Origin of the sequence: Hominisplanchenecus sp. (assembly GCF_046967715.1) — a bacterium.
Classification (GTDB): domain Bacteria; phylum Bacillota; class Clostridia; order Lachnospirales; family Lachnospiraceae; genus Hominisplanchenecus; species Hominisplanchenecus faecis.
On the sequence record NZ_JBKVNQ010000012.1, the window covers coordinates 1 to 51,408 of the forward strand.

Annotated in this window: 39 protein-coding genes, 1 other RNA gene and 1 pseudogene; 36 read left to right on the top strand and 5 right to left on the bottom strand. The window is 45.1% G+C overall.

Annotated features, from left to right (window positions below):
- From ACLTL4_RS02875 to glgA, 14 genes are all read left to right on the top strand, one after another.
- A partial coding sequence (locus ACLTL4_RS02875) for a peptide chain release factor 3 (protein ID WP_412320210.1) occupies positions 1-1,219 on the top strand: 1,219 nt, incomplete at its 5' end.
- A 77-nt stretch (positions 1,220-1,296) separates the two neighbouring features.
- Positions 1,297-1,680 carry an Asp23/Gls24 family envelope stress response protein gene (locus ACLTL4_RS02880; RefSeq protein WP_022119914.1) on the top strand — a complete coding sequence of 128 codons (384 nt, stop codon included), beginning with the start codon at positions 1,297-1,299 and terminating at the stop codon, positions 1,678-1,680.
- A 102-nt stretch (positions 1,681-1,782) separates the two neighbouring features.
- On the top strand, positions 1,783-2,178 hold the full coding sequence (gene nusB, locus ACLTL4_RS02885) for a transcription antitermination factor NusB (protein ID WP_147631790.1): 396 nt from the start codon (positions 1,783-1,785) through the stop codon (positions 2,176-2,178).
- Between the two features lie 38 nt (positions 2,179-2,216).
- The gene (xseA, locus tag ACLTL4_RS02890; protein WP_412291009.1) at positions 2,217-3,503 is read left to right on the top strand and encodes an exodeoxyribonuclease VII large subunit; all 1,287 of its coding nucleotides are present in this window, start codon (positions 2,217-2,219) and stop codon (positions 3,501-3,503) included.
- 2 nt (positions 3,504-3,505) lie between these two features.
- Positions 3,506-3,742, top strand: coding sequence for an exodeoxyribonuclease VII small subunit (xseB, locus tag ACLTL4_RS02895; RefSeq protein ID WP_022119917.1), 237 nt, complete (start codon positions 3,506-3,508; stop codon positions 3,740-3,742).
- Positions 3,732-4,619 carry a polyprenyl synthetase family protein gene (locus tag ACLTL4_RS02900; protein ID WP_022119918.1) on the top strand — a complete coding sequence of 296 codons (888 nt, stop codon included), beginning with the start codon at positions 3,732-3,734 and terminating at the stop codon, positions 4,617-4,619. The genes xseB and ACLTL4_RS02900 overlap by 11 nt, the downstream gene beginning before the upstream one ends.
- 13 nt (positions 4,620-4,632) lie before the next feature.
- Complete coding sequence (dxs, locus tag ACLTL4_RS02905) at positions 4,633-6,498, top strand: 1-deoxy-D-xylulose-5-phosphate synthase (protein WP_412291008.1); 1,866 nt, start codon at positions 4,633-4,635, stop codon at positions 6,496-6,498.
- A 25-nt stretch (positions 6,499-6,523) separates the two neighbouring features.
- The gene (locus tag ACLTL4_RS02910; RefSeq protein ID WP_022119920.1) at positions 6,524-7,333 is read left to right on the top strand and encodes a TlyA family RNA methyltransferase; all 810 of its coding nucleotides are present in this window, start codon (positions 6,524-6,526) and stop codon (positions 7,331-7,333) included.
- A 13-nt stretch (positions 7,334-7,346) separates the two neighbouring features.
- Positions 7,347-8,210, top strand: a complete 864-nt coding sequence (locus ACLTL4_RS02915; RefSeq protein WP_022119921.1) for an NAD(+)/NADH kinase — start codon at positions 7,347-7,349, stop codon at positions 8,208-8,210.
- Between the two features lie 13 nt (positions 8,211-8,223).
- Complete coding sequence (gene argR / locus ACLTL4_RS02920) at positions 8,224-8,694, top strand: arginine repressor (RefSeq protein ID WP_022119922.1); 471 nt, start codon at positions 8,224-8,226, stop codon at positions 8,692-8,694.
- 18 nt (positions 8,695-8,712) lie between these two features.
- Positions 8,713-10,407, top strand: a complete 1,695-nt coding sequence (recN, locus tag ACLTL4_RS02925; RefSeq protein WP_412291005.1) for a DNA repair protein RecN — start codon at positions 8,713-8,715, stop codon at positions 10,405-10,407.
- Between the two features lie 75 nt (positions 10,408-10,482).
- Positions 10,483-11,721: a SpoIVB peptidase gene (spoIVB, locus tag ACLTL4_RS02930; RefSeq protein WP_412291003.1), complete on the top strand. Its 1,239-nt coding sequence runs from the start codon at positions 10,483-10,485 to the stop codon at positions 11,719-11,721.
- Between the two features lie 184 nt (positions 11,722-11,905).
- Positions 11,906-12,703, top strand: a complete 798-nt coding sequence (gene spo0A / locus ACLTL4_RS02935) for a sporulation transcription factor Spo0A (protein ID WP_022119925.1) — start codon at positions 11,906-11,908, stop codon at positions 12,701-12,703.
- 137 nt (positions 12,704-12,840) lie between these two features.
- Positions 12,841-14,286, top strand: a complete 1,446-nt coding sequence (glgA, locus tag ACLTL4_RS02940) for a glycogen synthase GlgA (RefSeq protein WP_412291001.1) — start codon at positions 12,841-12,843, stop codon at positions 14,284-14,286.
- A 107-nt stretch (positions 14,287-14,393) separates the two neighbouring features.
- Here glgA and ACLTL4_RS02945 read toward each other — a convergent pair whose 3' ends face one another.
- From ACLTL4_RS02945 to ACLTL4_RS02960, 4 genes are all read right to left on the bottom strand, one after another.
- Positions 14,394-15,098 carry an N-acetylmuramoyl-L-alanine amidase family protein gene (locus tag ACLTL4_RS02945; RefSeq protein ID WP_412291000.1) on the bottom strand — a complete coding sequence of 235 codons (705 nt, stop codon included), beginning with the start codon at positions 15,096-15,098 and terminating at the stop codon, positions 14,394-14,396.
- 161 nt (positions 15,099-15,259) lie between these two features.
- Positions 15,260-15,511, bottom strand: coding sequence for a spore coat protein (locus ACLTL4_RS02950; RefSeq protein ID WP_022119928.1), 252 nt, complete (start codon positions 15,509-15,511; stop codon positions 15,260-15,262).
- 16 nt (positions 15,512-15,527) lie between these two features.
- Positions 15,528-15,713 (bottom strand): hypothetical protein, encoded by a 186-nt coding sequence (locus tag ACLTL4_RS02955; protein WP_022119929.1) that lies wholly within the window; start codon positions 15,711-15,713, stop codon positions 15,528-15,530.
- Between the two features lie 119 nt (positions 15,714-15,832).
- A complete protein-coding gene (locus ACLTL4_RS02960) occupies positions 15,833-17,143 on the bottom strand; it encodes an oligosaccharide flippase family protein (RefSeq protein ID WP_412320211.1) in 1,311 nt (436 codons plus the stop codon).
- A 173-nt stretch (positions 17,144-17,316) separates the two neighbouring features.
- On the opposite strand from ACLTL4_RS02960, the gene ACLTL4_RS02965 reads away from it, so the two are divergent.
- From ACLTL4_RS02965 to mnmA, 4 genes and pseudogenes are all read left to right on the top strand, one after another.
- Positions 17,317-17,814 (top strand): RrF2 family transcriptional regulator, encoded by a 498-nt coding sequence (locus ACLTL4_RS02965; RefSeq protein ID WP_147631797.1) that lies wholly within the window; start codon positions 17,317-17,319, stop codon positions 17,812-17,814.
- Between the two features lie 32 nt (positions 17,815-17,846).
- Positions 17,847-19,031 carry a cysteine desulfurase NifS gene (gene nifS / locus ACLTL4_RS02970; protein ID WP_022119932.1) on the top strand — a complete coding sequence of 395 codons (1,185 nt, stop codon included), beginning with the start codon at positions 17,847-17,849 and terminating at the stop codon, positions 19,029-19,031.
- Positions 19,032-19,136: 105 nt separating this feature from the next.
- On the top strand, positions 19,137-19,580 hold the full coding sequence (nifU, locus tag ACLTL4_RS02975) for a Fe-S cluster assembly scaffold protein NifU (RefSeq protein ID WP_022119933.1): 444 nt from the start codon (positions 19,137-19,139) through the stop codon (positions 19,578-19,580).
- Between the two features lie 48 nt (positions 19,581-19,628).
- A pseudogene (gene mnmA, locus ACLTL4_RS02980) lies at positions 19,629-20,708 on the top strand (tRNA 2-thiouridine(34) synthase MnmA); the annotation flags it as partial.
- A gap of 24 nt (positions 20,709-20,732) precedes the next feature.
- On the opposite strand, the gene ACLTL4_RS02985 reads toward mnmA, so the two are convergent.
- A complete protein-coding gene (locus ACLTL4_RS02985; RefSeq protein ID WP_412290995.1) occupies positions 20,733-21,536 on the bottom strand; it encodes a histidinol-phosphatase HisJ family protein in 804 nt (267 codons plus the stop codon).
- A gap of 221 nt (positions 21,537-21,757) precedes the next feature.
- Here ACLTL4_RS02985 and gap point away from each other — a divergent pair, with 221 nt between their 5' ends.
- The 18 genes from gap (at position 21,758) to ACLTL4_RS03075 (ending at position 51,137) form a co-directional block, all read left to right on the top strand.
- Positions 21,758-22,771: a type I glyceraldehyde-3-phosphate dehydrogenase gene (gene gap / locus ACLTL4_RS02990; protein ID WP_147631800.1), complete on the top strand. Its 1,014-nt coding sequence runs from the start codon at positions 21,758-21,760 to the stop codon at positions 22,769-22,771.
- A 153-nt stretch (positions 22,772-22,924) separates the two neighbouring features.
- Positions 22,925-24,130, top strand: coding sequence for a phosphoglycerate kinase (locus ACLTL4_RS02995; RefSeq protein ID WP_173866427.1), 1,206 nt, complete (start codon positions 22,925-22,927; stop codon positions 24,128-24,130).
- Positions 24,131-24,190: 60 nt separating this feature from the next.
- Complete coding sequence (gene tpiA, locus ACLTL4_RS03000) at positions 24,191-24,940, top strand: triose-phosphate isomerase (protein ID WP_147631802.1); 750 nt, start codon at positions 24,191-24,193, stop codon at positions 24,938-24,940.
- Positions 24,941-25,211: 271 nt separating this feature from the next.
- Entirely contained in the window at positions 25,212-25,442 is a 231-nt protein-coding gene (locus tag ACLTL4_RS03005) for a hypothetical protein (protein ID WP_412320212.1), read from the top strand.
- A gap of 139 nt (positions 25,443-25,581) precedes the next feature.
- Positions 25,582-28,371, top strand: a complete 2,790-nt coding sequence (locus ACLTL4_RS03010) for a transglutaminase domain-containing protein (RefSeq protein WP_412290991.1) — start codon at positions 25,582-25,584, stop codon at positions 28,369-28,371.
- Positions 28,372-28,422: 51 nt separating this feature from the next.
- Complete coding sequence (locus tag ACLTL4_RS03015) at positions 28,423-29,718, top strand: homoserine dehydrogenase (RefSeq protein ID WP_147631804.1); 1,296 nt, start codon at positions 28,423-28,425, stop codon at positions 29,716-29,718.
- 584 nt (positions 29,719-30,302) lie between these two features.
- Positions 30,303-31,844, top strand: a complete 1,542-nt coding sequence (gene gpmI, locus ACLTL4_RS03020) for a 2,3-bisphosphoglycerate-independent phosphoglycerate mutase (protein ID WP_022119469.1) — start codon at positions 30,303-30,305, stop codon at positions 31,842-31,844.
- 88 nt (positions 31,845-31,932) lie between these two features.
- The gene (gene eno, locus ACLTL4_RS03025) at positions 31,933-33,180 is read left to right on the top strand and encodes a phosphopyruvate hydratase (protein WP_022119468.1); all 1,248 of its coding nucleotides are present in this window, start codon (positions 31,933-31,935) and stop codon (positions 33,178-33,180) included.
- Positions 33,181-33,239: 59 nt separating this feature from the next.
- Positions 33,240-33,476 (top strand): preprotein translocase subunit SecG, encoded by a 237-nt coding sequence (gene secG / locus ACLTL4_RS03030; protein ID WP_022119467.1) that lies wholly within the window; start codon positions 33,240-33,242, stop codon positions 33,474-33,476.
- A gap of 150 nt (positions 33,477-33,626) precedes the next feature.
- Positions 33,627-35,759 (top strand): ribonuclease R, encoded by a 2,133-nt coding sequence (gene rnr, locus ACLTL4_RS03035; protein ID WP_412290986.1) that lies wholly within the window; start codon positions 33,627-33,629, stop codon positions 35,757-35,759.
- A 21-nt stretch (positions 35,760-35,780) separates the two neighbouring features.
- Positions 35,781-36,245 (top strand): SsrA-binding protein SmpB, encoded by a 465-nt coding sequence (smpB, locus tag ACLTL4_RS03040; RefSeq protein ID WP_022119464.1) that lies wholly within the window; start codon positions 35,781-35,783, stop codon positions 36,243-36,245.
- 129 nt (positions 36,246-36,374) lie between these two features.
- Positions 36,375-36,723, top strand: a transfer-messenger RNA (tmRNA) gene (gene ssrA / locus ACLTL4_RS03045).
- A gap of 160 nt (positions 36,724-36,883) precedes the next feature.
- The gene (locus ACLTL4_RS03050) at positions 36,884-41,386 is read left to right on the top strand and encodes a family 20 glycosylhydrolase (RefSeq protein ID WP_412320213.1); all 4,503 of its coding nucleotides are present in this window, start codon (positions 36,884-36,886) and stop codon (positions 41,384-41,386) included.
- A gap of 353 nt (positions 41,387-41,739) precedes the next feature.
- The gene (locus ACLTL4_RS03055) at positions 41,740-42,423 is read left to right on the top strand and encodes a response regulator transcription factor (protein ID WP_412290981.1); all 684 of its coding nucleotides are present in this window, start codon (positions 41,740-41,742) and stop codon (positions 42,421-42,423) included.
- Complete coding sequence (locus ACLTL4_RS03060) at positions 42,420-43,979, top strand: sensor histidine kinase (RefSeq protein WP_412290979.1); 1,560 nt, start codon at positions 42,420-42,422, stop codon at positions 43,977-43,979. Before ACLTL4_RS03055 ends, ACLTL4_RS03060 begins: the two co-directional genes overlap by 4 nt.
- On the top strand, positions 43,969-44,160 hold the full coding sequence (locus tag ACLTL4_RS03065; protein ID WP_022119460.1) for a (2Fe-2S)-binding protein: 192 nt from the start codon (positions 43,969-43,971) through the stop codon (positions 44,158-44,160). Before ACLTL4_RS03060 ends, ACLTL4_RS03065 begins: the two co-directional genes overlap by 11 nt.
- 207 nt (positions 44,161-44,367) lie before the next feature.
- Positions 44,368-48,891 carry a discoidin domain-containing protein gene (locus tag ACLTL4_RS03070; RefSeq protein ID WP_412320214.1) on the top strand — a complete coding sequence of 1,508 codons (4,524 nt, stop codon included), beginning with the start codon at positions 44,368-44,370 and terminating at the stop codon, positions 48,889-48,891.
- A gap of 605 nt (positions 48,892-49,496) precedes the next feature.
- Positions 49,497-51,137, top strand: coding sequence for a fibronectin type III domain-containing protein (locus ACLTL4_RS03075; protein WP_173866441.1), 1,641 nt, complete (start codon positions 49,497-49,499; stop codon positions 51,135-51,137).
- Positions 51,138-51,408 lie beyond the last annotated feature (271 nt).

Genomic DNA, 51,408 nt, shown 5'->3' on the forward strand with positions numbered 1-51,408 from the left:
GTTTAAAGTCTGTGTGATGCGTCATATTCCTATTTTTACTTTTATCAATAAAATGGACCGTGATGCCAATGATACCTTCGATCTGCTCGATGACATCGAAAAGGAGCTTGGCATTGCGACCTGCCCGATCAACTGGCCGATCGGTTCCGGAAAGAATTTCAAAGGTGTCTATGAGCGTGGAAGCCAGAAGATCACCGTCTTTACCGATACAGAGAAGGGTACCAAAGAGGGTGAGACAAGAGAGATCCCGCTGGATTCTCCGGAGATCGATGAGATCGTGACAAGTGATCAGAAAGCACAGCTGCTTGAAGAAATCGAGCTTCTGGACGGTGCGAGTGCAGAATTTGACCAGGATCTGGTCAGCAAAGGAGAACTCTCCCCGGTATTTTTCGGTTCTGCCCTGACGAACTTCGGAGTGGAGATTTTCCTGAAGCATTTCCTGAATATGACAACTTCACCGCTTCCGAGAACGGCAGATATCGGCGTGGTCGATCCGATCAAAGAAGATTTTTCTGCTTTTGTATTTAAGATCCAGGCAAATATGAACAAGGCTCACCGTGATCGTATCGCGTTTATGCGAATCTGTTCCGGAGAATTTGATGCCGGTATGGAAGTTTACCATGTGCAGGGAAACCGTAAGCAGCGTCTTTCCCAGCCGCAGCAGATGATGGCACAGGAGCGTCATATCGTGGACAAGGCCTATGCAGGTGACATCATCGGTGTGTTTGATCCGGGCATCTTTTCCATCGGAGATACGATCTGTATGCCGGGCAAAAAATTTGCCTACGAGGGCATTCCGACGTTTGCACCGGAGCATTTTGCGAGAGTGCGTCAGGTCGATACGATGAAGAGAAAACAGTTCGTCAAAGGGATCACGCAGATCGCACAGGAAGGAGCGATCCAGATCTTCCAGGAGTACAATACCGGTATGGAAGAGATCATCGTCGGCGTTGTCGGCGTGCTGCAGTTTGAGGTGCTGAAGTACCGCCTGGAGAATGAATACAACGTGGAGATCCGTATGGAAACCCTTCCGTATGAGTACATCCGCTGGATCGAGAACAAGGATATCGACCTCAACAAGCTGGTTGGAACATCCGATATGAAGAAGATCAAAGACTTAAAGGGCAATCCGCTGCTTCTGTGGGTAAATTCCTGGAGCATCGGAATGACACTGGATCGAAACGAAGGTCTGGTGCTGACCGAGTTTGGAAGAAACTAAAAAAGCTTTTCAAAATACCTTTCGGGTGTTATAATAGCGATAGATGCAAAGAATTCTAAGACAGGAGGGTTTACATCATGGAAAAAGATGAAAATCAGACCGGATATACACTGGAAAACGGAAACATGGGACAGGTTCAGATCGCAGATGAAGTTGTGGCGATCATCGCAGGGCTGGCTGCCACAGAAGTAGAGGGCGTTGCCAGCATGGCAGGCAATATCACAAACGAACTGGTCAGCAAACTGGGCAAGAAGAGCCTGTCAAAAGGGATCCGTGTAAAGGTAGAAGACGGTATTGTAAATGTAAATGTGGCACTCAACATTGCATATGGATACAGCGTACCGAAGACCTGCAAAAAGGTTCAGGAAAAGGTAAAAGCAGCGATCGAGAATATGACCGGTCTTGAAGTAGAGAAGGTTGATATCCAGATTGCAAATGTAAGCATATCAAAAGAAAAATAAAACAGCTTAAAAGCAGCGTAAAAGTCCGTTCCCAAGGCGTACTTAAACTCCGGATGGTGATCGGATTTTTTACGTTTTCTTTTAAAGACAGCGGAGGAAAAAGTGACTAGACGAGAGGAACGAGAACATATTTTTAAATTACTCTTTCTGACAGAGTTCTATAAGGAAGAGGAGCTTGAGCAGCAGGAAATGATGTATTACGAAGGGATTTCCGATGCAAAACAGGAAGACCTTACTTATATCAGAAAAAAATATGAGAAGATCAAAGAAAATCTGGAACAGATTGACGGGCAGATCAATGAAGCGGCAAAGGGCTGGAGAACAGACCGTATGGGGAAAGTAGAGCTTACTCTGCTGCGTCTTGCAGTCTATGAGATGAAGTATGATGACGATATCCCACAGGGAGTTGCGATCAACGAAGCAGTTGAGCTTGCCAAAATTTTCGGAGGTGATACCTCTTCTGCATTTATTAACGGCGTTCTGGCTAAACTGGTATAAAGAGCCCTTGACTGCCGGATGACAAAAGAGGTGGGTGCGTGCAGAATGTCTATACTGTGAGACAGGTAAATGCCTACATCAAGTCCATGTTTACACAGGATGTGGTGCTGCGGAGCATTTACATGAAAGGAGAAGTCTCAAACTGTAAATATCATACATCGGGACACATCTATTTTTCGTTGAAAGATGAGAGCGGAACGATTTCCTGTGTCATGTTTGCCAGTGCCAGAAAGGGACTGGCTTTTGGCATGAAAAACGGTCAGCAGGTTCTTGTGCTTGGCAACATCAGTGTTTATGAAAGAGACGGCACATATCAGCTCTATGCATCCAGGATTCTGTTAGACGGTGCCGGACTTCTCTATGAGAAGTTTGAGGCACTGAAAGCAGAATTAGAAGAGATGGGGATGTTTGATCCCGTTTATAAGAAACCGATTCCGCCCTTTGTGAAGAAACTGGGAGTTGTGACAGCACCGACCGGTGCCGCTGTGCGGGATATCATTCAGATTTCCAGAAGACGCAATCCGGGTATTCAGATCATCCTCTATCCGGCACTGGTGCAGGGCGAAGGTGCCGCAGAAAGTGTGGCAAAAGGCATTGCCATGCTGGATGCGTATGGTGTTGATGTGATTATCGCCGGGCGTGGCGGTGGCTCGATCGAGGATCTCTGGGCATTTAATGAAGAAGAAACGGCAAGAGTGATCTTTTCCTGCAATACCCCGGTGATCTCAGCGGTAGGTCATGAGACGGACACTACAATCGCAGATTATGTGGCAGATTTGCGTGCTCCGACGCCATCGGCGGCAGCTGAGCTTGCAGTTGCGGATATTTCAGCCCTCCAGGGCGAGTTATACCGCCAGAAGAGCCGGCTCTTTGAGGCTGTAACCAGAAAAGTGCAGGATAAAAGGGATGAGCTGGCAAGAAGAGAGAAAATCCTCTCCCTTTTAGGACCGCAGGAGAAGCTTCAGGATCAGAAAATGCGTCTTGCAAGGGCACAGGAAGATCTGGCGGAGGCCATGCAGCAGAAGCTTGCGTTGTCCAGACAGGAGATGGAGTATGACAGGCAGCGTCTGCAGGTGCTGATGCGGGAAAAATACAGGGACAGCAGGCACCGGATGCAGATTTATATCGAAAAGTTAAAGGGACTGTCTCCGCTTGAAAAGCTGGGGCAGGGCTATTGTTATACTGCGGACGTACACGGCAGGAAGATCACACAGACCGGGCAGGTCAAAAAGGGGGACACGATCTGTGTGTATGTATCGGACGGACGGCTGCAGGCGAAGGTAACGGATATTCAGAAAGACAAGCAGGATGCAGGTGAGGTGTAAAGATGGCAAAACAGACAGAAAGTACAGAAAAGAAAGAAAAAGAACGGACACTGGAAGAAGCATTTCTGCGTCTGGATGAGATCATCCAGAAACTGGAGAAGAAAGATACAACACTGGAGGATTCTTTTCTGGGATATCAGGAAGGCATAGAGCTTATAAAGTTCTGCAATCAGCAGATTGATACCGTAGAAAAGAAAATTCTTGTTTTGAATGAAGAGGGAGAAGCAGATGAATTTTAATCTGGAGATGGAAAAACGCCAGGAAAAGATCACCGGGATTCTGGAATACTATCTTCCGAAAGAAGAAGGATTTCAGAAAACGGTTCTTGAGGCGATGAATTACAGTATGCGTGCGGGAGGCAAACGCCTCCGGCCGCTTCTGATGCTGGAGACTTACCGGATGTTTGGCGGAGAAGGGCAGATCATCGAGCCTTTTATGGCAGCGATGGAGATGATACATACCCACTCACTGATCCACGATGATCTCCCGGCACTGGATAACGACGAGTACCGCAGAGGCCGCAGGACAACGCACATTGTATATGGGGAAGCGATGGCAATCCTGGCAGGCGATGCACTGCTCAATTATGCCTATGAGACGGCAGTGCGTGCCTTTGAGATCGAACCGGGCAATCCGGCGATCGGGAAAGCACTGCAGATTCTGACGAAAAAGACAGGGATTTACGGGATGCTTGGCGGTCAGTGCGTGGATGTGGAAGCTGCAGGCAGAGAGATTTCCAGAGAGAAACTGGATTTTATTTACCGTCTGAAAACAAGTGCTCTGATCGAAGCGTCCATGATGGTCGGTGCGGCACTGGCCGGGGCATCGGAGGCAGAAATAAAAGTGATCGAAGATTCTGCAAGAGATATCGGGCTGGCATTTCAGATCCGGGATGACATTTTAGATGTCACAAGCACGACGGACGAGCTTGGCAAGCCGGTATTCAGCGATGAGAAAAATGACAAGACTACTTACGTGACGATCGAAGGGATCGAAAAAGCAAAGAGCGATGTGGAAGAGATTTCAAAACGTGCAGTTTCTGCCTTACAGTCGCTTGGCCGAAAAAATGATTTTCTGGAAGAGCTGGTGCTGATGCTGGTCAACCGGAAAAAATAAGGAGCGATTGACTATGGTATTAGAGAAGATAAATCATCCGAATGATATCAAAAATCTGAAAAAGGAAGAGCTGCCACTGCTTGCAGATGAGATCCGGGAGTTCCTGATCCGCACGATCAGTGAGAGCGGAGGACATCTGGCATCGAACCTTGGTGTGGTGGAACTTACCATGGCGATGCATCTGGTGTTTGATCTTCCGAAAGATAAGATGATATGGGATGTCGGACACCAGGCTTACACACATAAACTGCTGACTGGCCGCAGAGAGAATTTTGCAAATCTGCGTAAATTCGGGGGGATGAGCGGTTTCCCGAAACGCTGTGAGAGCAGCTGTGACAGTTTTGATACAGGACACAGCTCCACCTCCATATCGGCAGGGCTTGGTTATGTGGCGGCAAGAGATCTGCAGGGAGAAGATTATTCCGTGATCTCGGTGATCGGAGATGGATCTCTGACCGGCGGCATGGCATACGAGGCGATGAACAATGCTGCCAGGCTGAAAAGCAATTTTATCATTGTATTAAATGACAACAATATGTCGATTTCGGAGAACGTCGGCGGAATGTCGGACTATCTCGGCAAACTTCGCACAAACGATGCCTATCAGGAATTAAAACAGGGCGTTTCGGATACATTAAAAAAAATCCCGGTTTACGGCGACCGCGTGGTCCGCAGGATCAAAAAGACAAAAAGCGGGATCAAACAGCTGTTTATTCCGGGGATGTGGTTTGAAGAGATGGGGCTGACTTACTTAGGGCCGATCGATGGACACGATATCGGCAGACTGATGCGTGCTTTCAAGGAGGCACGCAAGGTGAACGGACCGGTGCTTCTTCATATACTGACGCAGAAAGGCAGAGGATATGTACCGGCGGAACGTCATCCGGCGAGATTCCATGGGGCAGAGCCGTTTGACATTGCCACCGGACTTCCGCTCCATAAGCGGACAAAAGCCAACTATACGGATGTGTTTGCGACCGTTATGCGAAAAATGGGGGAGAGGCAGGAGAATCTTGTGGCAATCACGGCAGCAATGCCGGACGGAACCGGACTGAAACGGTTTAAAAATGTCTTTCCGGAGCGTTTCTTTGATGTGGGGATCGCAGAACAGCATGCAGTGACCTTTGCGGCCGGTCTGGCAGCGGGCGGCATGATCCCGGTCGTGGCGGTGTATTCATCCTTTTTACAGCGTGCTTTTGACCAGATCGTGCACGATGTCTGTATCCAGAACCTGCATGTGATCTTTGCAGTTGACCGTGCAGGTCTGGTTGGCAGTGACGGAGAGACGCATCAGGGGATTTTTGATCTCTCCTATTTATCTCTGATCCCGAATATGTGCGTGATGGCACCAAAAAACAAATGGGAGCTGTCCGATATGTTGAAATTTGCAATTTCCTCTGACGGTCCGATCGCCCTGCGTTATCCAAGGGGCGAAGCCTATGACGGGCTTTCTGAGCATCGTGCCAAGATCGTATACGGCAAAAGCGAATTGCTCTATGATGAAGAATGCATTGCCCTGATCGCAGTCGGCAGCATGGTAAAGACAGCACATGAAGTGCGTCAGAATCTGAAACGCAAAGGTTTTGAGTGTACTCTGATCAACGCACGGTTTGTAAAACCGCTTGACGAGGAGCGTTTGCTTGCACTGACGAAAGAGCATAAGCTGATCGTGACACTGGAAGAGAATGTCCTGGAAGGTGGATTCGGCGAGCATGTATCAGAATTTTACGAGGAGATTGGAAGCGATGTGCAGGTGATGAACATTGCCCTGCCGGATGCTTATATCGAGCATGGAAACGTAGAAATCCTTAAAAAAGAATGCGGTATTGATGCAGAAACGATAGAAAAGAAAATAATTGCGGCAGCCATGGGACTTTAAAAGCGGCTGCAAAAAAGGAGCATAGATGAAAGAAAGACTGGATGTGCTGCTTGTCCAGAGAGGGCATGCGGCTTCAAGAGAGAAAGCAAAAGCGGTGATCATGGCAGGCTGTGTCTATGTCAATGGACAGAAAGAAGACAAGGCCGGATCGATGTTTGACTGTGCGGCAGAGATTGAAGTGCGTGGAAATACACTGCGTTATGTCAGCCGTGGCGGTCTGAAACTGGAAAAAGCCATGAAAAATTTCGGCGTGGAACTGGAAGGAAAGGTCTGCATGGATGTCGGTGCATCGACAGGCGGATTTACGGACTGTATGCTTCAGAACGGAGCGGTAAAAGTCTACTCTGTGGATGTCGGACATGGACAGCTGGACTGGAAACTTCGCAACGATGAGCGTGTGGTCTGCATGGAAAAGACCAACATCCGCTATGTGACACCGGAAGATATCGAAGAGCCGGTTGATTTTTCATCGATCGATGTGTCTTTTATTTCTCTGACCAAGGTACTGCTTCCGGTCCGGAATCTTTTAAGCCAGGATGGGCAGATCGTCTGTCTGATCAAACCACAGTTTGAGGCAGGCAGAGAAAAAGTCGGCAAAAAAGGCGTGGTGCGTGATCCGGCCGTTCACAAAGAAGTGATCGAAAAAGTCATTGTTTTTGCAAAAGAGCAGTATCTGCAGCCGCTGGCACTTGATTTTTCACCGATCAAAGGACCGGAAGGAAACATTGAGTATCTGCTCTATCTGCAGAAAAAGCCGGAAGGGACCGAGATGACAGACGGTGACATGGATGTGGATGCAGTCGTTGGACAGGCACACGGAACGCTTGATAAATAAGGCTGGATAAAGAATGGACAGATTTTATGTAATATCAAACAGTATGAAAGATCCGGAAGGAAAGATCGCAAAAGAGATCAAAGCCTATCTGAATTTCAGAGGAAAACAGTGCATCATACAGGAACGCCAGGGAAAAGAAAGCTTGCGTTCTTATAAATATACGAATGCGAATCTGATCCCGGATGACACCGAATGTATTCTGGTGGTTGGCGGGGACGGCACGCTTTTACAGGCGGCCAGAGACATGATCGAGCGGAATATCCCGCTTCTCGGAGTGAATAAGGGGACACTCGGCTATCTGGCAGAGGTGGACGGTGACAATATGGAAGAGGCACTGGACCGGCTGATCGATGACAACGTGGTGATCGAAGACCGGATGATGCTCGAAGGCTGTGCCTACAGCCACAAGAAAAAGCTGCTGCAGGATTTTGCACTCAATGATATCGTGATCGCAAGAAGCGGAAGGCTTCAGATCATTGACTTTAATATTTATGTCAATGGCGAGTTTTTACGTTCTTACAGTGCGGACGGCATCATCATCTCTACGCCGACCGGATCAACCGGATACAGCCTCTCGGCAGGTGGACCGATCGTTTCCCCGGAGGCTTCTCTGATCCTGCTTACGCCAATCGCACCGCACACGCTTAATACACGAAGCATCGTGCTTCCGGCAGATGCGGAGATCACGGTGGAGCTGCTGCACGGACATACCGCGGGCTGGGATGAGGCAGCCGCATCGTTTGACGGAGATACCTGTGTCAAACTGGGAATCGGTGACTGTATCCGCATTTACCGTTCCAGCCGTATGACACGACTGATAAAGATAAACAACATCAGTTTTCTTGAAGTCCTGAGAAACAAGATGAATGACCAGTAGGAGGAAATGAAGGGTGAAGATCAACAGACACGCAAAGATCCTGGATCTGATCAGCAGAGATGACATAGAGACACAGGAAGAGCTGGCAGAAAAGCTCAACGCAGAGGGCTTTCCGGTGACGCAGGCAACCGTTTCCCGTGATATCCGGGAAATGAAGCTGACAAAAGTAACCAACGACAGAGGCCGCCAGGTTTACAAAGTGATGCAGGGTACCGAGACGGGCATGAATGAAAAATATCTCCGTATCCTGCGGGATGGCTTTGTGGCGATGGATATGGCACAGAATATACTGGTCGTAAAGACGGTGGCAGGTATGGCGATGGCAGTGGCAGCGGCACTTGATGCCATGAAATGGCCGGAGATCGCAGGCTGTATCGCAGGGGACGATACAATCATGTGTGCTGTCCGCAGCGTAGATGAGACACTGATCGTCATGGATAAGATAAAAAAGATCATTGCAGCCGGTACGCCGCTGCATAATTAAAAGAAATGGGAGTGTAATATGCTGGCAAATATTCATGTGAAGAACATGGCACTGATCAAAGAGGCAGATATCAGTCTCGGAAAGGGACTGAATATCTTAAGCGGTGAGACAGGAGCGGGAAAATCCATTCTGCTCGGCTCGATCGCCGTTGCCCTTGGTTTGCAGAATTTTAAGGGGTTTGCAAGGGAAGATGCAGATTATGCACTTTCGGAGCTTGTTTTTGTGATTGAAAATGAAGAACAGCGACAGGCACTTCTGGAACTGGAGATCCCGGTGGAAGATGGTGAGGTGATCATCAGCCGGCGGCTGTCAAAGGGGCGGACGACCAGCAAGATCAATGGAGAGACTGTTCCGGTTTCCATGGTCAGAAAAGCCGGTACACTGCTGATCGACATCCATGGTCAGCATGAGAATCAGTCTCTTTTACATATTCGCAAACATCTGGAACTACTCGACGATTTTGCAGGAGAAAAGCTGGCTCTGGCAAAAGAAAAATATAAAGCCCGCTATCAGGAATACGGCGAACTGAAAAAGGAGCTGGATCAGGCACAGCTGGACAATGCCACCAGAGCAAAAGAGATGGATTTTTTAAGCTTTGAGATTGGTGAGATCGAAGAAGCTGCCCTGCAAAAAGGGGAAGATGAGGCACTGGAGGACGATTATAAGAGACTGGCAAACGGAAAAGAGATCCTGGAATCGGTCCTGGAGGCACATCAGCTCTGTGCATCCGACGGAGCATCGGAAGCGATCGGGCGTGCTCTTCGAAGCCTTGCATCCGTGTCAGAGTACGATTCGGATCTGAAGGCACTTTATGACCAGCTGATGGATGTGGACAGCCTTTTGAATGATTTTAACCGGGAGATCTCCGGATATGCAGATGAGCTGGATGTCGATGAAGAAACGCTGAAAAAGACAGAGGAGCGGCTTGATCTGATCAACCATCTGAAGACGAAATACGGGGATACGATCGAGAAGATCCAGGCATACTGTGAAGAAAAGAAGCAGCGTTTTGCAGTACTTGAAAACTACGAAGGATACCTGGCGGAGCAAAAAAGCCGTTTTGCCGCCTGCAAAAAACAGCTGCAAAAAGAAGCAGAAAACCTCACTGTCATCCGAAAGGAAGCGGCACAGCGTTTTACAGAACAGGTGAAGCAGGCTCTGATGGATCTGAATTTTCTGGATGTACAGTTTGAACTCGATTTCCGTCTGCTGGAAGATTATATGCTATCCGGGCAGGACGAAGTGTGTTTTATGATTTCCACCAATCCGGGTCAGCCGCTGCGTCCGGTGCAGGATACGGCATCCGGAGGTGAGCTTTCCAGGATCATGCTGGCGGTCAAATCCGTGATGGCAGACCAGGAGAAGGTTGAGACGCTGATCTTTGATGAGATCGACAGCGGTATCAGCGGACGCACTGCACAGATGGTATCCGAAAAGCTGGCACTGATTGCCGGAAACCATCAGGTGATCTGTATCACGCATCTGGCACAGATCGCAGCGATGGCAGATGTGCATTTTATGATCGAAAAGAAGGTTATCGAAAACGAGACCCAGACCTCGATCCGGCAGCTGGATGAGAAAGAGAGTATCGACGAACTGGCAAGGATCCTCGGCGGAGCAAAGATCACGCAGATGGTGCTTGACAGTGCAAAAGAGATGCGTCAGCTGGCAAAAAATGCCAGAGGACACGGATTCCAGAATGAGCCAGAGTAAAAGAATCTGAGTTTCACATACTAGAACCAAATCAAAAATCAGCCGCAGAGGCAGGGAAAGATGAGGTGACCGTGTGTGAAAAAGAAAAAAATAACAGAAAGAACAAGGGCAATCTATCGCACGCTGGCGATGTTTTTGCTGTTGTTCTTTTTTCTTGTGACGGGCGGATTCTGGTATCTGAAAAGCAGCATCCCAGATCAGCTGAATGTGGCATCTTATGAGGATGTCGATACGATAAAGCTCCCTTTTCAAAGTATGGTAAAAGATGAGGTTGTCTATGCATCCGTTTCTGCGGAAAATACAAAAATCCCGGAAGAAAAGATCAAGATCCAGTGTTCTTTTCTGGGATTCGTTCCGCTCAAAACGGTTGAAATACAGCAAAAAGAGCTGCCGCAGGTACTCCCGGGCGGCAATACGATCGGTATTTTTATGAAAACAAAAGGGATTTTGGTTGTCGGGACCGGGAGCGTGACAGATGCAGATGGCATAGAAAGAGAACCTTCCCTTGGAATACTGAAATCGGGGGATTATATCGTAAAAGCAGATGGAAAAAAAATTTCCACAAAAGAAGAAATTCTGGAAATCGTCGAAAAAAGTCAGGGAAAAAAGATCAGACTCACTGTTATAAGAAATGGATTCAAAAAAGAATGTCAGATTCTGCCGGTTCGCATGCAGGATGGCAGCTGCAAACTGGGTGTGTGGGTGCGGGATGACACACAGGGACTTGGCACGATGACCTATGTGGACGGGCAGAAACAGTATGGAGCATTAGGACACGGGATCAGTGATGTGGACACTGGGCTTCTGATGCAGATCCGAGACGGAAAACTGTACCGGGCAAGCGTGGGAGCAGTAAAGAAAGGAGAAAAAGGCAATCCGGGCGAACTCTCCGGGACGATCTATTACCGGGATGACCAGATTCTCGGGACGATCACCTCCAATTCCGAGACCGGGATCAAAGGAATGTTATATGCCATGCCGCAGGAACTGTCCGGCCATTCGTTTGTACAGACAGCGTACCGCCAGGAAGTGCATACGGGAAATGCTTCGATCTACTGCTCGATTGACGGCAGCGTAAAAGAATATACGGTAGAGATAGAAAAAATCAACCTGAGTCACCGCGATATAAACAAAAGCATGGTGATCCGGGTGAAGGATCAGGATCTTCTTGAAAAGACCGGCGGCATCGTCCAGGGCATGAGCGGAAGTCCAATCCTTCAGGACGGAAAGCTGATCGGAGCAGTCACCCATGTCTTTGTGGCAGATCCATCCCGTGGCTATGCAATTTTTGCAGAAAATATGCTGGAGAAGTAAGCGGGGAGGTATGCATCCGGTTTTCGCCCATATACGACAGAAAGGTTGTTCTTTTAAGCTTAATGGAAGGCAGTTTGTCGAAAAAAGGGAGAAAAATGCGACAGGAACTGCTTGCGTCCACCAAAAGTTCTGCTTATAATACAAGTAGTTTTTGGCATATTTGTAACTAAATGGAGGTGCTTTTATGGATAAGCTGAATATAGCGATTGCAGATGACAACGCGAAGGTTTTACAGCTTCTGGATAAAATCGTGAGCAGTGATGAAGAACTGAATGTAGTCGGAAAAGCAGGAAATGGCGAAGATCTGTATGATATTATCAAAAAGCAGGAGCCGGATGTCGTACTTCTGGATCTGGTCATGCCCAAAGTCGATGGGCTGACTGTCATGGAGCGGGTGAACAAAGATCAGGAAATCCGCAAACATCCGGCATTCATCGTCATTACAGCCGTCGGCCAGGAGAAGATCACGGAAGATGCATTTGACCTCGGAGCAGATTACTATATTCTGAAACCATTTGACAATGAGATGGTTATCAACCGAATCAAGCACACAAGAGTAAAGAAAGACCGTAATTTCGCAAAAGTACAGAAGGTAAATGCCTACGAGAGCAAGAAAGAATACATGGAACGCAACCTGGAGACGGATGTGACCAACATCATCCATGAAATCGGCGTACCGGCACATATCAAAGGTTATCAGTATCTGCGTGATTCGATCATCATGTCGGTGAGTGATATGGAAATGCTCAATTCCATCACAAAGATCCTCTATCCGACGATCGCAAAAAAACACCAGACCACGCCAAGCCGTGTGGAGCGGGCGATCCGTCATGCGATCGAGGTAGCGTGGAGCAGAGGTAAGATGGATACGATCGAAGAATTATTTGGTTATACGGTCAGCAACGGCAAAGGCAAGCCGACCAACTCGGAGTTTATTGCTCTGATCGCGGATAAGATCCGCCTGGAATACAAGAATCGATGAAAACACAGATGGAAGAAATGGAAGCTTTATCAGAGAAAAAATATAAAAATTGTGCAAAATATACAGATAACACTTTTCAATAGAGAAAAAATGCGTTATAATGAAAAAAAAGCGGTACCGATTAGGAGGAAAAGTTTATGAAAAATGTGTTATTTGTAGCATCAGAATGTGTACCTTTTATTAAGACAGGCGGACTGGCAGATGTAGTGGGATCGCTGCCGAAATGTTTTAATAAAGACGAGTTTGACGTACGCGTGATCATACCGAAGTATATGTGTATGAAAGAGGAATATAAAAATCAGTTAGAGTACATAACGCATTTCTATATGGATCTGTCCTGGCGAAGCCAGTATGTAGGTGTGCTTCATATGATGTATGAGGGCATCCATTATTATTTCATTGATAATGAATACTACCTGGCAGGACCAAGACCATATGGAAATATTTACGAGGATATCGAGAAGTTTGCCTTTTTCTCAAAGGCAGCACTCTCAGCACTGCCGCTGATCGGATTTAAACCGGATATCGTACACTGCCACGACTGGCAGACCGGTTTGATCCCGGTATTTCTGAAGGACAAGTTCCACGAGGGCGAGTTCTTCTGCAACATGAAATCGATCATGACGATCCACAACCTGAAATTCCAGGGTGTGTGGGATATGAAGACCGTAAAGGATATCACCGGACTTCCATCCTACTATTTTACACCGGACAAACTGGAAGCTTACGGCGATGCCAATTACCTGAAAGGCGGACTGGTTTACGCAGATGCGATCACGACCGTCAGCCGTACCTATGCAGAGGAGATCAAGACACCGTTCTACGGCGAGCATCTTGACGGACTGCTCAATGCAAGGGCACATGACCTGCGTGGTATTGTAAACGGCATTGATTACGATGAATACAATCCGGAGACGGATAGATATATAGTAAAAAATTATAACGCAAAGAATTTCCGCAAAGAAAAAGTAAAGAATAAGAGAGCACTTCAGGAAGAGCTTGGTCTGGAAAAAGACGACAAGAAGTTTATGATTGGTATCGTATCACGACTGACAGACCAGAAAGGATTCGACCTGATCGCCTATATGATGGATGAGATGTGCCAGCAGGATGTCCAGTTTGTGATCCTTGGAACCGGCGAAGAGAAATATGAGAATATGTTCCGCCATTTCGCATGGAAATATCAGGGCAAAGTATCTGCGAACATCTTCTATTCTGAAGCAATGTCTCATAAGATATATGCATCTTGCGATGCATTCCTGATGCCGTCCCTGTTTGAGCCGTGCGGCCTCAGCCAGCTGATGAGTCTTCGTTACGGCACACTGCCAATCGTGCGTGAGACAGGCGGTCTGAAAGACACTGTGATTCCGTACAATGAGTATGAGGGAACCGGAACGGGATTCAGCTTTGCAAATTATAATGCACATGAGATGTTCAACACACTGAAGTATGCACAGTACATTTATTATGAGAAAAAGCGTGAGTGGAACAAGATGGTAGACCGTGCAATGGCAGCTGATTTCTCCTGGGCAAATTCCGCAAAACAGTACGAAGAGATGTACAACTGGATGCTTGGATGCTGAACAAAAAGGATGTAAGAGATTGGAAAACGATCTTAAGAATCAAATAAAAGAAAAGCTTCTTCGAAACGAAATAAATCGAAGAAGCTTTTTTATGCCTTTCTTCTGTTTTAATCAGAGAGGTGCCTTTTGGAATGTTTCTTTTTTGGAATCAGTTTGGACCTTGTCTTGGAACGTTTTACAAATCTTCCGTCCGCGCCATAGCGGTAATAATATTTGCCGATCTTTACGATCTTATTTTTGACCATATGGCCGCTCTTATCGACGTAATACTCGCCAAGCTGGGCATTTGTTGCCATGTATCCGGTCGAATAAAAGTAGTACCAGTATCCTTTGATGCTCTGCCAGGTTTTTGCAGAGTAGGTGCCATCCACATTCCGGTATTTTGTGCCCTGAGCGGTCTTGATAAATTTCGCTTTGTATTTTTTGCCGACTGCCACGCGGGAACCGTTTTTGTTGACATAGACATTGTGGTTGTCCACCCAGCGGCTTCTGGCCATCTTGCCATTTTTCATCAGATATTTGTTACCGATCCACTGGCTTGTCAGCATGGCACCGCTCTCCGAGAAGAAGTAGCGATCGCCTTTTAAATCCAGCCATCCGGTGTGGACCGTTCCGTCGGCATCAAAATAGTAAGTATAGCCTTTGATCTTGCGAAACACAGAAGTAAGATAGGTGCCGTCTTTTGTCTTGTAACGCAGTGTATTTTCCTCTGCATTGTAGTCCCAGTCGGCGTGGACGGTGTATGACGGAATCAGCAGAGCCGCACAGAGGACCGGGATGATGCAGGTATGTTTTAAACTGTGAAGTTTCAAAAAAAACCCCTCCTTGTAAAATTCAGAAATTTTTTCAGCCGAAGAAGACTCCCACTTCCTGACTGCAACAGGTTATTACTACAACAGTATCCCATAGAATCCGAATTCTGACAAGGAAGAGTTTTTAAAATTAAGAAAAACTTATGACAGACGCATGTTTCCTAACCCTGGGAAAGGACGGAGCGAACGTGCTGGATTTCTTCGGCGGTCGCCTTTGCGGCCGGTACATAGTACTGTTTGCTGCGGGCAAGCTGATAGATCTCTTCCTGAGAAGTTTCACACTGGTTGCGGAACTGCTTTAAAACCTGTTTCAGCTGCATATTTTCGGTCTGTGGGATCATTTCGCCATAGCGGACCAGTTCTCCGTTGATGCCGGCTAATGTGTCGGCTACCATTGTCTTTTCATCTAACATCTTTTCTTACCTCCTGTTACTGCAGAAATGTCATCAGCTGCTGTTTGCACTGCATCGCGGACTGTGCAGATTTCTGGAAAAACTGTTTCACAGCCGGATCGCCTGCTTCCTGTGCGTAGGCGGTCATTTTGCAGTGTGTGGTGTCAAACCCGCCGATTAGATGGCGGAGGTTCTGCAGGTCAAGTTCCGATAATTCGTTCATTTCGATTCCTCCTTGGATGGGTCGCATTTCAAATGCAGATGTTTTTGTGCCTCGGAAGTTAGTATGTTCGGGAAATGTTTTTTTATACAAAAAGCAGACTACAGAAACCTGGCAGCATTTCAGGATAAACTGCGGTTCAGGCAGAAAAGCAACAGCAGGCTGTGCAGAAGCTGTGAAAAAAGCAGTCCGAGCAGATAGCCTTTGATACCGGAAAAAGGAATGACAAACCAGACGAATAAAAATCTTATAAAAAGTGCAGCCATATTTGACAGGAAGACAAGAAAGGTCTTTCCAAGTCCGTTTAAAATACTGGCAAGCGTTGTGCCAAGATAGAGGAACGGACAGAGCCAGGAGAGGATCTGGATGTAAGTTCCGGCCTCGTTGCTGTCAAAAAGCAGGATTCCGCACAGATTTCCAAAGACCAGAAAGAAAATGGTACAGAGGATGCCAAGCAGCAGGCAGCTCTGGACGGTGCGGACAGAAAGTCTTGCGATCGCTTTGCGGTCTTTTCCAGCCTGTGATTCGGAGACAGCCGGCAGCAGCATAACAGAGAGGGCGTTTGTGACTGCCGAAGGAAAAAAAACAAGCGGCAGAGCCATTCCGGTCAGTGTTCCGTAAGAAGAAAGTGCTGCAGATTTTGCAAGGCCAAAAGCCTGCAGTCGCAGCGGGATACAGATGGATTCAGCACTTTGCAGAAGACTTAAACAGACACGGTTTGTACTTAAGGGCAGCGAAAAAGTAAGGATTTCCCGGATACTGTGTGCGGAAAACGGACATGCTTTTTCGAAAGAAGACGGATGGTGGAGCAGAAACCGGGTTCCGGTATACAGAACCACGATGATCTCCGAGGTCAGCATAGCATACATGGCAAGTACAGGGGTTACCTGGATTCCTTTTTCCACCATGATCTGCCAGAACAGGAACGAAGAGGCAACGCGGGCGGTCTGTTCGACCAGCTGGGAGATGGCAGGGACGGCGGCTTTTTTCAGCCCGGTATAATATCCGATGATGCAGGCATGCACACCGGCAAAAGGCAGTGTAAAGCTTAAAATTTTCAGAAGGGAGCTGCAGCGTGCCTCATGCAGCAGAGAGACGGCAATAAAATTCGCATTCTGATAAAGAAAAAAAGAAGCAATCCCGGAAAACAGGACAGAGAGCATCATACCGCAAAGAAGGATGTCTCTGGCTCCTTTTTTGTCGTTCGATGCAAGCCTTGCAGAGACAAAGCGGGAAATGGCAGTCTGGATTCCGGATGAGGTCAGGGAAAACAGCAGGGTCTGGACCGGAAAAAGAAGAAGATAGATGCCGATTCCTTCCGCACCGATTGTCTTGGATAAGAATATTCTATAGAAGAAACCGATGATGCGGCTGACCATACCGGCACAGGTCAGGATGGCGGTGCTTTTCAGGAGCGGATGTTTCTGGATCATAAGCACAAAATTCCATTTTTTCTTATATATATTCGGAGGAAGTACTTGACAGAACGGAAATGCGGTGCTATATTCGAAGCAAATCCCAGCGAAACACTCGGAATTAATCCAGAAAATGGCGCCGCGATCAGAAGAATTTCGGATTCCGGCATGAAACAATATGGGAGGGCAGCATGAAATTATCTACAAAAGGAAGATATGGACTGCGGGCGATGGTTGACCTGGCGGTATATAGTGAGAAAGAATCTGTATCCATCAGCTGCATTGCACAGCGTGAGAACATATCTGAGAGCTATCTGGAACAGCTTGCGGGAAAATTAAAAAAAGCAGGGTTGATCAAGAGCACGAGAGGTGCTCAGGGCGGTTACCGTCTGGCGAAACCTGCGGCCGAGATTTCGGTCGGAGATATACTGCGGGCTCTGGAAGGAGAGCTTGGAGCGGTGGACTGTCAGGGACTGAAGCCTGAGGGCGGATGTGAAAGTTCTGATTTCTGCGTGACGAAACTGGTCTGGCAGAGGATCAACGACAGCATTGCGAAAGCAGTAGATGAGATTACGCTTGAGGAGCTGATGGCAGAAGCAAAGAAAAGCCAGGAGCGGAAACGAGAGATGGAGCAGTCCGGTCAGTATATAAATTCGCAGGATAAAGCAGACACAAAGAGAAAGTGTTGAGATTGTGCCGCAGGCGGCATCAGGAGGTAAATATGAAGAAATTGATCTATTTGGACAATGCAGCAACAACAAAGACTTCAGAAGAGGTAGTAGCAGCTATGCTGCCGTACTTTACAGAATACTACGGAAACCCGTCCAGTGTTTACGAGTTTGCAAGCGAGAGCAAAAAAGCAGTTTCAAATGCAAGAAGAACGATCGCGGAGACTCTGGGAGCACAGGAAAATGAGATTTATTTCACAGCCGGTGGTTCCGAGGCAGATAACTGGGCACTGAAAGCAACGGCAGAAGCTTATCAGAGCAAAGGAAAACACATCATCACGACCAAGATCGAGCATCATGCGATCCTGCATACCGCAGAATATCTGGAAAAACGTGGTTTTGAGATCACTTACATCGGTGTGGATGAAAACGGTGTCGTAAAAGTGGATGAACTGGAAAAAGCAATCCGTCCGGATACGATCCTGATCTCCGTTATGTTTGCAAACAATGAGATCGGAACCATTCAGCCGATCAAAGAGATCGGTGAGATCGCAAAGAAACACGGCGTTCTGTTCCATACCGATGCGGTTCAGGCATACGGTCAGCTGCCGATCAATGTTGACGAGCTTCACATCGATATGTTAAGTTCCAGCGGACACAAACTGAACGGTCCGAAGGGAATCGGTTTCCTTTACATCCGCAAAGGCGTTAAGATCCGTTCTTTCGTACACGGCGGAGCACAGGAGCGTAAACGTCGTGCCGGTACGGAAAATGTTCCGGGTATTGTGGGGTACGGCAAGGCAGCAGAAATCGCAGCAAAGACCATGAAAGAGCGTACCGCAAAAGAGATCGAACTGAGAGATCATCTGATCGACCGTGTTTTGGCGGAAGTTCCTTATACCAGATTGAACGGACACAGAACCAACCGTCTGCCGAACAATGCAAACTTCAGTTTTCAGTTTGTAGAAGGTGAGTCCCTTCTGATCCTGCTGGACAACAACGGTATCTGTGCTTCCAGCGGATCTGCCTGTACATCCGGTTCTCTGGATCCGTCCCATGTACTGCTGGCGATCGGCCTGCCACACGAGATCGCACACGGTTCCCTGCGTCTGACACTGTCCGCAGAGACTACCATGGAGGACATTGATTTCGTTGTAGACTGTATCAAACAGATTATCGAAAGACTGCGAAGCATGTCTCCACTCTACGAAGATTTCGTGAAAAAGAATCAGAAATAATCTGGCAGTAAAAGACAGGATCAGATTGTACAGAGCACAGAAATAGTCAGAAAATAAGCCAGAATAAAGATAGAAAAACAAAACAGAAAATTGGAGGAAATTTTTATGTACAGCGAAAAAGTTATGGATCATTTTAATCATCCGCGTAATGTAGGCGAAATCGAAAATGCAAGTGGTGTCGGAACCGTCGGCAATGCAAAATGCGGCGATATCATGCGTATTTATCTGGACATTGACGATGACGGGATCATCCGCGATGTAAAATTTAAAACCTTTGGATGCGGAGCAGCCGTTGCAACCAGCAGCATGGCAACCGAACTGGTAAAAGGCAAAAATATCCAGGAAGCAATGCAGGTTACCAACAAAGCCGTTATGGAAGCTCTGGACGGACTGCCTCCTGTAAAAGTACACTGTTCTCTGCTTGCAGAAGAAGCCATCCATGCAGCACTGTGGGATTACGCAGAGAAACACCACATCAAGATCGAAGGACTGCAAAAGCCGAAGTCTGATATCCATGAAGGCGAAGAAGAAGAGGAAGAGGAGTACTAAGATCAGCATACAGCGTGCAGATTTTATGATCAAAGGAGTAAGGCGGAAAAGATTATGAGTAAAAAAGTAGTGGTTGGAATGTCGGGCGGAGTCGATTCATCTGTGGCAGCGATGCTGCTGAAACAGCAGGGCTATGATGTAGTCGGTGTGACGATGCAGATCTGGCAGGATGAAGCCGAGGAAGTTCAGCAGGAAAACGGTGGATGCTGCGGGTTGAGTGCGGTGGATGATGCAAGAAGAGTGGCAGAGACGATCGGTATACCATATTATGTGATGAATTTTAAAGACGATTTTCGGAAAAATGTCATGGATTATTTTGCGGATTCTTATCTGAATGGACAGACACCGAATCCATGTATCGCCTGCAACCGCTATGTCAAGTGGGAAGCACTTCTGGAGCGGAGCCTTCAGATTGGGGCGGATTATATTGCAACCGGTCATTATGCAAGGATCGAAAAGCTGCCAAATGGGCGTTATGCGATCCGCAATTCTGTGACAGCGGCAAAAGACCAGACCTATGCTCTTTATAACCTGACACAGAGACAGCTTGCCCACACACTCATGCCGGTTGGTGATTATGAGAAACCACAGATCCGCAAACTGGCAGAAGAAGCTTATCTGCCGGTGGCACATAAGGCGGACAGCCAGGATATCTGTTTCGTACCGAATGGCGATTACGCTTCCTTTATCGAAGAATATACCGGAAAGACCGTTCCGGAAGGCAATTTTGTGACACCGGACGGGAAAATTCTCGGAAGACACAAAGGGATCATCCATTATACGGTCGGACAGCGAAAGGGTCTGGGAATTTCACTTGGAGAGAGGGCTTTTGTCACAGAGATCCGACCACAGACAAACGAAGTGGTGATCGGAAACCGTGCCCAGGCCTGTCAGACGGTTCTTCGTGCCAACCATTTAAATTTCATGGCAAGGGAAGATATTCAGGAAGAAGATCATGTATTTGCAAAGATCCGCTACAATCACAAAGGGGCATACTGCCATGTAAAGCGGACCGGAGAAGATGAGATTACCTGTACCTTTGAAGAGCCACAGCACGCGATCACGCCGGGACAGGCAGTGGTGCTCTATGAAGACGGATACGTGCTGGGCGGCGGTACGATTATCTAAGTATAAAATATGCCATACAAATTGTCAGCACAGCGGTTCAAAAGTCGGCTTTCGTTTGCGGAATATCGCATGATAACGGAAGCCGCATTTTTTTAATATCGAACAGGCACGGTCAAAATCAGCCGCAATACGTTTTGGGGCATGTGCATCTGATCCGATGGTGACGATCTCGCCGCCAAGTTCGCGGTAACGTTTCAGGATATCTTCGTGCGGGTTCGGGTGTCCAAGTCCGGCTGCATAGCCTCCGGTATTGATCTCCATGCCAAGTCCTTTATCGATCAGAAGACGGATGATCTCATCCAGCCAGTCACTGTATTCTTTATAAGAATAGAACTGATTTTTATTTGGACCGTAGCGGACGACATAATCAATATGGCCGTAGACATCAAAGCAGGACATGGTATGCAGATTCTCAATGATCGATTCAAAATAAGAAATATAAGACTCTTTTTCGGTGCGTCCCTCAAAAAAAGCAGGATAGTAGGGATCCTGTCCGTTTACCACATGGGATGATCCAATCACAAAATCAAAATCCCAATTCTTTACAAGAGATTCGCAGCGCTCCTTCAGATAAGGCTGCAGACCGAGTTCGAGGCCGAATAATAATTCAATCTTGTGCTCATACTCTTCTTTGAGGGAGGTAAGCGTCTTGCAATAAGAAGGAATATCAGCTTCGAAGACCATCCCTTCGTCAATATAGTCATAGTCCATGTGCTCTGTGAAACACATGGCAGACAGTCCAAGAGAGATACCCTTTTCGACCATATCCCGCATCGGGGCGTCGGAATCGGCGGAAAAAGAGGAATGAAGATGAAAATCGGATCTCATAAAATAAAAACTCCTTTCAAAATACGGCAAAATTCAGGAAAAAACACCTGATTTTTCTCTCTGTTACCAGTTTATGAGAATAAAACACAAATGTCCAGAGAAATTCGTTGAAATTATACTTGAACTTTTTACAGAAATTAGGTAGAATAGAAGAAAGTTGTGGAATCTTTAACAATAAAGACCGCAATCATACTATTTAACATAATAGGAGGAAATTAATCATGGCAGTAAAAGTAGCAATTAATGGTTTTGGACGTATCGGACGTCTTGCATTCAGACAGATGTTTGGCGCAGAAGGATATGAAGTAGTAGCTATCAACGATCTGACTTCCCCAAAAATGCTGGCACACCTGTTAAAATACGATTCATCACAGGGTAAATATGCACTGGCAGACACAGTATCAGCAGGTGAAGATTCCATCACAGTTGACGGAAAAGAGATCAAGATCTACGCTTTCCCGGATGCAAACAACTGCCCATGGGGCGAGCTGGGTGTTGACGTAGTTCTGGAGTGCTCTGGATTCTACACATCCAAAGAAAAGGCTCAGGCTCATATCAATGCAGGTGCTCGTAAAGTTGTTATCTCTGCACCAGCAGGCAATGACCTTCCGACTATCGTTTACAATGTAAACCATGAGACACTGAAAGCTGAGGATCAGATCATTTCTGCAGCTTCTTGTACAACAAACTGTCTGGCACCAATGGCTAAAGCTCTGAACGAACTGGCTCCGATCAAATCCGGTATCATGGTAACAATCCATGCTTACACAGGTGATCAGATGACTCTGGACGGACCTCAGAGAAAAGGCGATCTGAGAAGATCCCGTGCAGCAGCAGTAAACATCGTTCCGAACAGCACAGGTGCTGCAAAAGCTATCGGTCTGGTTATTCCGGAACTGAACGGCAAACTGATCGGTTCTGCACAGCGTGTACCGACCCCTACAGGTTCTACTACAATCCTGACAGCAGTTGTTGAAGGAACAGTAACTGTAGACGAAATCAACGCTAAGATGAAAGCATCTGCTACAGAATCTTACGGATACAACGAAGACGAAATCGTATCCAGCGATATCGTTGGTATGAGATATGGTTCTCTGTTTGATGCTACTCAGACAATGGTTCTGCCTCTGGACAACGGTACAACAGAAGTACAGGTTGTTTCTTGGTATGACAACGAAAACTCTTACACATCTCAGATGGTAAGAACAATCAAATACTTCTCTGAATTAGCATAATCTGTTAAATCAGACAAAGAAGACCTATCTGGGTCCGGTCTTTTGGACCGGGCCCTTTTTATCTTAGTCGGAGAAGACTCTGCGGCTAAATAAGCGGCTCCGCAAGGATGCACATTAGAAAATCCGTATGTATGATACAAGGAGGAAATAAGAATGCTTAATAAAAAGTCGGTTGATGATATCAACGTAAAAGGCAAAAGAGTCCTGGTTCGCTGTGACTTTAACGTACCTCTGAAAGATGGCAAGATCACAGACGAAAACCGTCTCGTAGCAGCTCTGCCAACTATCAAAAAACTGATCGCGGACGGCGGAAAAGTAATCCTTTGCTCTCATCTGGGCAAACCAAAGGGAGAACCGAAACCGGAACTGTCTCTGGCACCGGTAGCAGTACGTCTCTCTGAACTGCTTGGTCAGGAAGTAAAATTTGCAGCTGATCCGGAAGTCGTAGGACCGAACGCAAAAGCAGCTGTAGAAGCTATGAAAGACGGTGAAGTTGTTCTGCTTGAAAACACTCGTTACCGTGCTGAAGAAACCAAAAATGGCGAAGCATTCAGTAAAGATCTGGCATCTCTGTGTGATGTGTTCGTAAACGATGCATTTGGTACTGCTCACAGAGCACACTGCTCTAACGTAGGTGTTACCGAATATGTAGATACCGCAGTTGTTGGATATCTGATGCAGAAAGAGATTGATTTCCTGGGCAATGCAGTAGAAAATCCAGTTCGCCCGTTCGTTGCAATCCTGGGTGGTGCAAAAGTAGCAGACAAACTGAACGTTATCTCCAACCTGCTTGAGAAATGCGATACTCTGATCATCGGCGGCGGTATGGCTTATACATTCCTGAAAGCTCAGGGCAAAGAGATTGGTAAATCTCTGGTAGACGACAGCAAGATCGACTACTGCAATGAGATGATGGCAAAAGCTGAGAAGCTTGGCAAAAAACTTCTGCTTCCGGTAGATGCAGTTGTTTCCGCAGATTTCCCGAACCCGATCGATGCTCCGATCGAAGTAGAGAACGTATCTGTAGATAATATCCCGGTTGACAAAGAAGCTATGGATATCGGAAAAGAAACAGCAGCTCTGTATGCAGATGCAGTAAAAACAGCAAAAACAGTTGTTTGGAACGGACCGATGGGTGTATTCGAAAACCCGACACTGGCAGCAGGTACGATCGCAGTAGCAAAAGCTCTGGCAGATACCGATGCAACAACCATCATCGGCGGCGGCGATTCTGCAGCAGCAGTAAACCAGCTTGGATTTGGTGACAAGATGAGCCACATCTCCACAGGCGGCGGAGCATCTCTGGAATTCCTGGAAGGAAAAGAACTGCCGGGCGTAGCAGCAGCTAACGATAAGTAAACACTTAACGAAAACGAGCCGAAGGCGATGTTTTACAATATGTGAAAAGAGGATAAGATCATGGCAAGAAAGAAAATTATTGCTGGTAACTGGAAAATGAACATGACTCCGAGTGAGGCAGTAAAATTAGTTGAAACTCTGAAACCACTGGTAAAAAATGATGAAGTTGATGTAGTATTCTGCGTACCGGCTATCGATATCGTTCCTGTAGTAGAAGCTGCAAAAGGAACAAACATCCAGGTTGGTGCTGAAAATATGTACTTCGAAGAGAAAGGTGCCTACACAGGTGAAATCTCCCCAAATATGCTGGTAGATGCAGGCGTTAAATACGTTGTTCTGGGACATTCCGAGAGAAGAGGATACTTCGGAGAAACAGATGCAGATATCAACAAAAAAATGCACAAAGCATTTGAGCATGGCCTGACACCGATCATGTGCTGCGGCGAATCTCTGGAACAGAGAGAGCAGGGCGTGACCATGGACTTCATCCGTCAGCAGGTTAAGATCGGATTCCAGGGACTGACAGCAGATCAGGCAAAAGCAGCCGTTATCGCTTACGAGCCGATCTGGGCTATCGGAACCGGCAAGACTGCTACAACAGAGCAGGCTCAGGAAGTATGCAGCAAGATCCGTGAGTGTATCGCTGAAGTATACGATGACGCTACAGCAGCAGAGATCCGTATCCAGTACGGCGGATCTGTAAACTCCAAGACAGCAGCAGATCTGTTTGCTCAGGCAGACATCGATGGCGGACTGGTTGGAGGAGCATCTCTGAAAGAAGAGTTCGGTCAGATCGTTAACTACAAATAAATAGCTATTTTTGGCTAATGTGTCCAAGCGAGAAGTGATTAAACGCCTCTAAATGCAATGAAAATTGGTAAGTATTACTAATTGAATTGTGTTTGGGGGCGTTTTTTAATATTACAACTATCACCTTCAACGATCACTTTTAATCGTTTAAAACCTTGCCATTTAAAAAAGTGATAGTTATATAAATGTTTTTATTATTGTTTCATATGAGAATGTAAAAACAGGCACGCCGACATGGTCGCAGCTTGGATCGGACGGAACGCACAACGAAGTGGCGGACAGTCCGATCAAGGGTTATAAAAATATCATGTATTCTCTGCATTTTTATGCAAATGAATGGAGCCATAATGAGCATGTCGGATGCGAGTGGCAATGGTCAGATCAGTACGATAAATACCGGGAAATGGCTGAAAAGGCTGGATCAGACAAATGTGAGCTATTTCTGCTGGAGTTTGACAAACAAAAACGAGTCCAGTGCCTTATTGGCTCCGGGAAGCAGTAAAACAGGAAAATGGAAGAAAAAAGACCTGTCAGAGGCAGGTCGATATCTCCGTAAAAAATACCGGGCAAAACGATAGAATTTTGTTGAGAATGGCAGATGGCCTTGCTATAATGAAGAAAAAAGGAAAGGAAAGAATTTTATGGAAGAGAAAAGAGAAAAACAGTTCCGGCGGATCATATGCTGCCTGCTCCCATTGTGCCTGTTTCTGGTGTGGGTTAATATTCTGCCGGTATCTGCACAGACACAGTTGTCAGCATCCGCACAGATACAGAGTGCGGCTCCGTGGGGTACGGAAACGGTAAAAGAAACCAGAGCATATTATGATGGTGCTTACTGGAGGGTTCCGGCCGGCTGGTATCATTATCAGCCGACGAAAGATGTATGGAAAGACTTGTTAGTGAGCAATTCGGAGGATTATTTCACAGACTACTATGTAGCAGTCTGGAAGAAAGCAGATGGCGGATACGAACTGGCAGGGCAGATCGGAGATGTGGCACATCAGGTTCAGGGAAGTACGAGCGTCAGTATCTGCTGGAACAAGGACGTGGATTATTATATTCAGATTGTTTCAGACAGCAAAGAAACATTTCGACTGGATGTCAGCTGGACACTTGAAATTACAAGACCGGAAGTTCCAAGCGATGTGACTGTATCCGGGGCAGATGGAAAAACAGAAGTTTCTGTTTCAGGCAAAGAAGAATTAAAATGGATACAGTATACCGTTCCGGAAGATGGAAGGTATAAAATCCGGTTTGCGGATGCAAAAAATATGGCACGTGTGGATATTTATAAGCTGCGGGACGGACGTTTGACGGATTTGGGCGGTTTGGTACTGGATTTTAACCGGAACTATCAGGACTTCAAAAAGGGTGATATCCTTTATGTCCGCTGTACTTCCTGGCAGGATGCCACTTCCTATGAGCTTTCTATTAAAAAAACAGAAGAACATTATTATGAGGAAAACAAAGAGCATGCCGGGACGGTACGCAGCAATACAAAAGCCAGCACCGTTGCAAATGCTCAGGCTCAGGCAGTGATAGAATATCTGAACACAGTTTATAAGAATACAGACCGCGGACTTTATGTTGGACATATGGATCAGACGGATAAAAATGTACTGAAAAAACTGGCACAGAAGATCACGGAAGGATGCACGACAGAAACGCAGAAAGCCGATGCGATCGTTCGCTGGGTAGGAAGAAATATCAAGTACGATACCAGTGCATCCAGTTATTCTCCGCAGGTATTCTACACAAGAACCGGTGACTGTTACGGAGATACCATGCTGATTGCGGATCTTGCCAGACTTTGCGGTCTGCGTGCGGCTGTCGCAGAGGGATGGAAAGCAGATCTGACCAGATGGACGATCGAAGAGTTATCGGATATCACAGGACATGCCTGGAATTATATTTATGCAGACGGACAGTGGAGAATGTATGACGGTCTCTGGGGCAACTATAACATGACCGATCCGTCAGCAGTTGCTGCAAAGGGTTATTATTCTTCCGGTGTGGAGGGGATTTATCTTATTGGAAAGGGTGTGGATTCTTCCTTTGCATCCATTTCTCTGGATGCCTGGGCACAGGTTTATCAGAATGGGGAATGGCTGCTTCTGCAATATGGCATGCCGATCAATGCTTATAAACGTGCATACTGGACAGACGACGACGGAGAATTTATAAGAGAAGATGAGACGGGTGTTGGATGGTCCTCAATCCGGGCAGATGATCGCTTTTATCCGGTGTTTGCAGAAGGCTATCAGGAAGATATCAATGGTCAGCTGCTTCGAGGAACATCCGGACAATATTATAAAGACGGAAGGCCAAGACCGGAAAATTCCAGACTTTATATAAATGGCTGGTTTGGGTATCCGCCGGAAGAAGGGGAAGAAGATCCGGTATGGGATTCTTACGCCGGAAAAGACGGCGTTCTTTACAATTACACGCTTGAGAATATTGATGGAACAATGTATTATTTTGGACAGACCGGTCATGCATTCAGACTGAATATGTCACCGGGTCAGTACTCCATGACTGATGGGGTTCTGACGGTTCCGACCGGGATCAGCGGTCAGATTCTTGCAGATCGTTCCATTCAGAAATATGCGATCCATAAAAATGAAAATGCCAAAATTGTATTTCGCGATTATGACAGCAGTCTGGTAGATGTCAGCGAAGACGGAACGATCACAACCAAACAAGAGGGTTATGTAACGATTTACTATGATGTTGTCTCGACGGATGGCAGATATTATGTCTCAAATGGGAGTATAGAATTTTTGATCACCAATAAAGCAAAACCGACGCCGGATTATGCAGACCGTCCGGTCGATAATTCTTCTTTTGATGCTGATGACAGCAAAGGAAATGCTGATAACAGCGATGGAACAGAAAAAGTGATCGCACCGAAAACGTATGAACTTTCGAAAGAACAGTATGTATACAATGGAAAAGTGAAGACACCGGAAGTACGGATCTACGGCAAGCATGGAGATCAGCTGCCGGACACTGCCTTTACGGTGGAAAAAGCATCCGGAAGAAAGAATGTCGGAACATATGCTTATAAAATCACGTTCCGCGGTGCATATAAAAAATATGGAATCAAAACACTGACATTTAAGATTCTTCCGAAAGGGACAAATCTTACAAAAGTCGGCAGGGCGAAAAAGGCACTGACCGTAAAATGGAAAAAGCAGACAGCAAAAATGCCGGAGAATCGAATTAACGGTTATCAGATCCGCTATTCCTTAAAGAGCAGCATGAAGCAGTCTAAAATGGTTCGGGTAAAAGGTTATAAAAAGAGCTCTGCCAAGATCAGAAAACTGCAGGCAAAGAAAAAATATTATTTACAGATCCGAACCTATATGACAGTCGGCAAAAAGACTTACTACAGCAAGTGGTCCGCAAAGAAAAATGCGATCACAAAATAAAATAAAATGCAGAAATAAAACAAAATACAAAGCAGAAAGGTGCAAATCATAATGAAAGAATACAAAGAAATCCAGGTGGCACTTTTAGGACTTGGAACCGTCGGACTCGGCGTATATAAAGTATTGCAGATGCAGAAAGAAGAAATGCAGCATAAGATCGGTACCGAGATCAAGATCAAGAAAATCCTGGTGCGAAATCTGGAAAAAGCAGCCGGGAAAATCGAAGATGCCTCTGTGCTGACAGACAGCTGGCAGGAGATTGTAAACGATGACGAGATTCAGATCGTGATCGAAGTAATGGGCGGCATGGAGCCGGCAAGAACGTATATCATGGAAGCGATGCAGGCAGGAAAACAGGTCGTGACGGCAAATAAAGACCTGATCGCAGCCGATGGAAAAGAACTGATGGATCAGGCGAAGAAAAGCGGATGCGATCTGCTGTTTGAAGCAGCGGTTGCCGGTGCGATCCCGATCATCCGACCGCTCAAACAGTGCCTTGCCGGAAATCATTTGAGTGAAATCATGGGAATTGTCAATGGAACCACGAACTTTATCCTGACAAAAATGGCACAGGACGGCATGGAATTCGAAGAAGCCCTGGCACTGGCGACAGAGCTTGGCTATGCAGAGGCCGATCCGACCGCGGACATCGAAGGTCTGGATGCCGGACGAAAAGTAGCGATCATGGCGTCGATCGCTTTCAATTCCCGTGTGACCTTTGACGATGTTTATACCGAAGGGATTACAAAGATCACCGCATCCGATATCCGCTATGCAAAAGAAACCGGCAGCGTGATCAAACTTCTCGGCGTGGCACGCAACACACCGGAAGGAATCGAAGTACGTGTCCATCCGATGCTGATCCCGGAAAGACATCCACTGGCATCCGTCAATGATTCTTTCAACGCCGTTTTTGTACATGGTGATGCCGTGGATGATGCCATGTTCTACGGCCGCGGAGCCGGAGAACTTCCAACGGCAAGTGCGGTGGTCGGAGATATCTTTGATATTGCCAGAAACCTCCAATATGAGTGCTGCGGCAGGATCAGCTGCACCTGTTACAAACAGCTGCCGATCAAAGCGATGGATGACATCTGTTCTAAATACTTCCTGCGTATGCTGGTAGAAAACGAGCCGGGTGTCCTGGCAGCCGTAACTGCCGTGTTCGGCGACCGCAAAGTCAGCATCGAGCAGATCATCCAGAAAAAGAAGATCGGAGAGCTGGCAGAGATTGTAGTCATCACCGAAAAAGTAAAAGAACGCCATGTAAAAGACTCTCTGAAAGCATTTGAAGAGATGACAGCAGTGAAAAAAGTGTCATCTGTGATCCGCGTGTACGGAGAGTAGGGAGATTGAAAGAAATTTCAGAAGTTTTTGCATTAATCATGGTAGAAACGATATGAAAATAGAATGATAACTGTAAAACGAATAGGGAAATAGTTATGAAAATACCTTGTGATTTGAACAAAATGAGGAAAACTATAGTAATTGTAACGCACGATCCTAATGTAGTTCAATATGCATCTAAAAGTATTACTTTATAAGAAAAAAATAATGCAAAAGTAATCAAGTTTGAATGTAATTAAAGAGAAAGAAGATGAGTGAAAACCGTCAGTAAAGGTATAACTAAATAATAAAAATTAAAAAGTAATATTGAAAATTAAAATGTTATATGCTATAATGCTGTTCGGGCGATAAAATGGGAAAATAAAGATTCATTAAAACACAGAAAACCTCTGGTACTGCCATACCAGAGGTTTTTTTGTTATTTTTTTGCAGAAAATAACAAAACTGAGGTCAGGTTATCGTTGATTTAAGAATTGACGGCTACCTGAAAATCATGTAGAATAAATGCGAAGCAAATATGGTTAAAGAATCCGGGGTTTTTAAGCTCCGGCATCATCATTATAATATAAAGGAGAAATGGAAAAATGAGCAAAAAGCCAACCGTTTTGATGATTCTTGATGGATATGGACTGAATGATAAGGTAGAAGGCAACGCAGTAGCACAGGCGAAAACTCCGGTTATGGACAAGCTGATGGCTGAGTGTCCTTTCGTAAAAGGCAATGCAAGTGGTCTGGCAGTAGGTCTGCCGGATGGACAGATGGGTAACTCTGAAGTCGGACATCTGAACATGGGCGCCGGACGTATCGTATACCAGGAACTGACCAGAATCACAAAAGAAATCCAGGATGGAGATTTCTTCAAAAACGAAGCACTGCTGCATGCAGTAAAGAGTGCAAAAGAAAACGGAAGTGCCCTGCATCTGTTCGGTCTGCTCTCTGACGGCGGTGTACACAGCCACAATACACACCTGTACGCACTGCTTGAGCTGGCAAAAAGAGAAGGTCTGGAAAATGTTTATGTACATTGCTTCCTGGATGGACGTGACACACCACCTGCATCAGGCAAAGGCTATGTAGAACAGCTCGTTGATAAAATGAAAGAGATCGGCGTCGGACAGGTTGCAACTGTTATGGGACGTTACTATGCAATGGATCGTGACAACCGCTGGGATCGTGTAGAGCTGGCTTACAACGCTATGGTAAAAGGCGAAGGTGCAGAAGCAGCATGCGGCATCTGTGCAGTACAGAATTCTTACGACAACGGAAAGAACGATGAGTTCGTAGTTCCGGCTGTTGTTAAGAAAGACGGAGCACCGGTTGCAACAATCAAAGACAAAGATTCCGTAATCTTCTTCAATTTCCGTCCGGACCGTGCAAGAGAGATCACCCGTGCATTCTGTGCAGATGAGTTTGACGGATTCGCAAGAGAAAAGAGACTGGATCTGACTTATGTATGCTTCACAGAGTACGATGAGACGATTCCGAACAAAGAAGTAGCATTCCACAAAGTTTCTATCACAAATACCTTCGGTGAATTCCTGGCAGCACATAACATGACACAGGCAAGAATCGCCGAAACAGAGAAATATGCACACGTTACCTTCTTCTTCAACGGCGGAGTAGAAGAACCGAACAAAGGCGAAGACCGCATCCTGGTAAAATCCCCGAAAGTAGCTACTTACGATCTGAAACCGGAGATGAGTGCATATGAAGTATGCGACAAGCTGACCGGAGCCATCCGTTCTGAAAAATATGATGTGATCATCATCAACTTCGCAAACCCGGATATGGTAGGACATACCGGTATCCAGGCAGCAGCGATCGCAGCAGTGGAAGCAGTCGATGAATGTGTAGGCAAGACCGTAGAAGCTTTGAAAGAAGTTGGCGGACAGATGTTTATCTGTGCGGATCACGGAAATGCAGAGCAGCTGATCGACTACGAAACAGGTGCACCGTTTACCGCACATACAACCAACCCGGTTCCGTTCATTCTGGTAAATTATGACGAGAACTATACACTGCGTGAAGGCGGATGCCTGGCAGACATCGCTCCGACTCTGATCGAGATGATGGGTATGCAGCAGCCGGCTGAAATGACAGGAAAATCTCTGCTGGTACGCAAATAATTTCTGAAGATCAGTCTTTGTATATGCAAAGCGATGTATAAAGAAAAACAAAAAGGACACACTATCCACAAGGAGGTGTGTCTTTTTTATGCAGAAATTCATTGCAATCAAAGATGTGTACGCAAGGGAAATTCTGGATTCCAGAGGGAATCCTACGATAGAAGTGGAAGTACTGGCTGAGGGAGATATTGTTGGGAGAGCGGCTGTGCCGTCCGGAGCTTCGACCGGGCAGTTTGAGGCGGTAGAACTCCGTGATCAGGAAAGACGTTACAATGGACTTGGCGTGCGGCGTGCCGCAGAACATGTCAACACGATCCTGGCAGACTGTGTGATTGGTGATAATGTACTGGAACAGCGGAAAATTGATGAAAAACTCTGTCATATAGATGGAACAGAGAACAAAGAAAATCTGGGGGCAAATGCAATTCTTGGCATATCAATGGCAGTAGCTCAGACGGCGGCAAAGGCACTGCATCTGCCGCTGTATCAGTATCTTGGCGGAACGTTTGCCCATCAGATGCCGGTGCCAATGATGAACATTTTAAACGGAGGACGCCATGCATCCAATACCGTCGATCTCCAGGAATTTATGATCATGCCGTTTGGGGCAGAGAATTTTTCAAAAGGACTTCAGATGTGTGCAGAGATTTACCACACACTGAAAAAGATTCTGGATGTCCGGGGATTATCAACCGGAGTTGGAGACGAGGGCGGATTTGCCCCGAACCTGAAAAATTCAGAAGAAGTTCTGGATGTCATTGTGGAAGCGGTCGAGAAGAGCGGTTATCAGATGAAAAAAGATATTATGATCGCACTGGATGCGGCGGCTAGTGAACTTTACGATGAAAGACAGGGAATTTACCGGTTTGAAGGAGAAGGAAAAGAACGCACCACAGAAGAGATGATCGCATATTATAAGAGACTGACTGAAAAATATCCGATTTTTTCCATCGAGGACGGACTGTTTGAAGATGACTGGATCGGATGGAAACACCTGACGGAAGAACTGGGGCAGAAAGTACAGCTGGTGGGTGATGATCTGTTTGTGACAAATCCCAGACGTCTGCGAAAAGGTATAAAACTCGGGGCTGCCAATGCGATCCTGGTCAAAGTAAATCAGATAGGAACACTGACGGAAGCGTTTGAAGCAATCGAACTTGCAAAACGGAGCGGGTACGCTGCGATCATCTCGCATCGTTCCGGTGAAACAGAGGATACGATGATTGCGGATATCGCAGTTGCCACAGGAGCCGGACAGATCAAAACAGGAGCTCCGTGCCGCAGCGAAAGAATTGCAAAATATAACCAATTATTGCGTATTGAAGAGCATATTTAAGTTGACAAAGAAATACAAACTATGCTAAACTGTTTTTGTTTGGTATAGGAGGTGTTAATGTGGAAATCTTGAGAACAGTTATCAATATACTCTTTATTTTGGATTGTATCGCACTGACCGTTATCGTATTGATGCAGGAAGGAAAGTCCGCAGGGCTGGGAGCTATTGCAGGTGCAGCAGATACTTACTGGGGAAAGAACAAAGGCCGTTCTATGGAAGGAGCACTTGTGAAATCCACAAAGTTTCTTGCAATCGCATTTATCGTAATTTCCATAGTTCTGAATCTGAATTTCTAAGAAACCTGCAGAATTGTCACAGGCAGGTTCTTTTGAACGCATGACACGTTAAAACACTCTTGTGGTTGGTAACTGCAAGGGTGTTTTTTAGCGTTACCGGTCAGAAAAAACAGCACACCGATTCCCCGCATGATGAATAAGGAGGGTAACATGGACAGCAAACAGTTAGAAAAAAGAAAAAAGGTTCTTTTAGACCTGATGAACGATAAAATATATGTACCGATGAAGATCAAGGAGCTTGCTATCATCCTCCAGGTGTCAAAAGAAGAACGGCCGGATCTGGAGCTGGTCCTGAATGAACTTCTGGCAGAGGGCAAGATTGAAATCTCCAAAAGAGGCAAGTATAAAATTGCAAAAGAAAAGACGGTTACCGGAACCTTTGTGACGCATCCGAAAGGCTTTGGCTTTATTGAAGTGGAAGGCAGAGACGATGATATTTATGTTTCAGAAGAAAACATCGGCAATGCTTTTTACGGAGATGTGGTTCAGGCGACTCTGATCTCCGGGACGACCGGGAGACGTCAGGAAGGACGCATCACACAGGTCATCTCCCATACGGTCAAGGAAGTGGTTGGCATCTATGAACAGAGCAAACATTTTGGCTTTGTGATTCCGGACAACCAGAAAATCCTTCAAGATATTTTTATCCCGCAGGAGTGTGCCAAAGGTGCGGTAAACGGCCATAAGGTGATCGCAGAGATTACTTCTTACGGCAGCAACAAGAAAAAGCCGGAGGGCAGGATCACAAAGATCATCGGCCATATCAGTGATCCGGGGACGGATGTACTTTCCATTGTTTATGCAAAAGATCTTCCGTTTGAATTTCCGGAAAAGGTGCTCAATCAGGCAGAACGAGTGAAAGATGAGGTCAGTGAGGCAGATATGCAGGGCAGACTGGATCTTAGAAAGGTACCGATGGTCACGATCGATGGTGAAGATGCCAAGGATCTGGATGATGCTGTATCACTGGAAAAGGATGGAAATATCTGGCATCTGGGCGTGCATATCGCAGATGTCACAAATTATGTGCAGGAGAACAGTGCACTGGACTGGGAGGCAAAGAAACGCGGAACAAGTGTGTATCTTGTGGATCGGGTGATCCCGATGCTTCCGAGAAGGCTCTCAAATGGCATCTGTTCTTTAAATGCAGGATGCGACCGGCTGGCACTGAGCTGCCTGATGGACATCGATGAGAAGGGCAAAGTGATCGGCAGCCAGATTGCGGAGACGGTGATCTGTGTGGATCAGCGAATGACCTACACCAGCGTGAAGAAGATTCTGGAGGATCAGGACGCAGAAGAAATCGAAAAATATCAGGAATTTGTCCCGATGTTTGAAAAGATGAGAGAACTGTCAGAACTGCTTCGCAAAAACCGCCGTGCACGCGGTTCAATCGACTTTGATTTTCCGGAAGCAAAGATTATCCTGGATAAAAAAGGAAAACCGGTTGATATCAGACCATACGAGGCAAATACAGCGACAAAGATTATCGAAGATTTTATGCTGCTTGCAAATGAGACAGTAGCATCCGAATATTTCTGGCAGGAAATTCCGTTTTTATACCGTGTCCACGATACACCGGATCCGGAAAAAATCCAGGCACTTGCAGAATTTATCCGCAATTTCGGATATGGACTGAAAGGTGTCCAAGACGAAGTCCATCCAAAAGAACTGCAGAAACTCCTCTCCAGAGTTGCAGATTCACCGGAAGAGGCACTGATCAGTCGTTTGACCCTGCGTTCCATGAAACAGGCGAGGTATTCGACAGAATGTACCGGACATTTTGGACTGGCAGCGAAGTATTACACGCATTTCACTTCTCCGATCCGTCGGTATCCGGATCTGCAGATTCACCGGATCATCAAGGAAAATCTGCGTGGCAGATTAAATGCAGAGCGGATCGCACATTATCAGGAGATCCTGCCGGAAGTGGCAGAACATTCCAGTAAGACGGAGCGAAGGGCAGATGAGGCAGAGCGTGATACCGATAAAATGAAAAAAGCAGAATACATGCAGCAGCATATCGGTGAAGAATATGAAGGCGTAATCTCAAGTATTACATCCTGGGGCATGTATGTAGAACTTCCAAATACCATCGAGGGACTGATACATGTTGCAAATCTTTACGATGACAGGTATTATTATAATGAAAATACCCATGAGATGGTTGGCTCAGATCTTGGAAAGGTTTACAAACTCGGTCAGAGCATCCGTGTACGTGTGCTTGATGCTGATAAAGAAAATGCAACAATTGATTTTGTGCCTGCAGCTATTTGGGGATAAGTCAGAGACGGGAGGAAAGATATGGGAGCAGAATCCATAAAACTGATTGCAAACAACAAAAAAGCATATCATGATTATTTTATCGAAGACACGTATGAGGCAGGGATTTCTCTTCACGGAACAGAGGTTAAATCCCTGCGAATGGGAAAATGCAGCGTAAAAGAATCCTTTGTCCGTATTGAAAACGGCGAAGTGTTTATTTATGGTATGCACATCAGCCCATATGAAAAGGGAAATATTTTTAATAAAGATCCGATGCGTGTAAAAAAACTGCTGATGCATCGCTATGAGATCAATAAGATCGAAGGAAAGATCGCAGAAAAAGGATACACACTGGTTCCCCTGAAAGTATATTTTAAAGGCAGTCTGGTAAAAGTCTCTATCGGTCTTGCAAAAGGTAAAAAACTGTACGACAAACGACAGGATATTGCAAAGAAAGATATGCGAAGAGAAGCAGAGCGTGAATTTAAGGTGCGTAATCTGTAAAGATGGAAACGCACAGAGATAAAAAGATGCAAAGAGAAATAAAAAGTGAAAATTTTAAAAAGACACTTTACAAAAATGAATTTCAGGTGTAAAATAAACTGCACTGTAAGATTATCTTCAAACAAACCAGGGCTTGTACTGGTTTCGACGGGGGTTTTGCAGTCAGGGAAGCCATCTGCGGGCCGGGACCGTACAGTAAACCGGAAACTAAATATAAACGCAGAAGATAATTACGCGTTAGCAGCCTAAGGGCTGCTTGTCGGCAGGAGGTTGCTCACAGCTTCCCCAACCGGCATCAAATCCTGTGAGGCACTCTGTGGCCAAAGCTTTGCGGCGGCAGAAGAACTTATGAAGCTACTGAGGCTGTGAACCTGTCATTAGGTGCACCGTTGAGGGAACGTTAAAATAATGACTGTGATGGGAGATGCCTTGATGAATAGGCTTTCGGACAGGGGTTCGATTCCCCTCAGGTCCATCCTGAAAAGCCCGATTTTATCGGGCTTTTTTTGTTATCTTTTTTAACTGTGCTGCATTTTGTATGCGTTTTAGATAAGATGTGTGGACTTTTTTAAAAAATCATGTTAAAATTAAATATGTTTTTAGCAACATTTAACAACATAACGAAGAGGAGGAAGTTTATGTTTAAGAAAAAAATGAAACAGATCGGTGCTATGGCCATGGCAGCGAGCATGATCCTTGCTTCTGTACAGCTCCCGCCGCTTGCAGCAAATGCAGCAGAGAATACCAACCTGGCATTGAGTGCAACGGCAACAGCATCCAACTCAGAAGGCGGAAACGAAATCGCAAAGATCAATGACGGTAATATGAACACCAGATGGTCACATGATCAGAGTAATACTTCATGGGCACAGCTTGCCTGGGCTGAGAGCAAAACCATGAAGAGTTTTGTTATCAACTGGCAGCGAAACAATGCAGTTAATTATACACTGCAGGTATCTGATGATGGTCAGACATGGAGAGATGTATACACTGCAACACAGGCACCGGCAACGACAACGGACAAGATTACACTGGATACTGCAGTTACCGGAAAATTCCTGCGGTTAAATGTTACAAAGATTGAACCGACCAATGCAGGAGTTACCTGGAATGCAATTTCTGTATGGGAACTGCAGGTATACGAAGGTGATATTCCAGATACCAGAACACAGGCTGCAAAGATTGCGGATTCTATGACTGCTCCGACCGTTACAGCAGATACGACAAAGATTCCGATGCCGACCGTTCCGGAAGGATATACGGTAGAGTTTGATGCAGATTATGAGCAGATCATCGGAAGTGACGGCACCGTTTACAAACCGCTGCAGACCAAGACCGTAAAAGGATTTTACCAGATCAGCAATGCAGACGGCACAGACAAAGCACAGTCCGCAGAGTTTACCATTACGGTTCCGGGACGTTATACAGATGCAGAAGGAGCCAATGAAAAACCGGATGTCATCCCGGCACTGCAGGAATGGCATGGTGAAACCGGTGATTTTGTGATCCAGAGCAGCAGTAAGATTGTTTATGCAGACGGACTGGAAGCAACGGCAAAACAGTTTGCAGAAGATTACAAAGATATCACAGGAAACGATATCCAGACCGTAAAAGGCAGCGAATCCGATGCCAAAAAAGGTGATTTTTATCTGACACTGAACAGCACAGACCAGGGTCTTGACGAAGAAGGTTATATCATGACGATCGGTGACAGCGTAAAGATCGAAGCAGAAAAAGCAACCGGTGCATACTGGGGCGTGATCAGTGCACTGCAGATTTTAAAACAGAACAAAACAACGATTCCGAAAGGTATCACAAGAGATTATCCGAAGTACGAAGTGCGTGGGTTTATGCTCGATGTCGGAAGAAAAGCTTTTGATTTCAATACCGTAAAGGAATTTGCAAAGAACATGGCATGGTACAAGATGAACAACTTCCATCTGCACCTGTCCGACAACCTGATCTTCCTGGAAGATTACGCTACGATTGATGAAGCGGTAGAGAATGCATATGCAGGTTTCCGTCTGGAATCTGAAATTCCAAATCTGACATCAGAAGATACATACTATACAAAAGAGGAGTTCCGTTCTTTCATTAAAGACAGCAGAACCATGGGTGTCAACATCATTCCGGAATTTGATATGCCGGCACATGCCCTGGCGATTACAAGAGCGTTCCCGAACCTTATGACCAAAGAGGCAGGCGGAAACCACAGATACCTGATCGAAGAACTGGACATCCGAAAAGATGGTGCACTGGATGCAGCCAAATCCGTATGGGCACAGTACTTCGGAGGTGATGATCCGGTATTTGACAAAGACACCACGGTACATATCGGAACCGATGAATTCCACGGAAACGGCGGAAATGAATATTTCAGAAGCTTCTCTGATTCCATGATCAAGTACATTCAGGGAACAGGACGTGACGTCCGTATGTGGGGAAGCCTTTCCAACAAAAACGGTAAAACTCCGGTTGCATCCAAAGATGTACAGCTGAACATCTGGAACACCGGATATGCAAATCCGAAGAATATGTATGACCTGGGATATGACCTGATCAATACTCTGGAAGGAAGCCTTTACATTGTACCTTCTGCAGGATATTATTCAGACTACCTGAATTCCCAGAACCTTTACAACAACTGGGTACCGAATAATTTCAGCGGTACTGTTTTAAGAGCCGGAGACAAACAGGTACTCGGCGGTACTTATGCAATCTGGAATGACCAGATCGGTACACGCGGAAACGGTATCACAGAATACGATGACTTTGACCGTTTCTTCCAGCCGCTGCCGTCCTTAAGTGAGAAGATGTGGGGCGAAGGAACCGACAGGACTTACAGTGAGATGCGTGCCGTTGCAGAAAAAGTGGATACTGCACCGAACACAAATCCATACTACGAAGCAGATTCTGTAGGAAATGATGTGATCGATTACTCCTTCGATGATGAAAAAGTTTACGATGAATCCGGAAACAACAATGATTCTGTAAGCGAGAAGAACGTAGAAGAAGTAGCAGGCAAGAGCGGAAATGCACTGAAACTGAACGGCGGCGAGAGCTACGTAGAGACTCCGGTTGACATGGTCGGACCGACAAGCGGAAAGACAGCAGGAAGCAGCATTTCTATGTGGGTCAAGAGAGATGCAGCCAGCGACAACAGTGAGCAGGTTCTCTGCGAGACCAACACAAAATTCAACACCTATGCGATCAAAGCAGTCCAGAAGAATACCGGAAAAGTCGGATTCTCAAGAGAAGGATATGATTATTCCTTTAACTATGAACTGCCAAAAGATGAATGGGTATACCTGACTATCAATGGTTACAAAGACAAAGCAGAGCTTTATGTAAATAATAAATATGTATCATCCGCAGCTCTGGACAACGAGACAAAGACAACCGGTTCGAAAGTTGCCACACTGGTACTTCCGGTTGAGTACATCGGAAGCAAGACCAATAGTTTCAAAGGTCTGGTAGACGAACTGACGGTAAGTGCAGATCCGACCACCGTATCCGAAAGCGGAAATGCTCTTTCCAGAGCGGGCTGGACAGTATCTGCCTGCAGCCAGGAGAGTTCCGAAGGATCGGCACAGAATGCAATCGACGGAGATGACACTACATTCTGGCATACAAACTGGCGTACACCGGATGTCATTTCCGGTACACACAATCATTACTTTGAAGTAACACTGCCGGAAGTTCAGACGATCAGCAGACTTTCCTGTCTGCCAAGACAGAACAGTGCAAACGGCCGTATCTTCAAATATGATATCGTTGTTACAAAAGCAGACGGAACCGAGACAACCGTTGTAACAGACGGTACCTGGGCAAATGATGCATCTGAAAAATTTGCAGACTTTGATCCGATCGAAGCAAAGAAAGTGAAACTCGTCATTAAAGATGCAGGAAGTGATAATACCGGAAAACACGGAACTATCGCAGAACTGAATCTGTATGCTGCTTATGGAAAAGCAGATGTACAGAAAGCATATAATACTTATGTAAACTACAAGAGTGAAGACTACACCGGCAAAACCTGGACATTCTTTGCAGATGCCCTGGCAAATGCAAAAAAGGTACTGGATAACGCAGACAGCACTGCAGCAGCATATTCCCAGGCATACACAAACCTGACCAATGTTGCAGCACAGCTGGAAACAACAAAAGACAAGCTGACAAGAGTCCTTACCGGATATCAGAACTTTGATACCACAGGATACAGCGAAGGAAGCATTGCAAACTATCAGAAACAGGTAAAAGAAGCAGAAGAACTGCTGAAAAAAGAAAGTGCAACAGGAGCAGATTTTGCCAGAGCACTGGAGAACCTGAAAAAAGCAAAAGCAGCACTGAGCACGGAAGAACCGGCAAAATCAGACAAGACAAAACTGACAGCAGCAGTTGCTGAGGCAGAAAAAGTAAACAAAGCAGATTACACCGATGACAGCGTAAAAAGCTTTGAACAGGCTCTGACAGCAGCAAAAGCGGTACTGGAAGATACTTACGCAACACAGGCCGAAGTCGATGCGGCAGTTAATACTCTGAAACAGGCAGCCGATGCTCTGGTTAAGAAGACAACTCCAACGCCAGATCCGACCCCGACACCGAATCCGAATCCGACACCTACCCCAAATCCTACACCGGGTAAAGATGATACAGCAAAAGTACCGGCCAAGGGAAGCAAGATTACCGATCAGAAGAGCGGACTTGTATACAAAGTGACGAAATCGGATGCAAAGAATGGTACAGTAAAGGTAACGGGTCTGACAGCTGCAAAGAAAAATGTCAAGAAAGTAACCATTCCGGCAACGGTAACCAAAAATGGATATACGTTCAAAGTAACACAGATTGCTGCGAAAGCATTCCAGAAGAAAGCAAGACTGACCAAGGTTGTGATCGGTGCAAATGTTACCAAGATTGATGCGAAAGCATTCTACAAAGATGCAAAACTGAAAAATATTACCTTCAAAGGCAATAAGGCAGTGAAAGCAGGAAAAAATGCATTCAAGGGAATCAAAGCAAATGCAAAAGTAACGGTTCCTTATAAGATCAGTAAGAAGAATCTGAATAAGATCAAGAAAGCACTTAAGAGTGCAGGAAAGAAAGTAGTAATTAAAAGGAAAGACATTATAATACCATATTAAAAAGATGTTGGGGTCAAAAGATGCCATACGAATTGTTCCGTACTTCGTACTTCCACAATTCTACCCAATATTCGCATATCGTGAAGCTTACGCTCCACTTTTATGCTCATATCGGGGCGGGTCATTAAGCCATAAAACCACTTTTGTGCAAGCACATCGTGGTTTCAGGCTTTTGACCCTGGCATCTTAAAAATAGGAAAGCAGAAAATGCAGGCAGATAATTCTGTCTGCATTTTCTGTATGCAGATGCAGTCGCATTCAGTGGAAGTTCTTCTGGTTTTGAGATGGATATTCACAAAACGGACATAATTCTCTGCTACGATGAAAGAAAAAGTGACAGGTGGGAGAAAACAATGGACAAATTGAAGATTTTAGTAGTAGATGATGAAAGCAGGATGAGAAAACTGGTCAAAGACTTCCTGGTAAAGCGAAACTTTGAAGTCCTGGAGGCAGAAAATGGGGCAGATGCGATCGATGTTTTCTTTTCGAAAAAAGATATTGCACTGGTGATTCTGGATGTTATGATGCCGAAAATGGATGGATGGCAGGTATGCCGTGAGATCCGGCAGTATTCAAAAGTGCCGATCATTATGCTGACAGCAAGATCAGATGAGAGAGATGAGCTGCTGGGATTCGAACTGGGTGTCGATGAGTACATATCCAAACCGTTCAGCCCGAAGATTCTGGTTGCAAGAGTAGAGGCAATTCTTCGAAGAACCAACACACTGGCAGCAGAAGAAATCTTAAAAGCCGGCGTGATCGAGGTAAACAAAGCAGCACATCAGGTTCTGGTAGACGGAAAGAATGTGGAGTTGAGTTACAAAGAATTTGAACTTCTGAGCTATTTTATGGAAAATCAGGGCATCGCACTTTCCAGAGAAAAGATTCTGAATAGTGTGTGGAATTATGACTATTTTGGTGATGCGAGAACCATCGATACGCATGTGAAAAAGCTGAGAAGCAAACTTGGAAAAAATGCAGACTATATCAAGACCATCTGGGGTATGGGATATAAATTTGAGGTGGATGAACCATGAGAAAATCGCTGAAAACGCAGATCGCAGTACTTTTTATCGGCCTGATTGGATTTGTGTTTCTGGCAAACTGGTGTACCAATAATTTTTTGCTGGAGCGTTATTATGTGGCAAAAAAGGAAGCGGCACTTCAGCATATTTATGATAATATGAATAAAGTAGAAGATGTAGATGATTACCTGATGGATGATTTCGAAAACACCCTTTCCGAATACTGTACACGCTATAATTTGAGTGCGATCATTCTGACGGATGAGTTTGTGCCGCTTCTTTATGGAACCGAAAATTATCAGAAACAGGAACTTCAGGGACGGCTCTGGGGCTATCTGATGGGGATTGACAAGTCTGAGACGGAAGTACTTAAAGAAAATGATAATTATGTTATTCAGAAAACCCAGGATTTTAAAGACAAAGTGGATTATCTGGAAATCTGGGGAGCCTTTAACACCGGCTATTATTTTATGATGCGGATCCCGATGGAGAGCATCCGTGACAGTGTGCGGACTTCCAATGAATTCCTTGGCTATTTTATTGTGATCGGCCTTGCAGTCAGCATGATCCTGATCTCCTGGATGTCACGCAAGATCACGACGCCGCTTCAAGAGCTGACGGAGCTTTCCAAACGCATGGCAGACCTGGATTTTGATGCGAAATATACCAGCGGCGGTCAGAATGAGATCGGTCAGCTGGGCGAGCATTTCAACCAGATGTCAGAGACGCTGGAAAGGACGATTTCGGAGCTGAAAACAGCGAATAATCAGCTGCAGAATGATATCGAAGAAAAGATCCAGATCGACGAGATGCGAAAAGAATTTCTTTCCAATGTCTCGCATGAGCTGAAAACGCCGATCGCACTGATCCAGGGATATGCAGAAGGACTGAAAGAATGTATCAATGACGATGCAGAAAGCCGTGATTTCTATTGTGAGGTCATTATGGATGAGGCGGCGAAGATGAACAATATGGTTAAAAAACTGCTGACACTCAATCATCTGGAATCCGGAAAAGATGCCATTGTATTTGAACGTTTTGATCTGACAAAACTGGTTCGGACGGTTGTACATTCAGCGGAACTTCTGGCTGATCAGAAAGGTGCTAAAATTCTGTTTGAAGAGACGGAAAGCCATTATGTATGGGCAGATGAATTTAAGACCGAAGAAGTTGTGACAAATTTTGTATCCAATGCAATCAATCATGTGGATTTTGATAAAGTGATCGAGATCAAAATGAAAAAAGAAAACGGAAAAGTGCACACCAGTGTGTTTAATACCGGTGTACCGATTCCGGAGGCAGATATCGATAAAATCTGGATCAAATTTTACAAGGTTGACAAGGCAAGGACGCGAGAATACGGCGGAAGCGGAATCGGTCTTTCTATTGTCAAGGCGATCATGGACTCCATGCATCAAAAATTTGGCGTGAAAAATTATGACAATGGCGTAGAATTCTGGTTTGAACTGGAAGCAGACAATGGCAGAGAAATGAAAAGTGAGATGACAGAAGAATTTGCAAAACCAGTGGAAGTGAAAGGGGAGAAAACAGAGCAGAATGAACCGTAATTATGTAGTATGTGAATGTACCGGCACGACGGCCGGACAGATCGAACAGGCGGTACAGCAGGGAGGTCGAACATTTGATGATGTGAAAGCAAGGCTTGGTGTCGGAAAGCAGTGTATTAAGTGCAAAGATCTGATATCGTTGCTGATTGAAAGCTACGTGGAAGATCTGGAAGAAGAATAGAAATGAAAAGAGATGCAGGCTCCTGTTCCCTGGATGGAATGGGAGTCTTTGTGTTTGCAAAAAAACGTCGAGTGTGGAAATGGGGAACAAGCATTTTGTTTCTGTTTTTTAGAAAACCAGCGAAAACCATGTACAAAATAGACAAAATCAGATATAATAATACGGTATCGTTATAAAAAACAGAGAGGAAATAAGAAAGGAGACAGAATGAAAAAGAAAAAATCTATAGCAGCAGGTGCTCTGGCAGCATTTCTGTTGTGTGAAAGTCTGTTTACACCGAATCTTGCCGGAATGGGAGCCGGTCTTTTAAAAGTGCAGGCAGCTGCAGCAAACGTAGCACTCAATAAAGAAGTTACCTCTTCTGCAAATGAATCAGCAACATGGAGTGCAGACAAAGCCGTTGACGGCGATAAAACATCAGACTCCGGAAGATGGTCTTCCGGTGATATGGGCACAAACCGTGACAATCCACAGTGGCTGGTGATCGATCTTTCCGCAGCGACAACAAACGTTGAATCGATCAATATTTATTTTAATTTGAAGGCATGGAGTACAGAATATCAGATCCAGACCAGTGATTCCAACGGAGCAGATGCCAACTGGGAAACGGTTTATGAACTGTCGCGTGACAGTGCAAATGTACAGAGAAACGATCCGGATGTGATCAATGCCTCGGATCTGAGTAAGGCAGAATTAAAACGATATGTACGTTTCTATTTTAAAAAAGGAAATATCAATGGCTGGAAATGTATTTCCGTGCGTGAGATCGAGATCATGGGAACACAGTCCGGAATGATTGAGACGGCAACTTCTGTATTGAAGAACCTGTCCGGCTTGACTGTGGGAGCAAATGAGGAAGAACTGGTGATTCCAAATACTTCTGAACAGTATGATATTTCCATATATGGAAGTGAGCTGGATCAGTTGCTCACGGAAGATGGAAAAGCATCTGCAATGAGAATTGGTGACCGCTCTTTTAATGTTATTTTAAAAGCGACCAATAAAAATGACCCGCAGGATACAGCAAAGAAAAATGTGACGGTAACTGTCAAAGGCAACACGGACAAGTATCCGGAACTGTTCAAAAAAGTGAGCAATCCAAATCCAATGCCAAAAGTCCTGCCGACCATTCAGGAATGGTATGGCTACGAAGGCAATTTTAAACTGACAGAGCAGTCCAGGATCGTGGTAAATGATGCGGCTGGGGTTGATGCGGAAGAAGCGGCAAAAGAAATGCAGAGTGATATCCACGATATCTGTGGTCTGGATCTGGAGATTGTAAAAGGAACAAGCACCGGCACAAACGATATTTATCTGGAATCACAGACAGAAGATGTCTATGATGTCGGAAAAGAAGGTTATCTGATGGTTAATGACGATGCTGGACTGAAAATTTATTCTTCCACCAAAACAGGCCTTCTTTACGGTACTGTGACCGTAGAACAGATCCTTTATCAGGACAGTGAACATGCAAATGTGCCAAAAGGTGTGATTCGTGATTATCCGGCATATGAGATGCGAGGCGTGATGTTTGACATTGCCCGTATCCCTACAAGAATATCATTCCTGAATGATTATACAAAAATCATGAAATGGTACAAACTGAATGAGATGCAGCTTCATATCAATGATAATCAGTGGTCAGATCCGGCGTATTCTGCAAAATATGAGGATTGGGCAGATACCGAAGCTTCTCACAGACTGGAATCAGAACTTTTTCCGTCTCTTGCAACACAAAAGTCCAAATTTGTAAAAACAGGAGACAGTGAGGATCGCTATGACTACTATTATAATGTACATACCGGTAAAAGCGGTGAGCTTTACTATACAAAAGAAGAATTCCGCAAGATGAACGAAGAAGCAAAGGCATGCGGTATTCAGGTTGTAGCGGAGTTAGATACACCGGGACATTCCGCAGCTTACACCAAATATGTTCATGACCATCAGGAAGAAGTAATCAAATCACTTGTAAAATACGGCTATCTGAAGGCGGCAGATTATCTGAACGCAGACGGAAATGTAAAACAGGGAGCTTCTTTCTACATTCACAACCCTGGAAACTGGGAACTCCTGGCACTGGACGATCAGAGCAGCAATGCACAGATCAGACAGAATGCGATCAATGCAAGAATCTTTATGAAAGCACTGTTTGATGAATATCTCGGAGGAATTGACGGAATTGATGCGGTTTTTGATGCAAAAAATGTCAACGCAGGTGTTGATGAATACTGGGACAGAACCGATGCAAATAAAGAAGCTTTCCGCCGTTACATGAATGAGATGTACAGCTATCTGCATGATAAGTATGATGTCGAAGTGGAAATGTGGGGAGCGATGGAAGTCTTAAAGGGAAATACAAAGGTAAATAATAATATTATCCTGAATATGTGGTCTGCTACAGAGGACAGTCCGAGTGCAAGACTGGCAGAAGGCTTCCGTCTTATCAATGTACCGCAGACATATCTTTATAATACACCTGGACGTTATCACAAAGATATGATCCAGGAAAATAATCTTTTCTATAACTGGGATCCGTCTGTGTTCAGCGGCGGAGTGAAGACGGATAAAGGTGATCCGCAGGTACTTGGAGCCAAGACAGCACTCTGGGGCGATGAGAACCGCGAGGGTATCACAGAAGCCGATCTGAATGAGCGTTATCTGCGTGCGGTAGCCATGGTATCACAGAAAACCTGGGGCAGCAATAAAGAAACAAGCTTTGTAAACTATGAGCAGACCTTTGATGCATTACGCGAGGGACCTGGAACTGCTATTTCCTATGATATGGAAAGTGTTTCAGATGTAGTGCTGGACTATGATTTTGCAAACTTATCCGCGGATGGAGAAATCATTTATGATGCCAGCGGAAATGCTTACAACGGACAGGTGAGCGGTGGAGAAAAAGCAGAAAAAGACGGCGAAACCTATCTGAAATTTGATGGCAATACAGTTATCCGTACACCACTGACGACACTTGGTTATCCATATACGATGAGTTTTGATGTATATCTGGACGGTACAGAAAAGAATACGAAAGAATCCTCTCTGTTTTCCGGTTATGACGGAAGACTGCAGCTTGCGGGTATCAATGGTTCCCTGAGCCTGAACCGCGATTATTTTAATCAGTCCTTTGAGTATCAGGTAGAAAAGAATAAAAAGCACCGGATCACGGTCGTAGGAACGTATCAGACAACAAAACTGTATGTAGATGGTGTGTTTAAAAAGATTCTTTATGCGGCAGCCAGCGATCCGGAGAACAATGGTGCACTCGGTGCAAGTACCTGGACAGATGCAGACAACAATTACCGCAGCACCTTTGTGTTCCCGTTAAATGAGATCGGAAAGAATTTCTCCGGTTACCTTGGAAATATCAAAGCATATAACAAAGCACTGTCCACAGAAGAACTGGCAGCAGAAAATGTTGGTGCAACGCTTGTGGATGTGGCGAGAAACCGGGGAGCATATACCGATCTTGGCAACAAAGGCTACAAAGGGGATGAGATGCGTCTCTATCCGGCATGGAAGGCAACCGACGGAGACGGACATGTAACCGGAACAAGCGGAGTAAGTACCTCTTACGAATCCAGATGGTGCTCTTCTGACCGAAATGATGATTTCCTGATGATTGACCTTGGAAGAGAAAGAAAGGTATCCAAGGTTGTGATCGACTGGGCAGCAGGACGTTATGCGACAGCATACGACATTCAGGTATCAAACGATGGTGCCGACTGGAGCACAGTAAAATCCGTCAGCGGCAATGAAAAAGCATGGACTGAAGACAGCTTTACAGAAACATCCGCACGCTATGTCAGAATGAAGGGTGTACAGCGAAAAGCAAGTGAATATGCAATTTGTGAAATGAAAGTATACCAGAGCGTTGACAGAAGTGCCCTGAAAAATGCATATGAGGAAGCAAAAACGATCTTGAAAAATACAAAAGCTGATTTTGCTTATGCATCTGCAAACACAGATGAACTGGCGGAATTATGGAATGCGTCTGTGAGAGCAAAAGCGGTATACGGTGATGTCATGGCTGGTCAGGAAGAACTGGATGCGGCAAAAGCTGAGCTGGAAAGTGCACAGAATGCTTACCTGAAAAAAGTTACAGGATGCAAAGAAACTCTGACGGAAGAGATAAAGGTGTCTGAAAAATTCGATCTTTCAAAATACACTTCTGAAAGTGCAGCCAAATATCAGGAAGCACTGAAACGGGCGAAAGAGATGCTGGATCGAGCAGATGCACAACCGGAAGAGTTGGACGCAGCAAAGAAAGAACTGGAAGAGGCAAGAAAAGCTCTGACGGAAAAAGCAGAACAGCAAAAACCAGATCCGACGCCAACGCCGACACCAAATCCAAATCCGGCACCGGATACTGTCAAAACGGTACCGAAAAAGGGAACGGTATTTACCGACGGAAAAGGAATCAGCTATAAAGTGACCAAATCCGATGCAAAAAAAGGAACGGTTGCAGTAACCGGAACCAGGAAAAAAAGAAATAAGATCACCATTCCGGCAACCGTTACGAAAGATGGCTATACCTTTAAAGTAACGGAAATTGCAGCAAAAGCATTCCAAAACAATAAAAAACTGACGACTCTGGTACTCGGAGCAAATATCAGCAAAATCGGAACGAAGAGCTTCTATAAAAACAGCAAACTGAAGAGTATCACCTTCAAGAACAAAATGCAGTTAGATTGGCCGCAGGCATTCAAGGAATTAAAGCTTGCAAAGTGACTGTCGAAGAAAATGACGGCAAAGAATTTTGGCAAGCTGAAAAAAGCAATGAAGAGTGCAGGGAAGAAGGTTAAATACAAGAAAAAATAGAGAATTACCGATAGTTCCCCGGCGGATGTAAGGAATGGAAATATCGCATGTTTTATTAAGATGCTGTTTGCAAGTGAATAGTATTATTATGTGTGCAAATGAACGAATTCCCCAAAGGGCACGTGAAAGTGCCTTCTTGGGAATTGTTCATTTTGCACATTGCCAAAAGCTCCTGGCTTGCCAGGGGTCTCTTAAGCGGAAATGCGTTTTCGGCCAGAATACAAAATGTGAAACCGAAAGAGATCGAATCATAGTGATGGAAATTTGTTGCCGTCACTGTGAGTCGGTCTTTTTTGCTCTCAAATAAAATATAACACTTCTATGAACACACTTTTTTTACAAAACTATTTTTATGACGTTTATTTGCACATTTAAAATCTTTGAGGATAAAGCATTATAAAAATTCAGAAAGGAATTGAATAAGAAATGCGTATATGCTATCATATTTTGTATAAATGTGCTGAAAATTTCGGCATAAAAATAAACTGAAAGGACAACAAATAAAGGAGGAAAACATGAGAAAAGGGAAAAGATTTTTTAAAGCTTTTGTACTTGCGGCAGCTTTTTGTGCAATGAGTACAGTGCCGTATACAAGTCATGCATCAGCATTGGATGTTCCGCGTGCGACATCCGATAATACGTTTGCTACTGCAAGCAGGATCAACATGGGTGATACGTTGAATGGCAGTATTACAGAAACCAAAGATTATAATAATTATCAGCTCCAGCTGGACAGTGCCGGATGTATTACTCTTAATATGACAGCATATATGCGATATTATTGTATCAGAATTTATGAGACGGATGGTACAGAGATCTGGTATACAGATTCTAATGAATGGAATGAAACAGTTGGTTACCGCCGTGATGAGTATAATATTTATCTTGAAAAAGGAACGTATTATATACAGATCAATGGGTACAGAAGAGAGGATTATGATAAAGTTACCGGAGAGTATACTTGTCGTACATCCTTTACCTCATCTGGAGTGACAAATCGAGAGGATGATAATTCGTTTGCGGATGCAAATAATATTACGATTGGAGATAAAATTGTAGGGCAGATATCTGTAAATGATGATTTTGATACATATAAGTTTACATTATCGCAGGTTGGCTGCGTCAAACTTGAAATGACATCCTATATGAAATACTATGGTATAAAACTTTTTAATTCAGATGGAGAACAAGTTTGGTATAGTAATCAGAATGAATGGAATGAAACGGTTGGCTATCGCAGCGACACGTATGATTTATATCTGGAAAAGGGAACATATTATCTTCAGGTTGATGGATATCGGGTTTATGACTGGGATAAAGCTACTGGCAGATATGTATGCAATACTTCCTTTACAGCATCAGGCGTATCGTTTGATAGAGATGATAATGATTTCAGAACTGCAAAGCAGATATCATGGAATAAGACATATGTAGGTCAGATTTCGGAAAATGATGATTTTGATAACTATATTTTCAACGTTTCGAAAGATCAGACGGTAGCAATTGATATAACATCATATATGCAATATTACAGTATAAAAATCTTTGATGCGGATGGAAAAGAAATCTGGGACACACATTATAACGAATGGAACAGTAATGTCGGATATCGTAAAGACTCGCAGAATGTTGTCCTGAGTGCCGGAAAATATTATCTTCAGATTAATGGATATCGGGTTTATGACTGGGATAAATCCACCGGAAAATATGTTTTCTCTGTTTCTTCTTTGAGTCAGACAAATTGTAATCATGATTACAGCAGCAAATGGGTAGATGCTACTTATTTTGAGAAGGGATACCGTCTCTATATATGTGAGAAGTGTGGTAAGAAATATAAGGATGATTATGTTGCGAAAAGACAACTGGATCAGGGAAGCATTTCTTCTTGGTATTCAAGTGCTGGAAAGGGAAAAATCTATCTTCGGTGGTATACAATATCGGATGCATCAGGTTATCAGATTCGTTACTGTAAGAAAAAATCTATGAAGAGCGGTGTAAAAGTGATGACTGTTAAAGGACAGCGTAAGTATAAGAAGACGATCAGCAAACTGTCCAGAAGAAAGAGGTATTATGTTCAGGTTCGGGCATATAAGAAATCTGGCAAAAAAACAGTTTATGGCAAGTGGTCACAGAAATATATGCTTAAAACAAAATAGAGATTCAGAAGAGATTTCTACATATAATTAGATAATAGCGAAAAAATAAAGTTCAGACAGCAAGAGTGTATTGGAAACTGTGTTTTCCGTATGCTCTTGTTTTTTTTATATAGGGACAAGATTGGATTGAACATATTACTTAAATTATAGATATAAAAGTAATAAACACGAAAGTTTTGACTTCTAAGAAAAAACTTTAAAAATTTTGAAAAAAGCTGTTGACAGATCCGCACAACAGTGGTATCATACCAACTGTTGCGGCGGAAACGCA

Coding starts and splice junctions, on each gene's coding strand:
- ACLTL4_RS02880 (WP_022119914.1), top strand. CDS start 1,297: ATGGAAAAAGATGAAAATCAGACCGGATATACACTGGAAAACGGAAAC.
- xseB (WP_022119917.1), top strand. CDS start 3,506: ATGGCAAAACAGACAGAAAGTACAGAAAAGAAAGAAAAAGAACGGACA.
- ACLTL4_RS02900 (WP_022119918.1), top strand. CDS start 3,732: ATGAATTTTAATCTGGAGATGGAAAAACGCCAGGAAAAGATCACCGGG.
- dxs (WP_412291008.1), top strand. CDS start 4,633: ATGGTATTAGAGAAGATAAATCATCCGAATGATATCAAAAATCTGAAA.
- ACLTL4_RS02910 (WP_022119920.1), top strand. CDS start 6,524: ATGAAAGAAAGACTGGATGTGCTGCTTGTCCAGAGAGGGCATGCGGCT.
- ACLTL4_RS02915 (WP_022119921.1), top strand. CDS start 7,347: ATGGACAGATTTTATGTAATATCAAACAGTATGAAAGATCCGGAAGGA.
- recN (WP_412291005.1), top strand. CDS start 8,713: ATGCTGGCAAATATTCATGTGAAGAACATGGCACTGATCAAAGAGGCA.
- spo0A (WP_022119925.1), top strand. CDS start 11,906: ATGGATAAGCTGAATATAGCGATTGCAGATGACAACGCGAAGGTTTTA.
- glgA (WP_412291001.1), top strand. CDS start 12,841: ATGAAAAATGTGTTATTTGTAGCATCAGAATGTGTACCTTTTATTAAG.
- ACLTL4_RS02950 (WP_022119928.1), bottom strand. CDS start 15,511: ATGTTAGATGAAAAGACAATGGTAGCCGACACATTAGCCGGCATCAAC.
- ACLTL4_RS02955 (WP_022119929.1), bottom strand. CDS start 15,713: ATGAACGAATTATCGGAACTTGACCTGCAGAACCTCCGCCATCTAATC.
- ACLTL4_RS02960 (WP_412320211.1), bottom strand. CDS start 17,143: ATGATCCAGAAACATCCGCTCCTGAAAAGCACCGCCATCCTGACCTGT.
- ACLTL4_RS02965 (WP_147631797.1), top strand. CDS start 17,317: ATGAAATTATCTACAAAAGGAAGATATGGACTGCGGGCGATGGTTGAC.
- nifS (WP_022119932.1), top strand. CDS start 17,847: ATGAAGAAATTGATCTATTTGGACAATGCAGCAACAACAAAGACTTCA.
- nifU (WP_022119933.1), top strand. CDS start 19,137: ATGTACAGCGAAAAAGTTATGGATCATTTTAATCATCCGCGTAATGTA.
- ACLTL4_RS02985 (WP_412290995.1), bottom strand. CDS start 21,536: ATGAGATCCGATTTTCATCTTCATTCCTCTTTTTCCGCCGATTCCGAC.
- gap (WP_147631800.1), top strand. CDS start 21,758: ATGGCAGTAAAAGTAGCAATTAATGGTTTTGGACGTATCGGACGTCTT.
- ACLTL4_RS02995 (WP_173866427.1), top strand. CDS start 22,925: ATGCTTAATAAAAAGTCGGTTGATGATATCAACGTAAAAGGCAAAAGA.
- tpiA (WP_147631802.1), top strand. CDS start 24,191: ATGGCAAGAAAGAAAATTATTGCTGGTAACTGGAAAATGAACATGACT.
- ACLTL4_RS03010 (WP_412290991.1), top strand. CDS start 25,582: ATGGAAGAGAAAAGAGAAAAACAGTTCCGGCGGATCATATGCTGCCTG.
- ACLTL4_RS03015 (WP_147631804.1), top strand. CDS start 28,423: ATGAAAGAATACAAAGAAATCCAGGTGGCACTTTTAGGACTTGGAACC.
- gpmI (WP_022119469.1), top strand. CDS start 30,303: ATGAGCAAAAAGCCAACCGTTTTGATGATTCTTGATGGATATGGACTG.
- eno (WP_022119468.1), top strand. CDS start 31,933: ATGCAGAAATTCATTGCAATCAAAGATGTGTACGCAAGGGAAATTCTG.
- rnr (WP_412290986.1), top strand. CDS start 33,627: ATGGACAGCAAACAGTTAGAAAAAAGAAAAAAGGTTCTTTTAGACCTG.
- smpB (WP_022119464.1), top strand. CDS start 35,781: ATGGGAGCAGAATCCATAAAACTGATTGCAAACAACAAAAAAGCATAT.
- ACLTL4_RS03050 (WP_412320213.1), top strand. CDS start 36,884: ATGTTTAAGAAAAAAATGAAACAGATCGGTGCTATGGCCATGGCAGCG.
- ACLTL4_RS03055 (WP_412290981.1), top strand. CDS start 41,740: ATGGACAAATTGAAGATTTTAGTAGTAGATGATGAAAGCAGGATGAGA.
- ACLTL4_RS03060 (WP_412290979.1), top strand. CDS start 42,420: ATGAGAAAATCGCTGAAAACGCAGATCGCAGTACTTTTTATCGGCCTG.
- ACLTL4_RS03065 (WP_022119460.1), top strand. CDS start 43,969: ATGAACCGTAATTATGTAGTATGTGAATGTACCGGCACGACGGCCGGA.
- ACLTL4_RS03070 (WP_412320214.1), top strand. CDS start 44,368: ATGAAAAAGAAAAAATCTATAGCAGCAGGTGCTCTGGCAGCATTTCTG.
- ACLTL4_RS03075 (WP_173866441.1), top strand. CDS start 49,497: ATGAGAAAAGGGAAAAGATTTTTTAAAGCTTTTGTACTTGCGGCAGCT.